Here is a 55,263-nt window from a genome sequence, read left to right as displayed (position 1 = left end):
GCGGACTTCCTCCAGAACGGCACGCCAGCGGGCCGCCGGCATGGCGGAAGCTTCCTTCGCCAGGCCGGAGAGAAAGGGCTGAGGTACCGAGGCCCCGCAAGCATGCCACCAGGCGTAGAACGGATCGGCCGGCGATATCGGGTCGCGCAAGGCCTGGATGCCGACCGGCAACGGATGGTCCGGCGTGAAGCCGGGCTTGAGCGTGCTGGCCAGCACGACCAAGCCGCCGATGAGGTCCGGCTGCCGCGCGGCCAATGCAATCGCCACCATGCCGCCCAGCGAATGACCGACGACGACAGGCCGGTCCAGCCGCAGGTGCCGGATCAACCCGGCAATATCCCAGGCGAAATCCACGACGCGGCAGCCGTCGCCCGCCCGCGAGGCGCCATGGCCGCGCAGATCCGGCATGATCAGCCGGCGGCCGGCCAGGTGCGGCGCCAGCAGCGAAAAGCTGCGGCTGCTATCCGTGAAACCATGAATTAGCAACAGCGGCGGCCCGGCGCCGGCGATCTCGACATAGGCGATGTCGAGATCGCCGGTATCGGCCCATTGCTTGCGGCCAGCCCAGGCGTCCTGTTCCACCCCGGCTAGGGGCAAGGCGTCCGGCGGCCTCACAGGCCGAGCTTTTCCTTGACGGCGGCAAGACCTGGCTTGCCATCGAAAGTGGTGACACCGGCCAGCCAGGCATCGAGGCGGTTCTTGTTCAGCGTGATCGCCTTCAGCGCTCCGTCCTCCGGCTTCATGCCGTCATTGATGAGGTAGCCCATGCCGACATTCTCGAAGTCGATGTCGAAGACGAGATTCCTGAGGAACTGCGCCACGTTCGGGCATTCCTGCAGGTAGCCCTTGCGCACCTGCGTCGTCACCGTCGCGGCGCCGAAATTCGGGCCGAAGAACTTGTCGCCGCCGGTCAGATACTTGAAGTCGTACATGGTGTTCATCGGATGCGGAGCCCAGCCCTGGAAGACGATGAACTGCTTCTCCTTGATCTCGTAGCCGACCTCCGACAGCATGCCGGCTTCGCTGGACTCGACCACGTGCCAGCCATCGAGGCCGAAGGCCGGATCGGCGATGGCATCCATCATCAGCTGGTTGGAGCCGGGCTCGATGCCATACATCTTCTTGCCGAACTTGTCGGCGAACTTGTGCAGGTCGGAGACGTCCTTGACCCCTGCCTCCCACGCATAGGTCGGCACGGCAAACGTGTATTTGGCGCCGACGAGATTGACACGCACATTCTCGATCGAGCCGTCCTTCTTGTAGGGTTCGTAATAGGTCACCATCGCCGGGTCCCAGTAGCCCAGGAACAGGTCGAGATCCCGGTTCTTCATGCCTTCGTAGATGACGTTGATGCCGAGCACCTCGCTCTGTGGCTGATAGCCGAGCGCTTGCAGGAGCACATTGCCCACCCCCGTGGTGAAAGCGAGATCGTTCCAGCCGGGCTCGGCCATGCGGACCGCACGGCATCGCTCGGCGTCCGCCGCCCGGGCCGCCTGCGAGGCCAAGGCCAGGGCGGCAAGACAGGTGCCACTTGCAAGGATGCGCAACATTCTCGTTCTCCTCATCGCTCATATTGACCAATTGGTCTTTTTATTGTCCCAATGGTCAATGATTGATCTCGCGGGACGAAAATGTCAACGTGGATTCGTGATGCATGGAACGATCCCGTGAAACTGAAGCGCCTTGGCGACATACGCCGCAAGGAATTGCGGCAGGCGGCGTTCGCGGTTCTGGAGCGCGAAGGCATTGCGGGGGCCACGCTGGAGAAGGTCGCCGCCCATGCCGGCGCCTCCAAAGGCATCGTGCTGCACTATTTCCGCAACAAGCAGGAATTGTTCGAGCACGCCATGCGCGAGGCCAATGCGGTCCTGTGCAACGCGGTGGTCGCAAGGCTTCGCCAGGCACGGACGTCGATGGAACGCCTGGATGCGGTGATCGAGGGCAATTTCGAGGAGCATCTCTTCCTGCCGCCTCTTTGCCATGCCTGGCTTTCGCTCTGCGCCGAGGTGCCGCGCGATGAAAAGCTGGCACGCATCCAGAAGGTCATTCACGGCCGCATGCGCTCGAACCTGTTATCCGGCCTGCGCGGCCTCACCTCGCCCGGCGAGGCCGACGACATCGCGCTTGGCGTCACGGCCTTGATCGACGGACTTTGGCTTCGGCTCGGCCTCCAGCCAGGCAGCGTCTCGCGCGAACAGGCGATCCGGCAGGTCAAGGGCTATGTCGCCGCGCGGCTGAAGGCGCGCGCACTCTGACCATCACGCGCGGCTCCGATTTCGAGACGATGCTGCGCCAGACCAGCCGTCCCGCCGAACAGCCGGAACTGCCGTCGCTGTCGGAGCCGATGCCGGAGATGATCTGAGAATACGAAGCTGCCCATCCCCAACTGGGCGGGGGAGCATCTTCAACCGATTTGCACCTTCAGCGTCCGCAATCTCTGCTTGAAGCCGTTTGTGCAACGCGATACGCCCTTGCGCAAATCGACAGACCGGAGATTTCCCGTGAGCGCTGAAAAAACCAGAACCGAAACCGATACGTTCGGTCCCATCGAGGTCGCCGCCGACCGGTATTGGGGCGCGCAGGCGCAGCGTTCGCTGGGAAACTTCAAGATCGGTTGGGAAAAGCAGCCGGCTTCGATCATGCGCGCGCTGGGTATCGTCAAGCGGGCGGCGGCGGAAGCCAATATGGAGCTCAAGCGGCTCGATCCTACCATCGGCAAGGCGATCATCGAGGCCGCGCAAGAGGTCATCGACGGCAAGCTCAACGACCATTTCCCGCTGGTGGTCTGGCAGACCGGCTCCGGCACGCAGTCCAACATGAACGCCAACGAGGTGATCTCGAACCGCGCGATCGAAATGCTGGGCGGCGTCATGGGCTCGAAAAAGCCGGTGCACCCGAACGACCACGTCAATATGAGCCAGTCGTCGAACGATACCTATCCGACGGCCATGCACATCGCCTGCGCCGAGCGGATCATACATGACTTGATCCCAGCGCTGCACCACCTGCACAAGGCGCTCGCCGCCAAGAGCCGGGACTTCAATCACATCATCAAGATCGGCCGCACCCACACGCAGGATGCCACGCCGCTGACGCTGGGCCAGGAATTCTCCGGCTACGCGGCGCAGGTCGCCTCTTCGATCAAGCGTATCGAAATGACGCTGCCCGGCCTGCAGGAACTGGCGCAAGGCGGTACCGCAGTCGGCACCGGCCTCAACGCGCCGATCGGCTTCGCCGAGCGGGTGGCCGATCGCATCGCGGCCATCACAGGCATCGCTTTCGTCACCGCGCCGAACAAGTTCGAAGCGCTCGCCGCCCATGATTCCATGGTGTTCTCGCATGGCGCCATCAACGCGGCGGCGGCGGCCCTGTTCAAGGTCGCCAATGACATCCGCTTCCTCGGCTCCGGGCCGCGCTCGGGCCTCGGCGAATTGTCGCTGCCGGAAAACGAACCCGGCTCCTCGATCATGCCGGGCAAGGTCAACCCGACCCAGTGCGAGGCGATGACGCAGGTCTGCGTGCAGGTGTTCGGCAACAATGCGGCGCTGACCTTCGCCGGCAGCCAGGGCCATTTCGAGCTCAATGTCTACAATCCGCTGATGGCGTATAATTTCCTGCAGTCGGTGCAGTTGCTGGCCGATGCATCGGTTTCGTTCACCGACAATTGCGTCGTCGGCATCGAGGCGCGAGAGGACAACATCAAGGCGGCCCTCGACCGTTCGCTGATGCTGGTCACGGCGCTTGCGCCAACCATTGGCTACGACAACGCCGCCAAGATCGCCAAGACCGCGCACAAGAAGGGCACGACGTTGCGCGAGGAAGCACTGGCAACCGGACTGGTCAGCGAGGCCGACTACGACCGCCTGGTGCGGCCGGAGGACATGACCCATCCGGGGTGAAGCGATTCCAGGAAAAGAGCAAAGCGGTTTTCGGGCCGGAATTGCGTCAGATCGCGGCTGACGTTTTTCGGCGGGAGAATTTACTCCCGTCACCGCATCGTCCGACACGAATTTCGCGCGTTCTGCCCGATCACGGAAATGTATATTCTGTGAACAATGTGTCACCGCATAGCTGACTTTGGTGAACAGTCTGCATCGTCTATCTGAGTGGCCATTCAACCCATTCGGAGAGCCACCATGTCCATCAACACTTCCGCCGCCGCCACCGCGTCCAACAGCTCTGTCACCATCCTGCTCGGCCGTATCCTGCTCGCAGTCATTTTCCTGCTTTCCGGATTCGGCAAGCTATCAGCCATTTCAGGCACGGCCGCCTATTTCGGTGGCCTCGGCCTGCCGGCGCCGATGGCGACGGCCGTCATCGTCGGTCTGATCGAGCTGCTTGGCGGCCTTGCCGTCCTCGTCGGTTTCCAGACCAGGGTCGCCGCTTGGGTCCTCGCCATCTTCACGATCGCAACGGGGCTGGTCGCCCACACCGGCTGGGCCGACCAGATGCAGATGATCCAGTTCCTCAAGAACCTCGCCATCACCGGCGGCTTCCTGCTGCTGGCCTCTTCGGGTGCCGGCGCGTATTCGATCGACGCCAGGCGCGGCTGAGGCTTCCCCTCCCAAGGACCCGAAAAAGCGGCGCGGAATTTCCGCGCCGCTTTTTCGTTGTGTGGCTATAGGCGTAGACTGCGATGGTCGCCGGTGACCGTGCCGGCAAGGGAGAGTGCCATGGCCCGCAACGCATTGCTTCTGGTTTCGCGGCTGCTGTTTGCCGTGCTGTTCGTGCCGTCCGGCTTCCAGGCGCTCGCCAATATTGCCGGCACCACCAGCTATTTCTCCGGCCTTGGCCTGCCGCTGCCAGCGCTCGCCGCCTGGGGCACCGGCCTGTTCGAGCTGATAGCGGGGCTTCTGGTGCTCGTTGGATTCCAGACGCGGATCGTGGCGCTGCTGCTGGCAGCCTTCTGTATCGCGGCCGGCTACATCGGCCACTATGGCCAAGGCGCCGGCGATGCGACGCTCGCCTTCCTGCACCAGCAGATGCTGATGAAGGATATCGCGATATCGGGTGGTTTCCTGGCGCTTGCCATGGCCGGCGCCGGCGCATGGTCGGCCGACGGACGGGCTTCGGCATAGGCGCCGAGGCGACTTGACTATTTCACCGACACACTCTGCCCGCCCTCGACCGCCAACTCCAGGCGGCGGTTGGTGATGCGCGCCAGCTGCGCCAGCCGGCCGGCCGGCCGTTCGCCATAGAGGTCGGAAAGCGAAGCCGGCAGCACCAGCGCCAGCGCGCCGTTGGGGCGGCTTTCCCATTTCAGCCTCGGCATGATGCCGGGCATCGCGGCCGTCAGCAGGTAGACGACGCGCATCATCGCCGCCAGCACGCGGGCGCGCTCCAACAGGCGGGGCGGCGCCAGCGCCTTGATTTCGGGCGCCACCAATTCATTGAAGACGCCGTCATGACGGTAGGCGTTGGTCAGCGCCAGGTAGGCGCGGCCGGGATGATCGACACCGATGAAGGACGCATGAGCGATGATGTTGAGCGATTGCTTGCCGCGATATTCCGGATGAGCGCGCCAGCCGATATCGGCGAGCAGGCAGGCGGCGTGGCGATAGCGCGCTTCGTCTTCCGTCTCGTCGATGCCGAACGCCTTGAAGGCCCTGCCGGTCCATTCGACCAGATCATGCGCATGATGGACCGAACGCGAACGCAAGAGCGCAAGCTCCTCGGCGGCCGAGATCAGCGGATCGGCCTTCTGCTCGGCCGCGTCGAGCAGCGAATAGAGAAAACCCTCGCGCACGCCTTGCGCCGAAACGACGATCCTGGACGGCTGCATCGCCGTCATGATTTCCTGCAGCACGAGAGCGCCGTATGGCAGCAGCGAGCGGCGGTTCTTGGAGACGCCCTCGATACCCCTCACCTTTTCGACCTCCCCCCTGGCCACCTGCTTGAGGAACGTTTGAGCACTTTCGGCCGATATCTCGTAGTTGTGCATGACGCCGAGCGGATAGTTGTTCATCTCCATGTGCAGTCTGGCGAGGTTTCGCCAGGTGCCGCCGACAGCGTAGAAAGTCCTGCCCTGCCCGCCCTTCAACAGCTTGGCCCGGGCCAATTCCTGGCGCGCGATCTTCTGCGCCTGGACGAGCGAGTTCTTCGCCATGTCCTGCAGGCGCAGGCCGCCAAGCGGCAGCGTGATGCCGTCGCCGATGGCCTCGCCATCGATGTCGATGAGCTCCAGGCTGCCGCCGCCAAGGTCGCCGGCAATGCCGTTGGCCGGATGGAAGCCGGAGATGACGCCCAGCGCGGAATAATGCGCTTCCTGGCGGCCGGAGAGCACGCGGATCTCGGTCTTCAGCACATCCTCGGCGCGATGGATGAAATCGGGACCGTTGATCGCCTCTCGGGCCGCGGCGGTTGCCAGCACGTACATGTGTTCGGCACCGGCCTGGTTGGAGAGCGCGCGGAAACGGCGAAACTCCTCCATCGAGCGCGCCACCCCTTCGGGGTCGAGCTTCCCCGTCGACACGATGCCGCGGCCGAGGCCCGCCAGCATCTTTTCGTTGAACAGCGTGGTCGGCGAACGCGCCAGCCCCTCATAGACGACAAGACGGATCGAGTTGGAGCCGATGTCGATGATGGACAGCGGTCGGCGGTCCTGCAGCCGGCCCTGGGATTTGGACAGCATCAGGTGGTGGCGTTCTTCTTGCGGCGCTTGAACTGCGCGATTCGCTTGGGCGCATGCGATTTCAGCGCGTCACCCCGTCCCGACAGGCTCGGATTGGTCATGAAATATTCCTGCGCGTTGAACGGTTCCTCACCCTCCTCCAGCACCACGCGCCGGGAGGTTCCATCAGCCAATACGTCGAAACTTTGCTGATTGTCCATGATGTTGCCCAGCATGATCTGGCCCAGAATCTGTTCATGCACAGTTGGATTGGTGATCGGCACCATGGTCTCGACGCGGCGGTCGAGATTGCGTGGCATCAGGTCCGCCGAGGAGATGTAGACAATCGCCTCGTCCGAGGGAAGGCCATGGCCGTTGCCGAAGCAATAGATGCGGCTGTGCTCGAGGAACCGGCCGACGATCGACTTGACCCTGATGTTCTCCGACAGGCCCGGCACCTGCGGCCGCAAACAGCATATGCCGCGCACGACAAGGTCGATTTCCACCCCGGCGCGGCTGGCGTCGTAGAGCGCATCGATGATGATGGGGTCGACGAGCGCGTTCATTTTCATCCAGATGCGCGCCGGCCGTCCCTCCAATGTGTGGGTGACCTCGTCTGAAATGTGCTGAAGGATGCGGTTCCTCAGCGTGAACGGCGATATCGCCAGCCGCATTTCGGCGGTCGGCTCGGCATAGCCGGTGATGAAATTGAACAGTTGGGCGACGTCACGGGCGATTGTCGGATCGGTGGTGAAGAAGGACAGGTCGGTGTAGATGCGCGCGGTGACCGGGTGGTAGTTGCCGGTGCCGAGATGGACGTAATTGCGCAGCTTGCCGTCCTCGCGCCGCACCACCAGCGACATCTTGGCGTGGGTCTTGAGTTCGAGGAAGCCGAACACGACCTGCACGCCGGCGCGTTCGAGATCGCGCGCCCAGCGGATGTTGGCCTCCTCGTCGAAACGCGCCTTGAGCTCGACCAGCGCCGTCACCGACTTGCCGGCCTCGGCCGCGTCGACCAGCGCACGCACGATCGGGCTGTCGTTGGAGGTGCGATAGAGCGTCTGCTTGATCGCCACCACTTCGGGATCGGCCATTGCCTGGCGCAGGAACTGCACCACGACGTCGAACGACTCGTAGGGGTGATGGACGACGATGTCTTTCTCGCGGATGGCGGCAAAACAGTCGCCGCCATGCTCGCGGATGCGCTCGGGAAAGCGTGGGTTGTAGGGTATGAATTTCAGGTCGTCGCGGGGGACGGAGACGATCTCGGAGATCTGGCTGAGCGCCAGCGGCCCGGTGAGCACGCTGATGCGGCTCGACGAGACGCCAAGCTCGCCAGCGACGAAATCGCGCAATTCTTCAGGCATCAACATATCGAATTCGATGCGGATGACCGAACCGCGGCGGCGCCGCTTCAGCGCCGTTTCGAACAGCCGCACCAGGTCTTCCGATTCTTCCTCGACCTCGATATCGCTGTCGCGGATGATGCGGAACGTGCCGGAGCCCTTGACCTCGTAGCCGGGGAACAGCTTGCCGATGTAAAGGCCGACCGCCTCTTCCAGCGGAATGAAGCGGACATGGCGCTTGCGGTCCGGCAGGCGGATGAAGCGCTTCAGCGCCACCGGCAGGCGCAGCAGCGCGCTCATCTCCTCGCCATTCTTGCGGTGGCGAAGCTGCAGCGCCATCGAGAAGCCGAGATTGGGAATGAACGGGAACGGATGCGCCGGGTCGATCGACAGCGGAGTGAGCACCGGAAACACCTGCTCCTGGAAATGCTCTTCCAACCAGGTCTTCTCGTCCTTGGTCAGCGCATCACGGGTGATGCTCTCGATGCCTTCCTTGTTGAGCAGCACCGTGAGTGCCGAAAGGCTCTTCTGCTGGTCCTCCTGCAGCCGCTCGACCTCACGCAGCAATTGTTCGAGCTGCTGTTCGGGGGTGCGTCCGTCCGGGCTTTTCAGCACGATGCCCTCGCGCACCTGGCCGGCAAGGCCGGCGACGCGCACCATGAAAAATTCGTCGAGATTGGCGGCCGAGATCGACAGGAAACGGACGCGCTCCAGCAGCGGGTGATGGGTGTTCAGCGATTCTTCGAGAACGCGGCGATTGAACTGCAGCCAGGAGAACTCGCGGTTGACGAAACGGTCCGGATTGCCTTCCGGGCTCGCTGCCGTGACGTTGTTGAATTCGCTCTGTACCGGCTTCAGTTCGTTCATGATTCCTGCTCTTCCGGCCGCCTCGGCCGGTTAACCGGCTTAACTTATCCTGTGGCAGGCTTTTGCGACAGTTCTCTGACAGGCTTTTGCGACAGTTTGATTTCATCGAACTTGCAAACAGGCTTGATATGATCCAGATGCAGAGAGACTGCGTTAAGGAGACGACGATGGCAGGCGGTTCCATTCCCCATTTCCAGAACGATGCGGGCCATCCGGCAATCGACATCGGGGTCAAGGAATTCATGTGCACGGGCGCCAACCCGCCTTTTGATCATCCGCATGTGTTTCTCGACATGGGCGACGACAATGAGAAAGTCTGCCCCTATTGCTCGACCCTCTACCGCTATTCGCCGAAGCTGAAGGCAACGGAAACGCAGCCGGCGGGCTGCCTCTACATCGACCAGGCCGCCTGACCTCCCGACCATGAGCGAGACGCGGTCCCGGCAGGTCGTGATTGCCGGGGCTGGAATCGCCGGGCTGACGGCGGCGATTGCCTTCGCCGAACGCGGCTACCCCGTAAAAATGTTCGAACAGGCCAAGCGCCTCGAAGCGGCGGGCGCCGGCATCCAGCTCTCTCCAAACGCGACGCGCATTCTGCGCCAGCTTGGGGTTTTCGACACGCTTCTTGCCAATGCCGTCAAGCCGGAAGCCGTGGTGCTGAAGGACGCCGCGAGCCTGCGCCAACTGGCACGCGTGCCGCTTGGCGGCGCCGGTGAGGAACGCTGGGGCGCGCCCTATCTCGTGGCGCACCGGGCTGATCTGCAAGACGCCCTGATGGCGCGCGTCGCGCAAATGCCCGACATCCAGCTTACCACCGGCGCGCAGGTCAGCAGCGTGGCCTCCGGTTCACTCGGTATCACCATGACAGACGGGGTCGGCCGCAAGATCATCGATACCGAAGGATCTCTGCTGGTCGGTGCCGATGGCGTCTGGTCAGCGGTGCGCAGGTTTGGCGTAACGTCCGCCCAAAGCAGGTTTTCGGGCGAATTGGCATGGCGCACCACGATCTCGGTCGACAGCGCTGCCGGCAATGCGTTTGCCGCGATCGGTGCCAGCGACTGCGTCACCACCTTCCTGCACCCCGGCTTTCATTTGGTCGCCTATCCCGTGAGCAAGGGGGACGCGTTCAACCTTGTCGCTTTCACCAAAGGCGAGCGCATTGCCGAAGGCTGGTCAGGCCTTGCCGATCCCAGCATCCTCGCCAGCGCCATGCGTGGCACGGCCGCAGGCCTTGCAAGACTGGTGGAATTGGCTGGCCCATGGCTGACCTGGCCGCTCCATACAGTCGAACGGAAGCAGCCCTGGACCGTGCCACCCGGCATCGCGCTGATCGGCGACGCCGCACATGCGATGACCCCGTTCGCAGCACAAGGCGCTGCCATGGCGATAGAGGATGCCGCGACGCTTGCCACTTTGATCGCCGACTTCCCCGGCGACCTGACGCAAAGCCTCACCATCTGGGAGAACCTGAGACGACCGCGCATCGAAAAGGTGCTGAAACGCGGCGCGCTCAACCGCCTCGCCTGGCACGCCCGGGGACCGGTGGCATTGGCGCGCAATCTGTTTCTGGCGACACGGCCGGGAGAGAATCTCGCGGCGGACTTGGACTGGCTTTATGGGTGGCGGCAGCAGCAGATCATCCGTCGCTGAAAGGAGCCCGCGGCAAAAGCTAATTGTACAGCCGCATCGACAACCCAAGCGACGCCGGCAGCGGGTTCCACCAGCCGGTGCGTAGGCCGGCGGTGCGCAGTGCCGCCGCCGTCCAGGTGTTGCAGCCCATCAGCGCGTTGAAACGGCCATTGGCCTCATAAAAGCGGTCGAAATTGGAGTAGGCGGCATTGTCGATGACGATCGGGCCGCTCGGTCCCTGCTGAAAACTCGCTTCGATGAAGTCGAGCAATGCGGCAAAATGGTCCTTGTCCACGTCGAAGCCGGCGACATCGGGATGCGGCTCGGAGATATCGCCGGCCACGTCGACATGCATCACCGAAGCGTCGAGTGTCAGAGCCTTGAATACGGGCAGCGCCTTCACTTGCGACCATGTCGGCGTTTCAAGGTAGAAGGCGCGCCCACCCCAGCCGAAGACAAGGTAGTGCACTTCGGGTGCGTCCGAAGGCAAGCCGGCATAGGCCAGGAAACGGAAGCGCCGGCGCACCTCATCGTCCACCGGAATGGCGATGTCGGTGTGGATCGCGTTCTTTAGTACCAATATGCGCCGCGTGCCCTCACCCGCGGCGGCCGCCGGCCAGAGCGGCCGCGGCACCAGCGTGCCGAGCGCCACGGCGAGCACCACTGCTGCAACCAGCATGACCAGGAAACGCAGGAGTTTTTTCATCGGTGCGGCTTCGCGGTTTCGTCGCGGCTCAATGAAGGCGACCATTATCCGATCGGCCAGACGCAAAAAACCCGGCCGTGGCACGGCCGGGCTTTCTCGAATCGGCGCCAGTCCGCTCAGTGCAGGATCTGCGACAGGAACAGTTTCGTGCGCTCATGGCGCGGATGATCGAAGAACTCAGCCGGCGTGTTCTGCTCGACGATCTGGCCCTGATCCATGAAGATCACCCGGTTGGCGACTTTCCGCGCAAAGCCCATCTCGTGGGTGACGCACAGCATGGTCATGCCTTCCTCGGCGAGGCCCACCATGGTCTCCAGCACTTCCTTGATCATTTCGGGATCGAGTGCCGAGGTCGGCTCGTCGAACAGCATGATGCGCGGGTTCATGCACAGCGAGCGGGCGATAGCCACGCGCTGCTGCTGACCGCCGGAAAGCTGGCCCGGATATTTGTTGGCCTGCTCGGGGATCTTGACGCGCTTGAGGAAATGCATGGCGATTTCCTCGGCCTGTTTTTTCGGCGTCTTGCGCACCCAGATCGGCGCCAGCGTGCAGTTCTCCAAGATGGTCAGATGCGGGAACAGGTTGAAGTGCTGGAACACCATGCCGACCTCGCGGCGCACCTCGTCGATCTTCTTCAGATCGTTGGTCAGTTCCTTGCCGTCGACGATGATCTTGCCCTTCTGGTGCTCTTCCAGCCGGTTGATGCAGCGGATCATGGTCGACTTGCCGGAGCCGGACGGTCCGCAGATGACGATGCGCTCGCCGCGCATCACCTTCAGATTGATGTCCTTGAGCACATGGAACTCGCCATACCATTTGTGCATGGCGACGATGTCGATGGCGACATCGGTGGTGGAAATATGCATCTTGGCGGCGTCGACCTTGATCTCTTCCGCGCCGACGGCGTTTTCGGTGGCCATGGCTGGGGTCCCCTTGCTTTTTTGTTTAGCGTTTGTAGCCGGTGTCGAGCCGGCGTTCCGTGTACATTGAATAGCGCGACATGCCGAAGCAGAACATCCAGAAGATGAAGGCCGCGAAGACCAGGCCGGATTTCGCGGTCTGCGCCGTCGCCCAATTGGCATCGGAGAAGTTCTGCTTGACGATGCCGAGCAGGTCGAACATCGAGATGATGAGAACCAGGCTGGTGTCCTTGAACATGCCGATGAAAGTGTTGACGATGCCGGGGATGACCAGCTTCAGCGCCTGCGGCAGCACGATCAGCCCCATCTTCTGCCAGTAGCCGAGGCCGAGCGAATCGGCGCCTTCATACTGGCCCTTCGGGATCGCCTGAAGGCCGCCGCGCACGACTTCGGCCATGTAGGCGGCCGCGAAAAGCGACACGCCGATGAGCGCCCTCAGATACTTGTCGAAGGTGACGCCGGCCGGCAGGAACAGCGGCAGCATGACGCTGACGAAAAACAGGACGGTAATCAGAGGTATGCCGCGTACGGCTTCGATGAAGATGATGCACAGCATCTTGACGATCGGCATCTTGGAGCGCCGCCCGAGCGCCAGCACGGTGCCCAGCGGCAATGACACGGCGATACCGACGAAGGACAGGCTCAGCGTGATCAGCAGACCGCCCCAGCGGGAGGTTTCGACATGCGGCAGGCCGAACATGCCGCCAACCAGAAGGAAGAAGGCAACGATCGGCAGCACCAGGAAGAGCAGGATCGCGTTCAGCCCCTTGCGCGGTACACGCGGTATCAGCATCGGCACCAGCAGTGCCGCGAACAGGATGGCGACCAGTATCGGCCGCCAGCGCTCCTCAATCGGATAGGTGCCGAACATGAACTGACCGAATTTGGCATTGACGAAAGCCCAGCAGGCGCCGCTCCAGCCGTCGGGCTGAATGCCGCCTTGCGCGACGGTCGCGCAGACCGTGCGGTCCGGCCCGGTCCACTGGGCGGAGAGGAAGGCCCAGTTGATGACCTGCGGCAGAATCATTGCCACGATGACAACGCCGAGGATCGTCAGGATGGTGTCCCCGGTGGTCGCGATTAGATTCTTGCGCACCCAGGCGACCGGCCCTCGTTCGCTCGTCGGCGCCCGCTCGGCCAACGCCATCTCGGTGCGCACCCAGGACAGATCGTGTTCCTGCATGGCCTTACCTTTCCACCAGCGCCATTCTGGCGTTGACCACGTTCATGACCGCCGAGGTCACCAGGCTGAGTATGAGGTAGGCGACCATCATGATCAGCACGCCCTCGACCGCCTGTCCGGTCTGGTTCAGAACCGTGCCGGCGGTCGCTGTCAGGTCCGGATAGCCTATTGCGATCGCCAGCGAGGAGTTCTTGGTCAGGTTGAGATATTGGCTGGTCAGCGGGGGGATGACGATGCGCATGGCCTGCGGCACCACGACCAGCCGCAGGATTGACCCGGACCGCAGCCCAAGGGCGGCGGCCGCCTCGGTCTGGCCCTTGCTGACACCCCTGATGCCGGCACGCACGATCTCGGCGATAAAGGCCGCCGTATAACAGGACAGAGCCAGATAGAGCGAAAGGAATTCCGGCTTGACCTGAAAACCGCCGGTCAGGTTGAACGTCGATTGTTTCGGAAAATCGAAGGTCACCGGAAAGCCGCTGAGCGCATAAGCGAGCAGTGGCAGGCCGACGATCAATCCCACGGAGGTCCAGAACACCGGAAATTGCTGGCCGGTCGTCAACTGCCGTTGACGTGCCCTGTGGGCAACGAACCATGCCATGGCGAGCGCGACGACGAGCGCAACCAGGATCAGCCAGGAGCCGTCGCCCCAGATCGCGCTCGGAAAATAGAAGCCGCGCTGGTTGAGGAAGGAGCCGAAGGGCAGATGATAGGAGTCGCGCGGTGCCGGCAGCACGGCGAGCACGCCGGAATACCAGAAGAAGATGACCAGCAGCGGCGGGATGTTGCGGAAGATCTCGACATAGACCGTGCAGATCTTCTGGATAAGCCAGTTCTGCGACAGCCGGCCAATCCCAACGACAAAGCCGATGATGGTGGCGGTGATGATGCCGGCGACCGCGACGATGATGGTGTTGATCAGGCCGACGATGATCGCGCGGCCATATGTCGAGTCCGACGTGTAGGCAATGGGCGTCTGGCTGATGTCAAAGCCCGCGCGACCCTTCAGGAAGGCGAAGCCGGACGCAATGTGCAGGCGCTGCAGATTATCGATGACGTTGTTTACGACCCACCAGATGGAGCCGAACAGAAGGATAACCACAAGCGTCTGAAACAAGAGGCTGCGTATTCTCGGGTCATTGATGAAAGAGCCGCGGTTCGGCTCTTCGCTCAGAATTTCCTGCGAAGCCATGGACCATCCCCTGGAAAGAGAAACCGGGAGGCAAACGATTTGCCTCCCGGATCACGTTTCGATCAGCGGATCGGCGGACCATATTGCAGGCCGCCCTTGGTCCACAGCGCGTTGATGCCTCGCGCGATCTTGAGCGGGCTGCCGGAGCCGACATTGCGCTCGAACATTTCGCCGTAGTTGCCGACGGCCTTGATGATATTGACGACCCAGTCGTTGGAGAGGCCAAGATCAGACCCGTACTTGCCGTCGGGCTCGGTGCCCAGCATGCGCTGGATGTTCGGGTCGTTCGAGGTCTTCATCTCGTCGACGTTCGCCTGAGTGACGCCGGCCTCCTCGGCGTTGAGCAGCGCGAAGTACGTCCACCGTACGACATGGGCCCACTGGTCATCGCCCTGGCGCACGGCCGGGCCGAGCGGCTCCTTGGAGATGATCTCGGGCAGCACGACATGATCAGCTGGCGAAGCCAGCGTCAGGCGGATGCCGTAGAGGCCGGACTGGTCGGTGGTGTAGACGTCGCAACGGCCGGAGTCATAGGCTGCGTTCACTTCTTCGAGCTTCTCGAAGACGACGGGGTTGTACTCCATCTTGTTCTTCTTGAAGTAGTCGGCGAGGTTGAGCTCGGTCGTCGTGCCGCTCTGCACGCAGACGGCGGCGCCTGAAAGCTGCAGTGCGGAGTTCACGCCCGGCAGCTTCTTGGCGTTGATCATGAAGCCCTGGCCGTCATAGTAGGTGACGCCGACGAAATCCAAGCCGAGCGCGCTGTCGCGGTTACTGGTCCAGGTGGTGTTGCGCGACAGGAGATCGATCTCGCCGGACTGCAGCGCGGTGAAGCGCTCCTTGGCGCTGAGCGGCGTAAACTTGACCTTGGAGCCGTCGCCGAAGACCGCGGCCGCCACGGCGCGGCAGAAATCCGCGTCCAAGCCTTTCCAGTCGCCCTTGTCGTCCGGCGCGGAGAAGCCGGCCAGACCGGTCGAGACGCCGCACTGGATGAAGCCCTTCGCCTTGACGGTGTCTAGCGTGCCGGCCGACGCGGCCGACGCCATCAATCCGAGCGTGGCGGCGCCAAGAATGCCGATAGCAATATGTTTCATGACCCACAGACCCTTTTCTGTTTTTTCAGGCAAACCCTGATCTTTTTTCCCTTGTGAACGCAGCTCCCAGCCCGGCCCATTCCCGAAACCCCGCATCGCAAACCGACGCACCGCCTCCCATTCACGAATAGCATCGAAGGCGATAATTCCCGTGAGGTCAAGGAAAATGACCGAATTCCAACGGGTTTGAAAATCGATTGCCTGAAATGCCTGAATTGCAGACAGACGCGCCCGCGATTTAGTCAGAAGCGCGAATTAATTCGGCGAAGCTCATTTGACGCAGATGTGAGCCGGCGCCGCGAATCCATGCCAGTTACAATAGCTGGCTACAGTAGTTGACCGGCGGCGAGAGAGCTTCCGACAAGTACTGCCGCATGCCATGGCCAGATGCAGGAGCAACGCCGGCGATGTCTTCCGGACGCGGAAATTGGCATATCCGAAGTCCATTCCTGGCGGACAGCGGGCTGTTGCACGGCCCACGACGCCGCACTATGGCTAGCGCCTTATCAAACAAGGCGACCAAGAATGGCGAAAGACGGCAGCGAGCAGGGTTCCGGCAAGATGGGCATCAACACGCGGCTTGCCCATTCGGGCAACAACCCGCACGACTATTTCGGCTTCGTCAATCCGCCCGTGGTGCATGCCTCGACCGTGCTGTTCCCCAATGCCGCCGCGATGGCCGCACGCAACCAGAAATACACCTACGGCACGCGCGGCACACCGACGACCGATGCCCTTGCACAGGCGATCGATGCGCTGGAAGGATCCGCCGGCACGATCGTGGTGCCATCGGGCCTGGCGGCGGTGACCATTCCGCTGCTCGCCTTCGTTTCGGCGGGCGATCATCTGCTGATCGTCGATTCCGTCTATCACCCCACGAGAAACTTCGCCGACACGATGCTGAAGCGGTTGGGCGTCGAGGTCGAGTATTATGCGCCCAATGTCGGCGCCGGCATCGCGGCGTTGATCAAGCCGAACACCAAAGTGGTGTTCACCGAATCGCCGGCCTCCAACACGTTCGAGGTGCAGGATATTCCGGCGATCGCCAAGGCGGCGCATGCGGCCGGCGCCATCGTGATGATGGACAACACCTGGGCGACGCCGCTCTATTTCCGGCCGCTCGACCATGGCGTCGACATCTCGATCCACGCGGCGACGAAATATCCGGCCGGACATTCGGACGTGCTGCTCGGCACGGTCTCGGCCACTGAGGCCTGCTGGAAGCAGCTCTACGAGAGCTTTTGCACGCTTGGCTGCTGTGCGGGACCCGACGATGTCTATCAGGTGCTGCGCGGCCTGCGCACCATGGGCGTGCGGCTGGAGCATCATCAGCGCAGCGCACTTGCCATCGCCTCGTGGCTCGAAGGCCAGAAGGGCGTGGCGCGCGTGCTCCACCCTGCCCTTCCCAGCCATCCGGATCACGATCTCTGGAAACGCGACTTCTGCGGTTCGAGCGGCATCTTTTCCATCGTGCTTGCCGGCGGCGACCAGAAGGAGCAGCACGCTTTCCTGGACGCACTGCAGATCTTCGGTCTCGGCTACTCCTGGGGCGGCTATGAGAGCCTTGCGGTACCGGTCTGGCTTGGCGACCGAGTTGTCGCGAAAGGCCCTTATGAAGGTCCGTTGATCCGCTTGCAGATCGGCCTCGAGGATGTCGACGACTTGAAGGCCGACATCCTGCGCGGGCTTGCGGCGGCGGTGCGCACGGGCTGACGTCAAACAGAGTCCGCAAACGGCCGCAGGCCCTTGACGCTGATGACAAAGCGCGAGCCGCTGCCAGCACCCCGGCGAAAGCCGGCACGCAATATTATTCTCCGGCGTCATGACTTTACGGATTTGTTTGACTTTCAAATCGGCGAATTCGGCTGCATTGCGTGTCGCACGCATTCTCGATAGACCCATTCCTCGCAAAGTTCCCCATGACCTTTCGTCTTTTCGTCCCCATCCTCGCCGGCGCGACGCTGCGTGAACGCATCCTGGCCTGTATCGGCGCCACGATCGGCATCGCGCTGACCGGCGTGATCAGCGGGCTGGCGATGGGCGGCGGCCCGCATGTGGCCCTGCTGGTGGCGCCGATGGGCGCATCCGCGGTGCTTCTGTTTGCCGTACCCGCGAGCCCGTTGGCGCAGCCATGGTCGATCATCGGCGGCAATTCCATATCGGCGCTGGTCGGTGTGACCGTCGCACATTTCGTCCATGATCCGGTGATGGCCTCGGGCCTCGCGGTGGCGTTGGCCATCGCCGCGATGTCGTTCACGCGCTGCCTGCATCCGCCAGGGGGCGCCGCCGCACTGACGGCTGTACTCGGTGGGCCGGCCGTCATCAGCGCGGGCTTCCTGTTCCCGTTCGTGCCGGTGGCCTTGAATTCGACCATCCTGGTGGCGCTGGGCTTGCTTTTCCACAAGCTGGCGCGGCGCAATTACCCGCATGTCGCCGCACCGGCCGCCAACAGCCACGGTACCGCTGATCCGCCGGCTCAGCACCGCGCCGGTTTCCGGCCCGAGGACATCGATGCGGCGCTGACGGCGCTCGACGAGACCTTCGATGTCGATCGCGACGACCTCGAACGGCTGCTGCGACAAGTCGAATTGCAGGCCATGGTGCGGTCGCACCGGACGCTGCTGTGCGAGGACATCATGTCGCGCGACGTGGTCTCGGTGCCCGAGCAAGCCACCGCCGACGAGGCACGCCGGCAACTGCTCGATCACAATATCCGCACCTTGCCGGTTGTCGATGCGGATGCCCGGCTGGTTGGCGCCGTCGGCTTGCGCGAACTGACGAAAGCCGTCGATACGGTGAAGGGCGTGATGGCAAAAGCCGGCACCGCCTCGCCCGCGACGCCGGCGATGAGCCTGCTTCCGGCGCTGACCGACGGCCGCAGCCATGCCGTGGTCATCATCGACGGCGAGCGGCGCATTCTCGGCCTGATCACACAGACCGACCTGCTGGCGGCAGTCGCACGCGTACAGACGGCAGACAAGGGATTGGCGGCGGCTTAACCCGGGCGGGCTGGCGCGAGGCTTGGCTGGCGTGATGCCGGAATGGGGAACCGCTGGTCCGGTTGCTTTCAGGGTGCAAGCCGCTGCGTTCGTCCTAGAAGCCCAACGCAAGCCAGGCAGTGCCGACCACGAGCGTGATCAGCGTCAGCGGCAAGCCTACCTTGAAGAAGGCACCGAATGACAACGGTGTGCCCGCGGCCTTGGATTGTTCGGCGACGATCAGGTTGGCGACCGAGCCGAGCAAGGTGAAGTTGCCGGCGAGCGTGGAACTCATGGCCACCACCAGCCAGGCGCGCTCGGGGTTCTCCAGGCCGGGGATGAATGGCCTGAGCGCCAGCACGGCCGGAACATTGCTCATGATGTTGGACAACACGGCGGTGAAACCCGACAGCCTCCAGACATCGTCGAGCCCGATGTTCTTGGCCGAGGCGATGATATCTGATGTCAGCAGGGTCCTTTCGGCACCGGCAACAACCACGAACAGACCGGCGAACATGAACAGCAGCGGTCCGTCGATCTCGCGGTAGATGCGCGATGGCTTGATGCCGCGGGTGAGCAGCAGAATGGCGCCGCCGATCAATGCTGCCTTGGCAACGGGAACACCCGCGAAGAAAGCAATGGCCAGCCCGATACAGACGACCACCGCCTTCAGCACCTGGCCGCGATGCATGCGGCCGCGCGCGACATGCGGCGTCAACTCGGCGGTGCGGGTGAATTCGGCCCGGTAGACGATGCGCACAATGATGATGACCGCGACGAGGCCAAACAGGGCGACTGGCGCGAGCGCCGCCGAAAAGGCCGGATAAGAAATCCCCGACAGCGCGCCGATGACCATGTTCTGGGGATTGCCGGTGATGGTGGCGACGCTGCCGCAGTTCGAAGCGGTGGCGGTGGCGATCAGATAGGGGATCGGGTCGCGGTTGATGACGCGGGTGACGTGGACGACGATCGGCGCCATGACCAGGCAGATGGCGTCGTTGACCAGGAAGGCCGACAGCACGCCGGTCAGGAGCGTCACCATCACCAGGAGCATGAACGGCGCATGCGCGTGCTCGATGGCGATTGCACCGAGACCGCGAAAGGCACCCGACACCTTCAAATGCGCCACCACGATCATCATGCCGAGCAGAAGCGTGATGGTGTCGAAATTGATCGCGCGATAGGCATCTTCCATGCTGAGTGCGCCGATGGCGATCATCGCCGCGCCGCCAAGCAGCGCAATGCCTGCCCGGTCGAGACGCAAGCCAGGTATGCGGCCGATGGCTACACCGGCATAGGTGAGGACCAGGATCAGCAGTGCCGCCGCGCCCATCAATGTCATCGGTAGAAGCCCTGCCCGATCTGTCTGCGCACCGATGACGGCCGCCCCGCGATTCACGTGATGTAAGTTTTAGCGCGATGTCGGGATTGATGCCAAACGGCTACGTGGATTGTCCGAGAGTATCTGAAGGCAGATGGCGCCGCTAACGCCGATAGAAATCCAACCGCTGTTGCAGCGCCTGCGGCGAAAACAGTTGCTCGACGGTTTGCCGCGCCTTGCGACCGACAGTCGCCCGCAGCGCCGGATCGGCTTCGAGCTCGGCCAGTATGCGTGCCGCCTGTTGCATCGTTTCGAACAGGAAGCCGTTTTCACCATGCCTGATATGGTCGGCATAGCCGCCATGCGAATGGCATACGACGGGCAAACCGCAGGCCATCGCCTCGAATACCACGCGGCCGAACGTCTCCACATGCGAGCCGGTGCGATAGTAGAAGACGTCGAGCGTCGGCAGAAACTGTTCGGCGGCAAATTCACCCTGCGGCAGGAGTTCGAGTTGCGGATGCGGCGCGAGGCTGCCCTTGAGCGGCATGCCGCCCTGAATCCGCACCGCCACGCCGTCGGCAAGCAATGCCTCATAGAGCGCCACATCGTCGGCGTGATGCTTGTCCGCCGTGTCGCGGCTCAGCCGTCCCACCGTGAACGGACCGTTTGGCCTTGCCGGCCGTGGCGAGAAGCACTCGATATCGATCGGCGATGCATGGACGACGCCTTCGACCTGCAGCATGCGCCTCTGAAAGTCGGAGATCAGCACCAGTTCGGCATCGGGCCAACCCAGCAGGCGCGGCCTGCGCGTCGTCAGCGCGATGATCTTTGGATGAAAGGTGTTGAAGACATAGATCAGCCGGCGTGGCCGCGGGATCAGATAAGGCCATATCTTGTTGCGCCAATGCGCACCAAGAAAGACATAGGTGCCGCCATCCGGCACGTTGCGTGTTGCCGTCGAGACGCGGCGTATCGGAAATTCGCGCATCAGGTCTTCGGATACGCGTGCCGAGGTTGCCCAGAGGTGCACCTGCGAGTCGGCGCTCAACAGCCGGTACAAGTCCAGGGTTTCGCGCTCACTGCCGCCAAACGGGTTCTGAAAGCCGTTGAATAAATGGATCATGATCGCGGTGCTTACTGGGCTCTACCCCGGGGCGTTTCGCCATTGAGGTGCTTACTGGGATCTACCCCTGGGCGTTTCGCCATTCAATTGCCTGCATCCAAGAGCCGTGCCGTACCCGCGAACCGCACGATCGAGGGACTTAAGAGGCAGGACTATTTTTGGCGACGTTCCATACTTGCCCGGAGGAAGCATACAGACAAGCAAGCGTCAAGGAAGCGGTCAGTATCCGCTCGCTGCCGAGGCTGCCCTCAGTGCACGGTGGCGATGCTGGGTGGGGACACCAGGGAGGCTTCCGACGGATCGAAGCTGACCTGATCGCGCCCATTCGATTTCGCGGCATAAAGCCGCCTGTCGGCGGCGGCGAATATTGCCTCGTAGGTCGTCGGCCCGCTGAAGCTGGTGCCGCCGATGCTGACGGAAAGCGGGCAAGAGCGGCCCCCAGGGGAAAAGTCCATTTCGCGTATCCGTCGGCGGATCCCCTCGGCAACCAGCCAGGATTGCGAGGGGTCGACACCGGGAAGAAACACGCCGAACTCCTCGCCGCCGATCCGGCCGACGATATCGCCGCCGCGCAGCTGGCCCTTGATCGCCTGCGCGATCAGTTTGAGCGCCTGGTCGCCGCAATCATGGCCGAGGCGGTCGTTGATCGACTTGAAGTGGTCGGCATCGATGATCAGCAGCGCGCCGGAACGGGTCTCTTCCCGCTTGCGGGTCTGCTCGAGATAGGCCTCGACCAGCATCGAGAAGGCGCCGCGGTTCAGCACCGCCGTCAGGCTGTCCGTCGCGGCAATGACGCTGAGGTCGCGCTGGGCTATCGCCAGTTGGCGGATCTTCCACATCAGGAAAAACAAGAACGAGCCACCCAGCACCAGCGGCAGCAGAAGGTCTGTCAGCTTCGCGCGCCAGACCGCCTCGGGCGAAAGATAGGGGAAATTGAACGAATCGACGAAAAACGCCACGGCAATGCAGAATGCCGTGCCGGCGGCGGTGACGGCGATCACCCTGCCCCAGCTGGTCGGCGACAGGTCCAGCTTCATCCCTTCCACTCCGTTAGCCGTCCCTACTATGACGTGCCAACGCAAACAAAATGATAAGACTTTCCTTTCAATTCGAGATCGGATGACTGGGAGACAAGATGACATAGCCGAGAGCGGGGCACGAACGCCCAATAGGCGGCCGTGCCCCGGTTGTGGCAAATTTACTCACCGCATTTCGGTGCGGGAGAATTTCCGAAGTCAGCGGCTGGGCGCCGACCCAACCCGTTCGGCGACGAAGGACGCCGCGATCAGGTCGTCGGCATCCAGTTGCAAGGAACCGTCGCCAGTTCCCATGATAGCGGCGACCTTATGGAAAATTTTCATCTCTTGGCCAGAAATTTCGGCATCGTGCATTCGCGCCCTGAGTTCGGCGATACGCCGCCCCAAGGCAGGGGACGTTCCAATCTCACGTTTCGACATAACCTGGTTTCTCCTCCCCCAACCCGCGCTTGTGTTGCCCCACCCCGCCGGTCCACATCGCATTGTATGAGGACCCGCGAATACAAGCCCCCGAACGCATGGTTTCGGCCGAAGTTCCAACCGGGCAGATCACGAAATAATTCCAGGGCCCCCGCGCGAACGGACCTGGGACTCCCGTTCCAGGCTTTCGCCGCACGGCGTTGCGACACTGGCAGCCGAGGGTGAGGAATGGTTGACCCCGTGAGGTCATGCGGCGTAAGCCATTGAAATTATTGGCGATCCCGACAGGATTCGAACCTGTGACCATCGGCTTAGAAGGCCGGTGCTCTATCCAGCTGAGCTACGGGACCGCTGGCCGGCCAATGGGCCGGCTGAAATACTTGGCACTGGCCGCCGGTCAATGCGTCCAGGGCGTCCTGCGGTCATAGCGGAAATTCTCCGCATAGGAAATCTGGCGGCGCTTGGTCTCTTTCGGTTCCTCGACACGGAAGGCAAGCCCTTCCTTTTCGGCGTAGGCGACCGCTTCTTCGCGCGTGTCGAAGGTAAGCCTGATCTGGCTTCTCATGTCTCCCGACGTGGTGTAGCCCATCAGCGGGTCGATCTTCTTGCGCATCTCAGGATCGAATTCCAGCACCCAATGGCCGGTCTTGGCCTTGCCGGACTGCATCGCGGTTTTGGCTGGGCTGAAAATGCGCGCGGACATGGCCACCTCTTTGTTGTGCAAGGCGGCATCGCCGCCTCCAGGCCGTCATTACTGCGCATTGGCACCGGCGGCAAGGTTTTTGCACTTGCCATGTAACACCGAAATGAATAGGCAACAGACCGTTCGGAGTGTAGCGCAGGCTGGTAGCGCATCTGGTTTGGGACCAGAGGGTCGGGAGTTCGAATCTCTCCACTCCGACCATTTCTCTTCAAAGTGCGATGCCGATTGCGCCGAAGGGCTTAGGCCCGTACCGGGGTTTCACCATTTCCCGGCTCGCTTCCCTCGCCATTGCCGGCTTAAACTCCGTCAAACGGGGGATTTGCGGTGTTTGGGATCGATGCATGGGTGTCGCTGTTCGGGCCGGCCTATTTTGCCTATGCGGGCGTGGCGATTCCGTTCATGGCGGCGTGGGCAATCGCCTGTGCGGCGCTGGCGATGTGGAACAATCGAGAGAGCCGCAGGCAAGCCAAGCTGGCTCCGGGCATGGCCGCTTCCCGTTCCTGGCGGGCCAGCATCGGGATGTTCGTGCTGGTCGCGGTCTGTTATATCGCGGCGCATTCCGCCGTCTATCTGTTGGTCCGGCATTTCGTCAGAATGTGGCTGTGATTGGCCGCAAGCTCATTGGCTGACAGTGCCATTTCCCGGCGAGCGGTATTCAAGGAAGGCAAGCTCGCCGGGCGAGAACCCCAACCGCCTCGTCCCGGCGAGCCTACAACCTGATTTGGAACGCAATCAGGACCGGGGTCAGCCGGCAAGCTCACGCTGCAAGACCGGTGCCAGTCTTGTTTCCCAAAACGGGACTCAGGTCGAGACGGAGAAGCGCTGGAACACTGAAGCCATCAAATCTCGAATTCGCCCTGCCCCTCGTCCATGGCGCTCACGACCTCGGCGGCCAGCGCCCTTGTGATCGGCATCTTGCGCTCCAGCGCGGTGCGATCCAGGCGCTCCACCACACGCATCGCGGTTGCCAGCGAACGCTCGATGCGCCGCACCAGGTACTGCACGACATGCGGCTCGACCTCGACCTGCCGGTCGGCGAACAGCTTGGTGATGACGCCGGCGAGCAAGAGATCGTCGGGCTCGTGGATCTCGATGGTTGCCGCCGCCTTCAGCCGCGAGGCGAGATCGGGCAGCTTGACGCCCCAGGCCGACGGAAAGCGCCGCGCCGTCAAAAGCAGCGTCGAGCCGGCGCCGCGCACGGCATTGATCAAATGAAACAGGCCTTGCTCATCGACCACGCCGTTATCGATATCGTCGATCAGCGCCGGCCGCGCGCCGAGATTGGCGATGCTGTCACCCATGCGCCCGGCGTCGATGGCCAGCGCATTGGCGCGGGCACGCCAGATCGAGGCCAGATGCGTTTTGCCCGAACCAGCCGGGCCCGCCAGCACCACCACTGGTGCTGGCCAATCCGGCCAGCGGTCGACCAGCGCGGCCGCCTGGTTGTTGGTGCCGGAGACGACCAACTCGTCGCGCGAGTAACCGGTGCCGTGGCCGAGATCGAGCGGCAGTTGGCGCGGCGGATCTGTTCGCTGGGCGCTCACGTCAGCGACGCGGTTGGGTGCGATGGCCGCCACCGCGATCGGCCGGCAATGGCGGCGCTGATTCTGTTGCATGGCCCTTGTAGAGCGGCGATTCCAGATAGCGGGCGATGGCAAACCGCACCAGGACGGCCACCGCCGCGGATGCCGGAACGGCAATCAAAAGCCCGACAAAACCGAACAGCGCGCCGAAAGCGAACAGCGCGAACATGAGCCACACCGGATGCAGACCGACGCTTTTGCCGACCAGCCTGGGCTGCAGGATGTTGCCTTCGATGAACTGGCCGATGAAGAAGACCACGGCAACGGCGACGATCATCGTCCAGTCCGGCCAGAACTGGACGAAGGCAACGCCGACGGCCAGCACCAGCCCGGTCAACGAGCCGACATAGGGGATGAACGAGATCAGCCCGGCGAACAATCCGATGAGGATCGCGAAGTTCAGCCCCGTCAGGGTCAGGCCGGTGGCATACATGGCGGCCAGCACAAGGCAGAGCGTGCCCTGCCCGCGCACGAAGCCGGCAGTCGCGGTGTTGATATCGCGCGCGATGGCACGCACGGTCGCCACGTTATCGCGCGGCACCCAGCTGTCGATGACCGCCACCATTCGATCCCAGTCGAGCAGCATGTAGAAGGCAACCACGGGCGTCACCACGAACAGGCTGACCACCGAGACCAGCGCCACGCCCGAACTCCAGATCGAGGTGAAAACCGTGGTGAGCAGGCCGAAGCCCGAGGTCAGAAGCGAGTTCAAGCCGTCGCGCAAGCCATTGGCGTTGACGCCGAATTTCTGTTCCAGCCATTTCGGGTCAAAGGAGGTGATCAGGCTTTGCAGCCGGGTCAGGTATTCCGGCAGCTTGCCGGCGAAATCGGCCATCTGCGTCGCCAACACCGGAATGAGGATGACGAAGGCCAGCACCAGCACGATGAGGAAGGTGATGAGGATGACCACCGTCGCCATGAAGCGGCTGAGGCCGAGCCGCTGCAGCCGGTCGGCGACCGGATCGAGAAAATAGGCAAGCACCATGCCGGCGACGAAGGGCAGCAGGATGGCGCTGAAGACATAAAGAAAAAGCGCCAGGATCGCGGCACCCGCCAGCCAGAAGAAGATCTGCCGGCGGAACGTGGCCGACGACTCGGCCTCCGCCGCTGTCTCGCCGGCCGGCACGACCACTACCATCTGGTCGTCGACGGTCTTGTCCCGCGCCATCGTTTTGCGGGCGGCCGGCTTGCGGGCAGCCTTGCTGTCGTTGGGCTTGTCAGCCCGGTTTACCGCCTTCGCCATAGCCGCTCATATGCCTCAGCCAAGCCACGAGATAGGCCGCGGCCGAAGCCACGGTCAAGACCCAGGACAGCAATATGAGGTTGGGCCGCAGAGGGTCGAGATGGACGGCAAAGGCGAGTTCACCCAGCACAACCGCCGCCAGCACGATCTGTATGGCAGTATTGGCCTTCGACACCAGAAACGGTTTTATCTCGACCGGATGGCCGATCACCGTGGACAACAGGACCGCGCACACGATCAGCGCGTCGCGCGACACCATGGTGACGACCAGCCACAGCGGCAATTGCCCGATGAAGCCCATGACGATGAACACTGAAACCAAAAGCAGCTTGTCGGCGATCGGATCGAGATAGGCGCCGAACTTGGACTGCTGGTTGAAGCGGCGCGCGATGAAACCGTCGACACCGTCGGAAACGCCGGCAACGACGAAGCCGGCAAAAGCCCATTCCCAACGCGCCTGCAACATGGCCAATACCACGGCAGGCACCAGCACAAAGCGCAGGATGGTGATCAGGTTGGGGATGGTCAACGCATTGTCCCGCCATATTATGCCTCGAGATAGATGAGGGAGATGGAAGGCCGAGGCAAGGGAGAAGCAGGATGGGCCAGCAGCAGACGCAGCGTGCGATGCCCCGGCTATCCACGCTTTTGTCAACCAAACGGCGCCCGGTTCGGCCGTTATCCTTGCGGACCGAAACCGTTCATGCGAAGAGCCCGCAAACGAGCAGGAACATTGCGATGAGCAAGCGCGAACCCGGCCAGCATAAAACGGGCCAGAACAAAACGGCCAAGCGCAGAAACGGGCTCACCTATGCCGAGGCCGGCGTCGACATCGATGCCGGCAATCTCATGGTGGAGAAGATCAAGCCGCTGGTGCGCGCGACGCGCCGGCCAGGCGCGGATGGCGAGATCGGCGGCTTCGGCGGCCTGTTCGATCTCAAGGCGGCCGGTTTCACCGATCCGGTGCTGGTCGCCGCCAATGACGGCGTCGGCACCAAACTCAAGATCGCCATCGAAGCGGGAAAACACGACACTATCGGCATCGACCTCGTCGCCATGTGCGTCAACGACATCGTCGTGCAGGGCGCGGAGCCGTTGTTCTTCCTCGACTATTTCGCCACCGGCAAACTCGATCCCGACCAGGGCGCCGCGATCGTCGGCGGCATCGCGCAGGGTTGCCGGCAGGCCGGCTGCGCGCTGATCGGCGGCGAGACCGCCGAAATGCCCGGCATGTATCACGGCAAGGACTATGACCTTGCCGGCTTTGCGGTGGGCGCGGCCGAACGCGGGCAGCTTTTGCCGACCGACGACATCGTCGAGGGCGACGTGCTGCTCGGCCTTGCCTCCTCCGGCGTTCATTCCAACGGTTTTTCCCTGGTGCGCCGCATCGTTGCCGCCAGCGGCCTGGCGTGGAGCGATCCGGCGCCGTTCAACGACGAGGCAACGCTGGCCGAGGCGCTGCTCGAGCCGACCCGCATCTATGTGAAATCGCTCCTCAAGGCGATCCGCAACACGCATGGCATCAAGGCGCTGGCGCACATCACCGGCGGCGGCTTCCCGGAAAACATCCCGCGCGTGCTGCCCAAGGATTTCTCGGCCGAGCTCGATCTCGAAGCCATCGACGTGCCGCCCGTGTTCTCCTGGCTGGCCAAGACCGGCGGCGTGGCGCCGGAAGAGATGATGCGCACCTTCAACTGCGGTATCGGCATGATTTTGGCTGTCGCTTCGGGTCAGGCGGCGCAGGTCGCAGCAGTGCTGCAGGAGGCTGGCGAGACGGTGACGCCAATCGGCCGCATCGTGCCGCGCCGCGACGCCGGCGTCATCTATCGTGGCTCGATCGGCCTATGAGCGCGCGGAGGAAACGCACAGTCGTTCTGATTTCGGGGCGCGGCTCCAACATGACCGCGCTGATCGCGGCGGCCAGCGACCCGGCCTTCCCGGCCGAGATCGTCGGCGTCATCTCCGACAAGGCGGACGCCGCCGGCCTCGTCATCGCCAGGGCACGCGGCATCGCCACACAGGTCATTTCCCGCGCCAACCACGGCAGCAAGCAGGCGCATGACGCGGCGATCGACGCGGCACTCGCGGCCTTCAACGCCGAGATCGTGGCGCTGGCCGGCTATATGCGCATCCTGACCCCCGGCTTTGTCCAGAAATGGCAGGGCCGCATGATCAACATCCACCCTGCCCTGCTGCCGGCCTTCAAAGGCCTCGATACCCATGCCCGCGCGCTGGCCGCCGGCATCCGCATCCATGGCTGCACGGTGCATTTCGTGACATCCGAGATGGATGACGGCCCGATCATCGCCCAGGCGGCAGTGCCGGTGATGGTCGGCGACAATGCCGATACGCTGGCCGCCCGGGTGCTGAAGGCCGAGCATCGGCTCTATCCGCTGGCGCTGGGGCTGGTGGCCGAAGGCAAGGCGCGCATGGAGGCGGGCCGCGCCGTGCTTGCCCACTTCGCCGACGATGCCGACAACGGCACCTCGGTGGTGATGGCGCCCGACCCGCTGCGTGAGGAAGCCGATCTCGAGCATCTGGCGCGGATCACGCCCTAACCTTGAGGTTGGTAGCAAATATTGCTACTTTCCAATCAAGGAGACAAGTTCAATGACGACAGTCGAGAAAGTCAGCGTAGCGCTTTCTCCTGAATTGCTGGAGATGGTCAAAGATGCCGTCGGCAGCGGTCGCTATGGATCGGCAAGTGAAGTGATCCGCGAGGCGCTCCGCGAGTGGCGCCTGCGCGAGCCGCTTCGCGAAGCCGAAGTGGAGCGATTGCGCAAGGCTTGGACGGAGGGGCTGGAGAGCGGTCCATCTTCTGCTTTTGATGTCGAGGACATCAAGCGGAAGGCCCGCGGCGGGCTCGTTGAAGCCGCCAAGAAATAGCCTGTGGCAAGAATGCCGATCATCCGCAGCCCGGCGGCGGAAAACGATCTTGTCGATATCTGGCTTGCCATCGCCGAGGGCAGCCCGCGTGCCGCAGACCATTTTCTGGATGCTATTGCCGAGCGCATCCAGCAGCTTGCTGCCTTTCCCGAATCTGGACCTCGCAGACCCGACATCGGCGTCGACGCCAGAGCATTGACCATTGGCAACTATCTAATCCTCTATCGCCCATCCGGAGGACAGATCGAAATCGTGCGCATCGTGCATGGTGCGCGCGACGTCTCGACGCTGCTTTAGGATCGAAGCCGTGAATGTCTTTGACAGCGCAATCCGACAAAAGGCGATCTTGCCGGTGTATTCGAGTACGAGACCGAAGGGCCACAAAACGCCACGGCCTATTTCTATCTGGGCGAAATCAAGGGCCAGGCGTTTGGACCGATCGTCGCCAGCATTCATATTCACTCAGGCGCGTGGGCGATCACCGAGGCAGATGTCGCCGTTAGGTGGGATCGGAACGAGCAATTTGTAGACCTGTTCATCTTCGGTACCTTGGCGGCAGCCTTTGATGCTACCACGGGCGCGAGGTATGGTGGGGACATGGCAAGGATTTCAATGCCGACATTTCCTAGTCCTGAGCAATGCCAATGAAACAGCTGCTCCTCTTACGCCACGCCAAATCGAGTTGGGACGATCCTGACCTCGATGATTTTGACCGGCCGCTCGATGAACGTGGGTTGACGGCAGCCCGATTGATCGGCCGCGAGCTTGCCGCGCGCGGGTGGCTGGCGGACCTGGCATTGGTGTCGCCGGCGATGCGTGCCCGCGATACGTGGCGGCTGGTCGCCGCGGAACTGCCCGTGCATCCCCGGGTCGCGTTCGCCGAGGCGCTCTACGATGCTTCAGCGGCGGATATTCTAAGCGAGATACGCAAAGCAGACCCGTCGAGCGGCTGCCTGGTGGTTCTCGGCCACAATCCAGGGCTTGAGGACCTGGCAAAACAGCTTGCCGGACCGGGATCGGAGGCGAAGGCGCGCAAGAGGCTCGAGGAAAAGTTTCCGACAGCGGCTCTCGCGCGCTTCGTCCTTGAAGATGACTGGTCCGGCCTGACGTCCGCGCGGCTGACACATTGCCTGCGGCCGAAGGATCTGAGCTAGAAATCCGATATCTAGAGCGGTTCAGTGTTTGTTGGAATCGCCGAACCGCTCTAACCCTTTGTTTTCACGCAAGTCCGGACGGAAAACCGCTACGCACTTTTCCTGGAATTGCTCTAGCGGGTACGGCAGGTCAGACCTGTCGCACCCTGACATCAGTTGCCCCAGATGCCCTGGCCGGGCTCCGGCCAGTCGGTTGCGGACTTCATCTTGGTGTCGGCGGCCTTGTGGCCGGTCATATTCGTCTTGTTGTCGACGGCGCCGGTGACGGCGTGATCCACGCCGGCGACCGGGGCGACCGGCTGGTCGGCATTGTCGGAGCCATAGTGGTCGCTGCCGGCGAACGCACCTCCGGTTGCGATGAGGATAGCGGCGGCAGCGAGAGCAAGTCTGTTCATTTCAATCTCCTGGTTCATCCGTTGGGCGGCGTCTTGGGAGGACGGTTCCGCTGAGGAGAGGACCAGAAGCAGCCTGGGTTTATTCCTGAACGTGAGATTTTTTAGCCGCCGGCGGCGAAGATCGGCTGATACGACCAACGCCTTGGGCTCATCCAAAAAAACAAGAGCGGCGGGCCAGGCCCACCGCTCTTTGTCGTCACGCGATGCTCGAAGGGATTAGCGGCCCCAGATGCCCTGGCCCGACTGAGCCGGAACCTTGGCATTGGCGTCAGCCTGCGCCTTGTCCGTCTTCAGGATCGAACCGGTGCGGAGGGTGTCGACGTTGGAGGTCGACTGGGTGGCAACCGGCTGGTTGGCGTTGTTGGAGCCGTAGTTGTCGCTGCCGGCAAAAGCCGTGCCCGTGGCAACGAGGATAGCAGCAGCGGTAAGAGCGATCTTGGTCATTTATTTACTCCAGAATTTCTTTGTTCTGTCCGTCTAGTGGCGTGCCCTTGGGAGGATTTCGCGTCGCTCGGACCACCCCCAGATGGGAAAGGCCTTCTGGGATTACCAGTCGCACCGGCTTTGCAGTATTTCGTCATATTATGGACAATGCTATATTGCATTGCAGCATTTCACATCTGATTTATCAAACGTTTTCAGCCTATTAGCGTTGATCCCTCAGATGCAAACGTCGGCAGATCGGGGACTATTGTTCACCGATTGCGGTACAATCCGTCAACTAGAACCGAACCGTTCGGTTCGATTTATACCCTAAAACGGGCATCTGAGCCGGCGAAAAACCATCGCCGGCCGCGGCCAAGCCGCATTTGCCTTGTGTTGCAATCGATACTCATTTCGGGTCCCATTGGCGAACGGGATCGACGATCGAGCCCGAGTCGGCCCGTTGAGACCGAGAGCGGGCGGATGCTGGAACGGCAATAGACATGCGATTGCTGCTTGTGGAGGACAATCGCGAACTGGCGGACTGGCTGGGCAAGACCTTGCGCCAGGCGAACTACGTCGTCGACATCGTCCATGACGGCGAGGATGTCGAGCATGCGCTTGCCGCCGGCGACCACGCGCTTGTCATTCTCGATCTTGCGCTGCCTCGCATGGGCGGACTGGAAGTGCTGCGCATGCTGCGAACGCGTGGCAACCGGGTGCCGGTGATCGTACTGACCGCCAATGCCAGCCTCGATGGCCGGGTTAAAGGCCTCAACGAAGGCGCCGACGACTATCTGGCGAAGCCCTTCCAGATTGAAGAGCTCGAAGCACGCATCCGCGTCCAACTGCGCCGCGCCAATGACCGGAAGGCCCCCGTCGTTGCCTGCGGCGACCTCGTCTTCGACACCAACACCAGGCTGTTCTCGCTGAGCGGCGAGACACTCGCATTGACGCCGCGCGAACATGCCGTGCTCGAGCAATTGATGATCAAGGCGGGACGCACGGTGAGCAAGGCCGCCTTGTCCGCGGCGATCTATGATTTCGAGACCGATGCCGATCCAAGCGCCATCGAGATCTATGTGCACCGTGTGCGCAAGAAGCTTGAAGGCTCGCGCGTCCAGATCACAACTTTGCGTGGTCTCGGCTATCTCTTGCGCCACGATGATCTGGCGTCATGAGGATTTGGCGCCATGAGGACTAACAGCCTGCGCCTGCAATTGCTGGCCTGGGTCGTGCTCCCCCTCGCCGGGCTTGCGACCATCAATCTGTGGACCAGCCAGCGCAACGCTCTGGCGACCGCCGATTTGGTCACCGACCGCATGCTGGTCGGATCGGCACGGATGATCGCCGAGCAGGTCACAATGACCGACGGAGTGATCAACGCCACGGTGCCGCCGGCAGCGCTCGAGATGTTCGACACCGGCGACCGCGACAGGGTCTACTACGGTGTCGAAGCCGCGGGGGGACGGCTGTTGACCGGCTATCCCGGGCTGCCCAACACGCCCGGACACCCCAGTATGGAAGCGACCTATCGCGACCAGGCGCTGCGGCTGCTGACCTTTACGCACGCGGTGGTCGGCGCCGGCGAAGACTCGCCGATATCGGTCACCGTCGGCGTCACGCTTTTCGGTCACGACGCGATGGTGCGGCGTCTCTGGTTCAGCGCCTTTACCCAGCAACTGGCGCTGGTGGCGATTGCCGGCGTCTTCGTGCTGCTCGGCCTTCGGCGAGGGTTGGCGCCACTCATCAGGCTGCGCGACGCGGTGCGTTCCCCGAAACGCAGCGAACTCGATCCCATCGAAGTAGCCGGTGCGCAGAGTGAAATCCGGCCGCTGGTCGATGCACTCAACGCCTATATGGAACGGGTGCGGGCGCAGATGGCGGCGCAGCGCCGTTTTATCGCCAATGCCGCGCATCAACTGCGCACGCCGCTGGCGCTGTTGTCGACGCAAGCGAGCTACGCGCTACGCGAAACCGCTGTCGATGCACGCCGCGAAGCGCTTGTCGCCCTGCAGGCAAGCTCCGCCCGGTTGGCGCGGCTGGCCGAGCAGCTCCTGACCTTGTCGCGCGCTGAACCAGGCAGCCGGCGACCGCGCGCCGACCGCATCGACCTGACGCAAGCCGCACGCCAAGTGCTGGAAACCCATGCGCCGAGGGCCATCGATCGCAACATCGATCTCGGTCTCGATGAGACTGGCGCCGTACCGGTCATCGGCGACGGTACGATGCTGCGGGAGATGATCGTCAACCTCGTCGACAACGCGCTGCGCTACACACCGGCAGGCGGCACCGTCACCGTCAAGATCGCCGCCGCCGATGGCGAGGCCGTGCTGACGGTCACCGACGACGGGCCAGGCATACCCGCCGACGAGCGCGACCATGTCTTCGAGCGCTTCTACCGGCTGGCCGGCGCGACCGACGAAGGCAGCGGCCTCGGACTCGCCATCGTGCGCGAGGTGGTGGAAAATGCCAGCGGCCGCGTCACCCTTGCGGATGGCGCGGCCGGCGGCCTGGTGGTCGAGGTGCGTCTGCCATTGGCCGGCGGCTAAGGGCCTTGCCCGGTCGGATCTGCTTACTGCGTCTCGTGCAAAGGCTGCGGACGCCATTTCGCCAGCCGGTTCTCGACCATGGTCATCAGATATTCCGCGCCCAGCGCCACCACCATGATGATGACGATCGCGGCATACATGCCTGCGGCATCGAAGGAACCCTTGGCGATGTTGATCAAGAGCCCGATGCCGTAGCGTGAGCCGACGAACTCGCCGACGATGGCGCCGATGATGGCGAAGCCGAAGCTGACGTGCAGGCTGGCGAAGATCCAGCTCATCGCCGACGGCACGATCACCGAACGGGTCAGCTGCCAGTCGGAGGCGCCGAGGATACGGGCATTGGCGATCATCGCACGATCTGCCTCGCGCACGCCCTGGAAGGCGTTGTGGAAGACGACGAAGAACACCATGACGAAGGCCAGTGCGACTTTCGAAGCAAGGCCGAGGCCTAGGATCATGATGAAGATCGGCGCCAGCACCACGCGAGGGATGGAGTTGATCACCTTGATGTAGATGGAAAAGATGTCTGCGGCCATGCGGTTGCGGCCAAGTGCGACGCCGATGAGGATGCCGGCAACCGAGCCTGTGACGAAGCCGAGGACGGACTCCTCCATCGTGACATAGAGATGGTACCAGAGCGGCCCTTCGGACGTGCCTTCCGTCATCCACTCATAGAGCCTCTGCGCGATCGCGCTTGGCGTGGCGTAGAAGAACGGATCGATCCAGGCCTTGCGCCCGGCGATTTCCCAGGCGGCGAGGAAGACGATGAGGATGGCATACCGCCAGAAGATCACCGTGCGGCGGCGATGCTGCGCGGCCTTGGCGGCTGCGGCTTCTATTTCGGCGTCCGAGGTTCCTGGCCTGAAGCCTCCTGCCCTGATGTCGATGGCGGCATCGGTCATTGTATCCTCCCTCACGCGGCAGCGCGGGCATAGCTGGTCTCGACCTCTTCCTTGAGATCGGCCCAGATGGTGCGCGAATAGTCGATGAAGCTTTGCTCGTAGCGGATGTCGGCGACGACGCGCGGGCGCGGCAGGTCGATCGTGTAGACCGACTTCACAGTCGCCGGCCCGGCGGTCAGCACGTAGACTTTGTCGGCCAGTGCTATTGCTTCCTCAAGGTCGTGGGTAACGAAAACGACCGAGGCCTTGGCTTCGGACCAAAGACGCAGCAGTTCCTCGTGCATGAGAACACGCGTCTGCACGTCGAGCGCGGAAAACGGCTCGTCCATCAGCAGAATCTCGGGGCCATTGATGAAGGTCTGCGCCAGTGCCACGCGCTTGCGCATGCCGCCGGAGAGCTGGTGCGGATAGTGATGTTCGAAGCGCGCCAGGCCGACGCGCGCAAGCCAGTCGCGCGCCGCCGCCATCGCTTCTGCCTTGGCCCTGCCACGGAAGAGCGGCCCGGCCATGACGTTCTCGATCACCGTGCGCCATGGAAACAGCGCGTCGCTTTGAAAGACGAAGCCGATGCGGGAATCGATGCCCTTGACGGGCGCGCCCATGACCCGGACCTCGCCCGCGCTTGGGCTCGCCAATCCGGTGACGAGGTTGAGGGTGGTGGACTTTCCGCAGCCGGTCGGGCCGACGACGGCGACGAATTCGCCCCGCTCTACGGTCATGGTGAATTCACGGATCGCGGTCAGCGACTTGCCGGTTGGTGACAGGAAGCGGCGGCTGACATTGATCAGCTCGATTGCCGGTGCGCTTTTTTCTTGTGCCATGCTGGGCTAACTCCGGGTTCGAACGAAGAACCGCCATCGGCCAGGGCCGCTGGACATGGAAAACCAGACGATTGCCGGCACGATGCGGTGCATCGCGCCGGCAGACGGGTTACTTCGCGTTCTTGACGAATTCCGTCGTGTAGGTTTTCGACAGATCGATCTGCTTGCCTTGCAGTTCCTTCTTGAAGGCCGACAGCACAGTCAGCACCGTCTCGGGGCCGCCCTCGGGCATTGTGCCGTCGGCGGTGAACATCGCCTTGCCGGCATCGAGGGCCTTCACATAACCTTCCTTGTCGCCGACGTAGTAGTCCTTCGGCATCTTGTCGGCGATTTCAGCGCCGCTATGGGTATTGATGAATTTCTGCGTCTTGACGAAAGCATTGGCCAGCTTCTGCACCACATCCTTGTGGGCCTCGACCCAATCTGTCTGCATGTAGAGAGAGGCGGCCGGGTACGTGCCGCCGAGCGCGGCTTTGGTGCCTTCTATCGTACGCATGTCGATAAGGACTTTGGCTTCACCCGTCTTGAGCAGCCGGGTGATGGTCGGTTCGGTCGTCATACCCGCCTGGATCTTGTCCTGTTGCATCGCGGCGATGAACGTATCGCCGGCGCCGACGGGGATCGAGGTGAATTCACCCAGCTTCAAGCCGTTCTTCACGGCAAGGTATTCCGTCAGGAAGTTTGTCGAGGAGCCGAGACCGGTGACACCAAGGTTCATGCCCTTGAAATCGGCCGGCGACTTGATTTCGGGATGCTTCGTCGAAACCAGTTCGACCTCGCCGGGCGCCTGGCTGAACTGGACAATGGACTCGACGAATTTGCCTTTGGCCTGCAGGTCGATGCAATGATCGTAGAAGCCGACAACGCCTTGCACGGCGCCGGCCAGCATTTCGTTTTCGGCGTCGACGCCGGCCGGTTCGTTCAGCAACTCGACGTCGAGGCCCTCGTCCTTGAAATAGCCCAGGGCTTCGGTGAGCTTGGCGGGCAGATAGATCTGCTTTTCATAGCCACCCACCATGATGGAAATCTTTTCGTCGGCCGCCGATGCCACCGTGGCGCCTGTGGCGGTGATGGCAAGCGTCAAGGCGGCGGTGCGCAAGGCACGCTTCGAGATGAAACCGGTCACAAAACTTCCTCCATTTAGGCGACGCGCTGTGAAGCCGCGCCGCATTCCTCCCTCGCCGACCGTCGTGGGCCGGACATGCGGTGACACCGCAAAACTGTCATGACATGCCCAAGCTTTCAGCTGGCTTTCAGCCGCGAGGCAAAAAAATCGGTTCGCAGCGTCACGACCGAGCGCTCTGCCCCAGCACATCGCCCATGTCGTATTCGCCGGGGGCACGGCCTGCCACCCAGAGTGCTGCGGCGATGGCGCCACGCGCGAACATGATGCGGTCGCCAGCCGCATGCGACACGGTGACGGTCTCGCCCTCGGCGCAGAAGCTGACGCTGTGCTCGCCGACGATGCTGCCGCCGCGCGCCACCGCGAAGCCGATCTCGCCAGCCGGCCGCGCGCCGGTGACGCCATCACGGACGCGCCTGGCAACCGTGTCCAGTTCGACGCCGCGTCCACCGGCAACGGCTTGCCCCAGCATCAGCGCCGTGCCCGACGGCGCATCGACCTTGTGGCGATGATGCGCCTCGAAAATCTCGGCATCCCAGTCTTGCGGGCCGAGTGCCCGCGCCGCCTGCCCGACCAGTCCGACCAGCATGTTGAGCCCAAGCGAGAAGCTGCCGGACCGCACGATGGCGACGGTCTCAGTGGCGGCCGCGATGGCGGCCAACTCGGCGGCATCGAAACCCGTCGAGCCAATCACCAGCGCTGGACCGCCGCGCTCGGCACAGAAGCTGGCCAGGTCGGCGGAGGCGGCCGGCGTGGTGAAGTCGATGACCACGTCGGCCACGGCAAGTGCCTCGTCGCGGCTCACCAGCCCATCGCCGACACTGCCTGGCCGGTGAAAGCGGGCGGCAAGCGCCAGACGCGCATCGGCCCGCACGGGGTCCGCCATCTGGCGGCCCATGCGGCCGAGCGCGCCAGCGATGGCGATCCTGATCGGGGGCTGCGACATCGGCTCCCGCTATTTCCACATGCCGCGCATGCGCGCGCCGATGTCGACGCGCACCTCCGGCCGTTGTGCCCTGCCCTGCGCCGCTTGCGCGGCCGGCCACGAAAGCTGCTGGAACGCGGCAAGGATGGAGGGCGGGATGAAACGGGTGCGCGAGGCATAGAGATGACGGTCGCCGCGCGCCGCCTGGCCGTGCGGAAAGAAGCGCTGCGGCATGACCAGGTTGAGGCTGTCCTTGGCTCGTGTCATCGCCACGTAGAGCAGCCGGCGCTCCTCCTCGATATCCTCCTTGGTGCCGACGCCGAGATCTGCCGGGATGCACCCGTCGACCGTGTTGAGCACGAAGACGTTCTTCCACTCTTGCCCCTTGGCCGAGTGGATGGTGGACAGGATCAGATAGTCCTCGTCGCGATGCGGCGGCCCGGCCTGGTCGCTGGTTGCGTCCGGCGGGTCGAGCGTCAGCTCGGTCAGGAAGCGTTCGCGCGAGGCATAGCCCGACCCGATCTGCTCGAGTTGCAGCAGATCCGCCCGGCGCGTGATCGCATCCTCGTGGATGCGCTCCAGATGCGGTTCGTACCACAGCCTGACCTGTTCGAGATCGGCTGGCCATTTGGCGCCGGCCCGCAAGCCGGAATAGAGCGAGACAAAACCCGGCCAGTCGTCCGCGGCGCGCTGCGGCGGACGCCAGCCGGCCAGGCCCATCGCCTCGTCCAGCGCCGACGTCATGGCTTCGACGATCTGCGCGGCTGCCGAAGGGCCGATGCCCGGCAAAAGCTGCAGCACGCGAAAACCGGCGACACGGTCGCGCGGATTTTCGGCAAAGCGCAGCACTGCCAGCACGTCCTTGACATGGGCCGCATCAAGGAATTTCAGGCCACCGAACTTGACGAAGGGAATGTTGCGCCGCGTCAGCTCTATCTCCAGCGGCCCGCTGTGGTGCGAGGCGCGAAACAGCACCGCCTGTGACTTCAGCGCGGTACCGGCCTCGCGCTCCGCCAGGATGGTGTCGCAGACGAAGTTGGCTTGCTCGACCTCGTCACGAACGGTCACAAGTCTTGGCTTGTCGGCGGATTTGCGTTCCGACCACAGGTTCTTGGTGAAGCGCTCCGAGGCTTCGCCGATGACCGCATTGGCGGCCGCCAGAATGGTCTCGGTCGAGCGGTAATTACGCTCCAGCATCACCACATCGGCGGTCCGGGCGAACTGCTTTGGAAAATCGAGGATGTTGCGCACCTCAGCGGCGCGGAACGAATAGATCGACTGCGCGTCGTCGCCGACCACGGTCAGCCCGGCGCCGTCGGGTTTCAGCGCAAGCAGGATCGACGCCTGCAGCCGGTTGGTGTCCTGGTATTCGTCGACCAGCACATGGTCGAAACGCCCGCCCAGATGCGTGGCGATTTCAGGCTCGGCCGTCATCTGCGCCCAGTAGAGCAGCAGATCGTCGTAATCGAGCACGTTCTGCGCCTGCTTGGCCTCGACATAGCCCGCAAACAGCTGCTTGAGCTGTTCTGCCCAGCCGGCGCACCAGGGGAAGGCAGACCCCAGCACCTCACCGAGCGGCGCCTGCGCGTTGACGGCGCGAGAATAGATGGCAAGGCAGGTGCCTTTGGTTGGAAAGCGCGCTTCCGTCCTGGAGAAACCGAGTTCGTGGCGCACGAGATTCATCAGATCGGCGGAATCCTCGCGATCATGGATGGTGAAGGCCGGATCGAGGCCAATCTCCAGCGCATAATCGCGCAACAGCCGCGCACCGATGCCGTGAAAAGTGCCGGCCCAGGTCAGCGCATCCGTGATCACCGCGGCATCGCGGCCGAGCACCTCGCCGGCGATGCGCTCGACGCGCCTGGCCATTTCGGATGCGGCGCGCCGCGAAAACGTCATCAGCAGGATGCGGCGCGGATCGGCTCCCTTGACGATCAGATGCGCGACCCGGTGCGCCAGCGTGTTGGTCTTGCCCGAGCCGGCGCCGGCAATGACCAGCAGCGGCCCCGCAATCTTGCCGTCGCCATGTTCGACGGCCTGACGCTGGGCGTCGTTCAGCCGGGCGAGATAGGCTGGCTGGACGGTCTGTTCCAAAAAAGTCGAATCATGGGCGGCGAGGTTCATCGCCCATCAAGCATCGTTTCCGCTTTGTTCGCAACAGAGAAGCAACGCCGCCAGGTCGGCGAGCAATACGATCAGCGTTTCGGATCAACGCCCATCGACGCGGACTGCCGGCGCAGCGCCTCGCGGTCGTTCGCGGGCGCCGGCAGCAAGAGCGGATCGACATTGTCAGGTACGTCGTCGATCATCTTGCGGGCGAGACGGTAAGCGACAAAGGCCAGCGTGCCAACCAGAAGCAAGCGGATCATTTGGGCGGTCCTCCTTCGCTGGGTCAACCTGAGGCTGGTCGTTTTGTTCCCTCGGCGCAATCGCCGCAATCAAACCGGCACCGCTTCGTTCCGAGGTTGAAGGAGGTGGCGATGAAAAAAGCTGGGAACGATCCTCGCGCTGGTGTCCAGCGCAAGGCGATTGCGCCTTCAACGCATTGCCGCGATGCATTCCTCGAGGCGCTCGAGGCGGAACTTGGCATTGCGCAATTCGTGGCCTGCGTCCTGGCGCAGCTGTCGTGTCTGGGCCGAGGCAGCGGTCAAGTTTTGTTCGAGTTCCGTGATCCGCGCGCGCACCTGTTGCGCTTCATCCTGGCGCAACGCCTTTATCCAGCTCCGCCCGCGCATCCATGAACCCGCAGCACACCAAAAGCCTGCCGCAGTCATGGCAGCAAAACCCTAACTTCCACCAAGCGCGAGCATTCTAACTTTAACGAAAGCTAATTTAGCGCAAGGAAGAAGGCCGGCGCCGCTTGGGAGGTAGTCTGATAGCGCCGGCCAGGCGGATATCAGGTCCGCCGCGTCAGGGAGGCTAGCTGAGTCTTGCCGCTGCGTCATGCGAGATCAAGGATTTCAGCCTTTCCCGGGCGTTTTCCCCCCGTAAAATGCCGCGAAAAGGGCCCGAGGGTTCAGGTCCCAAGCCGCTGCCTGGCGATGGCGACATGGAAATTGGCACCGAACAACAGCCCATCATCGTTGAAGTCGTAGCTGGAATTGTGAAGCGGTGCCGAGGCCTCGCCATTGCCGAGGAAGACGAAGCAGCCCGGCACGTGGTCGAGGAAGCGGGCGAAATCCTCCGACGCCGTCATCGGCTCGCGGGCGACCGCGATATTGCCGGGCTCGAACACGGTCCCGGCGGCCGCGAAGGCTGCATCGACCAGTTCGGCATCGTTGCGCAAAGGCACGAATTCCCTGGTGTAGTTGACTTCGGCGGCAACGTTGTAGGCGGCAGCGATGCCCTCGGCGATGATGCGCATCTGGCGTTCGATTTCGGCGCTGACCTCGGGGCGGAAACTGCGCGCGTCGCCAAGGATGCGGGCAAGGCCCGGCAGTGCGTTGCGGGTGCCGTCGGTGACCAGTTCGGTCACCGAAACCACGGAAATGTCGGCTGGGCTCAGCCGACGCGCGACGATGGTCTGCAGGTTGGTGACCAGCGCACAGGCGGCAACCAGCGTTTCCTGACCCGAATGCGGCCGCGCAGCGTGGCCGCCCAGCCCCCTGAGCACGATCTCGAAAATATCTTCGGCCGACATGACCGGGCCGGCGCGGGTTTCGAAATGCCCGACGGGCAGGCCCGGCATGTTGTGCAGGCCAAATATCTCGTCGAAGGGAAAGCGCTGCATCAGGCCATCGTCGAGCATCGCCAACGCGCCTTTTCCCCATTCCTCCGCCGGCTGGAAGACAAAGCGCACGGTGCCGTCGAAACCGCCCTCCCCGGCCAGGAGCCTGGCGGCACCCAGCAGCATCGCCGTATGGCCGTCATGGCCGCAGGCATGCATGAGACCGGGATTGCCGGAGCGGTATGGTGCGGTCGATTGCTCCGATATGCGCAGTGCATCCATGTCGGCCCGCAGTGCGATGGCGCGGTTGCCGCTGCCGCGCTTCAAAGTGCCGACGACGCCGGTGCCGCCGACACCCTCGGTGACATCGTCCAGGCCGAATTCGCGCAGCTTGGCGGCGACGAAGGCGGCGGTGCGCGTCTCCTCGAAGCCGAATTCGGGGTGCGCGTGCAGATCGCGCCGCCATCCGGTCATCTCGCGCTTCAGCGCATCACGGTCGATTTCAGCCATTGCCTGATATCTCCTGATCCGCAAGGCGGGCGACGACATCAAGCAGGATGTTGGCGCCGGCGACAAGCTCGGCATCCGCGGTATGTTCGCGCGGATTGTGGCTGATGCCGCCGGCGCTCGGCACGAAAATCATCGCCGCGGGCGCAAGCCATGCCATCATCTGCGCATCGCGGATGCGGCCAAGCAGCCTTTGTGCGTCGATCGAGGTCATGGCGTTGCTCCAGAAAGCACCTTGGCTGCAAGCACATCCGCCGGATTCATGCCGACGAGTTCGGCATAGCGGCGGGGATCGGTCGCGCCTTCGGTGTTGACGACCAGCACGCGCGAAGCGGCGTCGAGGCCAAGCTCGGCCTTGTGACCGGCCATCGCCCGGATCAGGCCGGCAAGACCGACCCCGCCGCTTTCACCGGCGACGATGGCCGGATCGTTGCCGGCCGGGCGGGCCAGCCGACGCATCACGGCGACGGCGTCGTCCTCGTCGACGGTCATGAAGGCATCGGCGACGCGTGCCAGCACCCGCCAGGCGACCGGCGAGGCCTCGTAGCATTCGAGCATCGCCATGACCGTCGCCTCGCCATGCTCGATCTTGACCGAATGCCCGGCCTTGGCGGCGCCGAAGACGCAGGCGGCACGGGCGGGTTCCACCACCGTGAAAACCGGCCTGGTTTCACCAAGAACGATGGCGAGATGGCCGGCGATCGCGGCCGCGATGCCGCCGACGCCGGCCTGCACGAAGACATGGGTCGGCGGTTCGGAGAGCTGGCGCAGCGCCTCGCGCACGATCGCCGTGTAGCCCTGCATCACCAGGCCAGGGATTCGCTCATAGCCCGGCCACGAGGTATCGGAAACCACCGTCCAGCCTTTCTCGGCAGCGGTCTGCGCGGCCTGCCTGACCGAATCGTCGTAATTGCCGTCGACGCGGATCATCTCGGCCCCATAGCGAGCGATGGCCGCGACGCGTTCGACGCTGACGCCGGCATGGACAAAGATCACCGCCTTGGCGCCTACGAGCCCGGCGCCTTGTGCGACGGAGCGGCCATGATTGCCGTCGGTGGCGCAAGCAACCGTCATAGTCGCCGCTACCGACCGGACTTCGGGCCGATCGAGATCGCCGACATCGACGGCGCGGCCGAGCCGCTTGCCGGCCTCCTCCAGGATTAGGCGGAAGACCGCATAGGCGCCGCCCAACGCCTTGAAGCTGCCGAGGCCGAGCCGAAAGCCCTCATCCTTGACGTGCAAGGCAGCGAGACCGAGTTCGCCCGCCAGCGCCGGCAGCGCGTGCTGCGGCGTCATCTGATGATTGTCACGGCGGGCAAGGAAACGCTCGACCGTGTCCGCCCCGGCAGTGCCGAGGGTTTCGGCATCGGCCGCGTCCAGCGGCCGGCCATGCAAGGCATTGCGATTGGTCAGGAACATTGACGGTCTCTCCTCGGCATTATCCGAGAGAAGATATTGCAGGAAACACGCAAAAGGCGCTGTAATTCGGCGCCCAGAATGCAAGTTTGTTTCACTAGGGATACGCCAGTGCCTCAGCCGCCAGCCTCATTCGACAGCTTCGATCTCGCCATCCTTGCCATTTTGCAGCGGGACAACACGACGCCGCAGCGGCTGATCGGCGAGGCGGTGAAGCTGTCGGCGCCTGCCGTGCAGCGCCGCATCAAGCGCATGGAGCAGACCGGCGTCATCGCCGGCAATGTCGCCATTGTCGAGCCGGCGGCCGTCGGTCAGCCCATCACCATCTTCGTCGAGGTCGAGCTGGAAAGCGAACGCACCGAACTGATCGATACGGCCAAGCGGCAATTCTCGGCGGAGCCGCAAGTGCAGCAATGCTATTATGTCACCGGCGAAAGCGACTTCATCCTCGTCATCACCGTGGCCGACATGGGCGCCTACGAGGCGCTGACGCGAAAACTGTTCTTCGGCAGCAACAATGTGCGGAAGTTCCGCACCTTCGTCGCCATGGACCGCGTCAAGATCGGGTTGACGGTGCCGTTGCCTGGATGAGCCGGTGGCACCCTTGGCACGTCTCTGACATTCTGGATCTCGAATTGGCGGTGGAGGCGCGCATGGACGAAACCACGAAAATCGCGATCATCGGTGCCGGACCGGCGGGCCTGGCGGTTGGCGCGTGCCTGCGGCAAGCCGGGCTGGATTTCGTCATGCTCGAAAAGGAGCAGCAGGCGGCGCCAGCCTGGCGACGCCACTATGACCGCGTGCATCTGCATACGACCAAGCGCTACTCCTCGCTGCCCTTCGTCCCCTTCCCCAGGGATTATCCGCGCTATGTGCCGCGCCATCTCGTGGTCGAGTATCTCGAAGCGTATGCAAAGCGTTTCGACCTTGAGCCCCGCTTCGGCGAAACGGTGCGGGCGGTCGCCCGGGAGGGTCGCGGCTGGCGGGTGGAATCGACGTCCGGCGCCTTACGCACTTCGCATGTGGTGATCGCGTCCGGCTACAATGCCGAGCCCTTGCTGCCCGAATTCGCCGGCATGGACGCCTTCAAGGGCAAGACGCTGCACAGCGCCGACTATCGCAACGCCACGCCTTTTGCCGGCCAATCGGTGCTGGTCATCGGCATGGGCAACACCGGTGCGGAGATTGCACTCGATCTGGCGGAAGGCGGCGCCCGGCCGACGATCTCGGTGCGTGGCGGCGTCCACATCGTGCCGCGCGAACTGTTCGGCGTGCCGATCCAGGTGGTCGGCATGGCGACGCGGTTCGGGCCACAGCGCATCAATGACGCCCTGTTCCCCGTCATCCTCGATCTGGTGCTGGGCAGGCTGGAGAAGTTTGGGCTCAGACGGCCGAAGCAGGGACTGCTGCAGCAGATCGCGCTTGCATCGCGCATTCCGGTGATCGATGTCGGCACCATCGGCAAGATCCGCGAAGGCGCGATCAAGGTGGCGCCCGACATCGCCGAAATCTCGGAACGCGGCGCCCGTTTTACGGACGGCAGGGACAGCGAATTCGACGCCATCCTCTTCGCCACCGGTTACCGGCCGGGCTATGCCAGGTTCCTCGAACCCGGCATCGAGCCGGGGCCCAGCGGCGTCAATGCCGGCGCTTCGGATCTCGGCCTCTATCTGGTCGGCTTTCACAACGCGGTCACCGGGCTGCTGCGCGAGATCGGGATCGAGGCCCAGGCAGTCGCCGACGATATCCGCCAGCGGCAAAACAGGAAGAAGGCGGCCGAAACCCTGCCGGTGTGAAACCAGGCCGCGCTGTCAATCCGCCGCGGACGATATCCTGAACATCATGCCGAAAATCGACGCCGTTATGCACTCAGTTCTTGCGCCCGGCGCAGCCAGACCTTGTTGTCGTGAAAAGCAGCGCCGCCATAGGGTGCGGGCGCATCGGCTCCCGTGAGCACATTGATGCCTTCGCCGCGCTCATGCGCGCTGTTCGGCCAGATGCCTTCGGCGATCACGACGCCGCGCTTGATGCCGTCGAACAATCTGGCGTGCAGCACCACCTCGCCGCGCATGTTGCCGATCTCGACACGGTCGCCGTCGGCAAGCTCGAGAGCCGCCGCGTCATCGGGATGCAGCAGGAGTTCCGGGCGGCCTTCCTTGGCCTTCGAAACCGGTGTTTCGGAAAAGGTCGAGTTGAGGAAGTTGCGCGCCGGCGAGGTCGTCAGCCGGAACGGATGCGCCTCGTCAGCCACCTCGATCAGGTCGACATGATCGGGAAATTCGGGCAATCGCGCCACCGGGCCGAACAGACCCATGCTCTTCGGCGGCCGGTTGGGAGCCGCTTGCCCGGTCCAGTCGGCGCGGAAGCGGAATTTGCCGTCCGCATGGCCAAAGCCCCGGATGAAATGCGCCGTCTCGAAATCCGGCTGCAGGTCGACCCATTTCGCTTCCTTCAAGGAGTCGAAGCTGCCCAGCCCGCGCTTGCCTAGAATGATGTCGATATGCTGCCGTTCGGTGAGGCCGAAGCCCGGCCTGTCGGCGACGCCAAGGCGCGCGGCCAGTTGCTCGATGACGAAATGGTTGGTGCGCGGCCCTTGCGGCGGCTCGATCAGCTTGGGGCCAAGCGTGATGTGCTGGTTGCCGCCGCCCTTGTAGATGTCGTCATGCTCGACGAACATCGTCGCCGGCAGCACGACATCGGCAAGCTTGGCCGTGTCGGTCATGAACTGCTCGTGCACGCAGGTGAACAAATCGTCGCGCAGGAAACCCTGCTTTACCAGCCGCTGCTCGGGCGCGACGTTCACTGGATTGGTGTTCTGGATCAGCATCGCCGTCACCGGCGGTCCGCCATAAAGCGCGTCGCTGGCGCCGGTCAGCACCGGGCCGATGCGCGAATGGTCGAGATAGCGGATCGAGGGATCACGCATCCTCGTGCCCTCCAGCACATCCTGATTGAGCTTGAAGATGCCGGAATTGGAATGGAAGGCGCCGCCGCCCTCATACTGCCAGGCGCCGGTGACGGCGGCGATGCAGGACGCCGCATGCATGTTGACGGCGCCGTTGCGCTGCCGCGCAAAGCCATAGCCGAGGCGGAAATAGGTTTTCTTGGTCGTGCCGACCAACCGCGCGAAGGCTTCGATCTCGGCAACGCCAAGGCCAGTGATAGCAGAGGCCCATTCCGGCGTGCGCGTCAGCAAATGCGCTTCCAGCCCGTGCGGGTCGTCGGTATATTTTGCGAGATAATCGCGATCGGCCATGCCCTCGCGAAACAGCACATGCATCACCGCGCAGGCCAGCGCGCCGTCGGTGCCTGGCCTCAGCACCAGGCCCATGTCGGCCTGTTTCATCGTTGCGTTTTCGTAGACGTCGATGACGACGATTTTCGCGCCGCGCTCCTTGCGCGCCTTGATGGCGTGGGTCATGACATTGACTTGCGTGACCACCGCATTGGTGCCCCAGATCACGACGCAGTCGGATTTGCCCATCTCGCGCGGGTCCGGTCCGCGTAGCGCGCCTGCCCCCATCATCCACCCGGTCCAGGCGAGGTTGGTGCAGATCGAGCCGAAGAAGCCTGAATATTTCTTGGCGTGGCGCAGCCGGTCGATGCCGTCGCGCTGCACCAGCCCCATCGTGCCGGCATAGTAGTAAGGCCAGACCGTCTCCGAGCCATACTTCTCCTCGGCCGAGATGAACTTTTCGGCGACGAGGTCGAGTGCGGCCTCCCAGCTTGATTCCTGCCAGACGCCCTCGCCCTTGGCGCCCTTGCGCACCAGCGGCTTCAGCAACCGGTCGGGATGATGGACGCGGTCGGCATAGCGGGCGACCTTGGCGCAGACGACACCCGATGTGTAGCTGTTGGCCTTGGCGCCATGGACACGGCCGATGCGGTTGCCATCGAGCAGTTCGACCTCGAGCGCGCAGGTCGACGGGCAATCATGCGGACAGGCCGAATGGCCGATGCGGAGGTTCGCGTGCTGGTTCATGGATCCTGTTTAGCGGCTTTGGAGGCTGAGGTGTAGGGCCAGATGAATGCGAGCAAAGAGCCTTGACGGACTGTAGTTTAAAAACTACAATACACTGATGTTCGAGCTGAAACAGACGGAGACTTTTCGCAAATGGCGAATGAAGCCCAAAGATGAACGTGCACGCGCATTGATCGCCTCGCGCCTGGACCGCCTTGCTTTCGGTCATGTGGGAGATGCCGAACCCGTCGGGGACGGAATCAGTGAATTGCGCATCCACTACGGTCCAGGCTACCGCATCTACTACCGCAAGCACGGCAATACGGTGCTGATATTGCTGTGCGGTGGAGACAAAGGCAGTCAAACGAAGGACATAAAAACAGCAAAACGCCTTTCGGGCGATTGGAGTGAATGACATGCCTGAAAAATTGAGTACGTACGACCCCGCCGAGGACCTCAATTCCGATGAGGCCATTGCCATCTTCATGACAGAAGCGTTCGAGACCGAAGACAGCGGGTATATCGCGCATGCGCTCGGCGTGGTGGCTCGCGCCAAAGGCATGACGCAGATTGCCAAGCAGACGGGATTATCGCGCGAACAGCTCTATCGATCCTTCAGCAGCGATGGCAACCCGACATTGAAGACCACGATCGCCGTGATGAATGCCCTGGGAATGCAGTTGACCACAAGGCCACATCCCTGACGCCAAGCGCGGCGCAATCTCCCCGCAGGAGGAGTGACGAGCACCCTACTCCGCCGTGCCTTCCTCGTACTCCGCGGACATGGTCAGCCATTTTTCCTCATGGCCGGCCAGCGTCTGGGCAAGCTGCGAGCGTTCCTTGGCGAGCCTGGTCGCCGTCGACGGATCCTTCTCATAGACCGCTGGGTTGGACAGTTCGTCCTCGATGCCATCGATGCGCTTGCGGATGCGGTCCATCAGCGCCTCGGTGGCGCGGATTTCCTTGGCCAGCGGTTCGAAGGCGGCACGGCGCGCGGCTGCATCGCGGCGGCGGTCGGCTTTGGACGCCTTGTCGGCCTCGCGCTTGCCGCGGCGGTCGCCGGAGACTCCGGTGACCAGGGTCTTGTAGTCTTCGAGATCCCCGTCATAGGGATTGACCGCGCCATCCTTGACCAGCCACAGCCGGTCCGCGGTCGCCTCGAGCAGATGGCGGTCGTGCGAGATCAGGATGACGGCGCCCGGGAATTCATTGAGTGCGTGGATCAGCGATTCACGGCTGTCGATGTCGAGATGGTTGGTCGGCTCGTCGAGGATGAACAGGTTCGGCCCCTCGAAAGCGGACAGCCCCATCAACAGCCGCGCCTTCTCGCCACCGGACAGGTCCTTGGCGGGCGTATTCATTTTCTCGGTCGTGAGACCGAACTGGGCGACGCGGCCACGCACTTTCGATTCCGGCGCCTCCGGCATCAGCCGACGGACATGCTCATAGGCGTTTTCCTCGGGACGCAGATCGTCGAGCTGGTGCTGGGCGAAGATCGCCACCTTCAACCCGGGCGCCACCGTCATGGTGCCGGTCTCCTGCTTCAGACGACCCGAAAGGAGTTTGGCGAACGTCGACTTGCCATTGCCATTGGCGCCGAGCAGCGCGATGCGGTCGTCGGCGTCGATGCGCAGCGTCATCTTCTTCAGGATCGGCTGACTCTCGGTATAGCCGACATTGACGTTGTTCAGCGCAACGATCGGCGAGGCCACCGTCTTCACGGGTTCGGGGAAAGAGAACGGCCGTACGGTGTCGTTGACGATGGCCGAGATCGGCTTCATCCTTTCCAGCGCCTTGATGCGCGACTGTGCCTGTCTTGCCTTGGAAGCCTTTGCGCGAAAACGCTCGACGAAGGATTCCATGTGCTTGCGGGCGGCCTCCTGCTTGACCCGGCCCTTTTCCTGCAATTCCTTCTGCTCGGTGTACTGGCGCTCGAACTGGTCGTAGCCGCCGCGCCAGAACGTCAGCTTCTTCTGGTCGAGGTGAACGATCGAGTTGACGGCGCGGTTGAGCAGATCGCGGTCGTGCGAGATCAGAACCACCGTGTGCGGATACTTCGACACATAGTTTTCCAGCCACAGCGTGCCTTCGAGGTCGAGATAGTTGGTCGGCTCGTCCAGCAGCAGGAGATCCGGCTCGGAAAACAGCACGGCGGCCAACGCCACGCGCATGCGCCAGCCGCCGGAGAAGGACGAGGCCGGACGCCGCTGCGCGGCGTCGTCGAACCCAAGACCGGCTAGGATGGTGGCCGCGCGGGACTCGGCCGAATGGGCGTCGATGTCGGCCAGCCGCATATGGATGTCGGCGATGCGGTGTGGATCGGTGGCGGTCTTTTCTTCTTCGAGCAGCGCGGTGCGCTCGAGGTCCGCCTTGAGCACGATCTCGATCAGCGGGTCCTCGGTTCCAGGCGCTTCCTGCGCCACCTGGCCGATGCGCGTGTTCTTCGGCAGGCTGATCGAGCCGCTCTCGGAGGGAAAATCGCCTGTTATGGCCTTGAACAGCGTCGTCTTGCCGGTGCCGTTGCGGCCGACGAGGCCGGCCTTGGTGCCGGCCGGCAAGGTGAGCGAGGCATGGTCGAGGAGCAAGCGCCCCGCCATGCGGAGCGAGAGGTCATTGATGATAAGCATGGCCGCGCTTTTGCACTGGACATCAACGCTTCGCAAGACCTTGCGGGCCAGTTGACCGCACAAGGCCTGGAAACGGCGCACATAATGCGCCGCCAGAGCAGCCGATCAGCGGCCTGCCATACCGGCCAGCAAGGCCTCAGGCAGTGGCCTTGCCGCGCTTTGTCGCCTTGGCCGCGACTGCCGGCGCAGCGGCCGGCTTGCGGCCAAGTCCAGTCGATTTCGCCAACGCCGACCGGGTCGCCGAGTAATTCGGGGCGACCATCGGATAGTCCGGTGGCAAGCCCCATTTGGCCCGATAGTCGTCCGGGCTCAAACCGTAGTCTGTCCTGAGGTGTCGCTTGAGCGACTTGAACTTCTTTCCGTCCTCCAGGCAGATGATGTAGTCGGGAAATACCGACTTTTTCGGATTTACAGCCGGAACCAGGCTCGGGCTTTCTACGACGGCCGCGCCAGCCAGCTTTCGGACCGAGGCGCTGACGCTGGCAATCAGGTCAGGCAGGCCGGAAGACGGAAGCGGATTGTTGCCTACATAGGCCGAGACAATATCGGCGGTTAGCTCGATAACGATCTTATCCTCGATATTTGACAATTCTTTCACCCTATTTCCGACAAAGTCATCTACCCCAGTGAAGACTTTTGTCTATGTATCTTTTTAACCGCGTCCCCCAACGGGCCGCCAAGTCCCAAAACGAATCAAGACTTGACGTCAACTATCTTTATGGGAAATCGACGTCGCGCAAATTAGAAAATCTAATACTTGGAAGTGGCAGACTTGGTTGTCCGACCATCCGCCAATATCTCAAGAATACGCTTCCAGCGGGCACAACGCCCGAAATCCTTCTGCTCAATCGCCTTTTCGGCCTTCATCGCGGCGTAAAGCGGTGCCTCGGCGCCGAATTCCTTGATGAGCCAATGCGCTTCCTGCCTGGCGAGACGTTCATTGTCGTCAAACATAGTCTTGCGCCTCCGAACGCTCCAGGCCGACCGCGACACAACTGCCGATCACGAGGATGGCGCCGGCAATGGCGGTCGTCGTCAGCCGTTCACCGGACAAGGTCAGCAGCAGCGTCGAGGCAATCGGCGTGAGATAGGCGACGACAGCGACCTTGCCGCTGCCTCCGAGCTTCAAGGCGCGCGACCAGAAGTAGTAACCCAGCCCCATCGGGCCGGCGCCGAGATAGAGCCCGAGGGCGAGATCCACCCCGGTGGGCCATGCGACGCCTTCGCGAGCGGACCATATGAGCGTCAAGGCGACGCCAACCAGCGACGAGGGCAGCAACAGGCGGTCCGGCGAAGTGGTGAGCCGTCCCACCATCACCGAATAGAACGCCATGCACAGCGCAGACCCGAATGCGGCCAAATAACCGGCGAGGTCACCCTGGAACCAGGTGCGGTCACGTCCTCCCGAAATCACCAGCGCGACGCCGACGAACCCAAGGGCCGCGGCAAGGCCCAGCAAAACCGGACGCCGGGGATTGTCGAAGGCAATCACTGCCGCGGCAACCATCAAAGGCCAGGTGTAGGCCACGAGATTGGCTTCGATCACCGGCATCGAGGCAAAGGCGACATATTGCAGCACCATGGTGCCGACCAGACCGATAAGACCGACCGCGAGCGGCACCAGCGCGGTATTCGCCGTGACTGCTGCGGCTTTCTCGCCGCTTCTTAACCGGATCACCGCGAAAACCAGGGCAGCCCCTACAAATTGCAGGAACTGCACCTGCGACACCGGGTGACCGGCCAGCAGGGATTTGCCGACCAGCGCATTTGTCGACCACAACGCCACCGCGCCGGTGGCGAAGACCAGCGCGGATATCGAGCCTGATCCATGCCGAAAGAATTGGCATTGGGCTCTATGTCTGCGTTCGACCATGATCCCGTCCGAAAACCGGTTCCCACTTTTCGGGATCATGGGTCGCTACCATGATTCCCTGGCTCCACCCGGAACCGCCGCTTCGGCGGGGGCCGGCGTCGGATGTTCCGCCTCGAACCGGCGATAGGCCGGCAGCTGGTTGGTCCACACATCTTCGGCCAGTTCGTTAACCCACTCGCGGTCGTGATCGTTGTCGGCGGCAAGATAGAACATCCTGTTGTCGTCGACATAGGGCTTGGCCACGGAGCGCTGGTTGAGCACCAGCGTGACGCGCTCGCCGAACTGGATCGGCGCCGTGCGATGCAGGACGCCGAGGAACTGCCCGAGCGTCGCGTAGTTCATCTTGTGATCGATGCGCATGATGCGGTTGCGCGGAATCTCGCGGCCGGATTCGAGAATGGCGCGGCCGGTCTCGGAATCGTCGCAATAAATTTCGAGATGGCCGCCGACCAGCGGATCGCTGATCGACAGCGGAATAAGCTCGGTGACCGGAACGCCGTCGCAATGCCATTCGACGGCGCCATCCCTAGGATTCATGAAGGTAACGGTCGAACCGACGATCGACAGCGGATAGGGCTCCAGCTGCGTGCCCATCATGTCGGACAGCCGCTCCAGGCGCAACTTGTCGTTCAGCAACTCCTTGATTTCCGGGATGAAACGGTCGGCGCCGGTGATGAAGGTCAGATCGAGGTGCTTGTGCACGGCATGGCTGGCCTTGAGCTTCAGGGCGGCCTCCTCGATCGCGGCAAGCAGTGCCGGATCGTAGCCATGCAGATACTGCGCGACGCCGAAGCTCGACACTTTCCAGGCGGTTTCGTGGCCGATAATGGCCTCGCGGCTCATCGCATAGCGCAATTCGGGTACGGTATGTGCGTTCATTGTACTTCTCCAAGTGGGGGGCAAACACTTGGTTAACAGTCGATTAAATTAGCACCCCCTGTAAAATTAGGAATGCTAGTGCTACCGTAAGCCAAGCTTAAGGTCGAAACCGTGCGTCTGCTCAGTCAGGTCAACCTCAATTCGCTGAAAATCGTGGAGAGTGCTGCGAGGCACGGCAATTTCACGCGAGCCGGCGAAGAACAGTTCATCACCGCTTCGGCGGTCAGCCAGCGCGTCAAGAGCCTGGAAGACCAGCTGCGCTTCAAGATTTTCCAGCGCGGCGGCAATGCGGTGTCGCTGACGCCGGAGGGCGAGACCTATGTCTCGCGCGTTCGCGAGGCACTGGAGCGGATCGTCGCCGCCAGCATGGAAGCGACCGGGCAATCACAGGAACATGTGCTGAAGATATCCGTACTGCCGACATTTGCCGCGCGCTGGCTGTTTCCGCGCCTGCCGCTCTTTCAGCAGCAACATCCCGATATCGTGATGCGGGTTTCGACCTCGTACGCGACGCATGAATTCACGACTTCCGAATTCGATCTCGAAATCCGCTATGGCGACGGCCACTTCAACGGGCTGCCATCCGACCTGCTGTTTCGGGAAGACCTGACGCCGGTGTGCAGCCGCAAGCTGTTCCATGAAGTTCTCGGCGACAAGCCGCTATCAAAGGTCACACCGGATGACCTCAAGCACTTCACGCTGCTGCATTCCGACTCCTGCACCCAGAACTGGCAATCCTGGCTTGGTTTCGCTGGCGCCAGCTTCGTGCTCAGCGAGACCAAAAGCATCTATTTCGACTCGTGCATGATGTCCTACGAGGCGGCCAACTCCGGAATGGGTTTTGCCGTTGCCAACCGCGCCTATATGGCCAGTGATATCCGCGCCGAAAAGCTGGTCGCTCCCTTTGCCGTTCATCATCCGAACACGGCCGGTTGGTACTTTGTCTCGCCCCACAAGAGCTTTGCCGCACGCAAGGTGCTGTTGTTCAAGCAGTGGGTGATGGCGGAAGCGGCCATGACGCAACGCCAGTTGGACAGCGAAATCACCGACTTGGCTTCAGAGGCTGTCTGAAATTCGGACTGGTCCTCATTTGCCGCTCGATGACCGCAGGCGAGAGAAATTGGGGATCATCGACTAATGGGCGTCCAATCCAGGCAACCCGCCTTGGTCGGGGATCTCGTTGAGCTCAGTCCCCTGCAGTCAGAGCATTCCGCAGCGCTTTTGAGTGCAGCCGCGGATGGCGAGCTATGGAACCTGAAGGCCACCGTGGTTCCTGGGCCAGACGCGATCGATGACTATGTCGCCAGTGCCCTGGCTGGACGACAGGCCGGGACCGTCATGCCATACGCGATCGTTCTGCGCGCCACGGGCTTGATTTGCGGTAGTACGCGGTTCTGGAAAATCGATCGCGCTAACAGAAAGTTGGAGATTGGGCACACGTGGCTCAGCAGTTCGGTCCAGCGATCGGCGGTCAACACCGAGGCTAAATACCTTCTCCTGTTCCATGCATTTGAGGTCACGGACTGTGTTCGCGTGCAATTCACCACTGCTCAACGACCCGTCGAGAGCGGCCATTTTAAGAATAGGGGCGAAACAGGAAGGAATCGTTCGCAATGAACGGATCATGCCGGACGGCCGGAAACGCAATTCCGTCCGGTTCAGCATCATCGATTCCGAGTGGCCGGACGTGAAGGCGATGCTGCGGCAAAAAATGCGGCGATAGTCGGCGCGAGGTGTTCGCCTTCGAATTTAGAACGAAACCATATGGATCAGGCGAAGGCCCTGCCCTCCTCGGTCCGCAGAAAATGCGCCAGATCGAGCGGCACGGAAGGGCGGCCCAGAACCGTCAGGATCATATGCGCCTGGCCGCGGTGATGGGTCTGGTGGTTGAAGACATGAGCCAGCGCGGGCGCCAGGCGCTGCGAGACGGTGCGCATGTCCGATACGGTCATATAAGTGAAACGACCCGATAGCGCCTTGTCGTTCAAGCCGCCGATCCAGTCGATGATGCGCCGGTCCTCGGCCTCGCGCGCTGTCCTCAGGACAGGCAAAGCCCGGTACAATATGGCGTCCAGTGTCGTCGGCGCGGCGCCTTCGCCGGTGAAGCGCTTCATCCAGATGCGATCGGCGACGAGCAGGTGGTTGAGCGTGGCCATCAGCGAGCCGAAGAAGGCGCCGACGTCGCGATTGAATTCCTCATCGTTGAGATCGTCGGCGGCATCGTAGATGCGGCCATTGGCCCATTGATTGTAAGCCGCAAACATCATGAAGTGCTGTTTCATCTTTTCTCCGGCCGCGCCCGTTTCGGTTCGGGAGCGATACCTAGACCGCAAAGGGACCTAACGCCAATGACCATTCTGCTTTATGATCTCGTCGGGCGTGACGAGCGCCGTCCGTTCAGTCCGCATTGCTGGAAGGCAACGATGGCGCTGGCCCATAAGGGACTTGACATCTCGACCGCGCCGACGCGTTTTCTCGAAGTGCCGGCCGTTGAAGGCGGCGTCTCAAAAACCGTTCCGGTCATCCGCGATGGCGACAAGGTCGTCGCCGATTCCTTCGCCATCGCGCTCTATCTCGATGAGGCCTATCCGGATCGCCCGACGCTGTTTGGCGGCGAAGGCGGCAAGGCGATGGCGCGCTTCATCGAGCGCTGGTCGCAATTGACCATCCACCCTTATGTCACCACCGCGGCGCTCGTTGACCTTCATGCCATGCAAGACGAGGAGAACGCCTCCTATTTCCGCCAGAGCCGGGAGCAGCGCTTCGGCAAGCGGCTGGAGGACGTCGTCGCCGCACGCGACGCCGGCCTGGCAACCTTCCGGGCAGCGCTGGAGCCGCTGCGCTCCATGTTGAGCTACCAGCCGTTCATCGGCGGCGCCTCGCCGCTGTTTGCCGACTATATCGTTTTCGGCGCACTGCAATGGGGACGCATCGCATCGCCATACAAACTGCTCGAAGACAGCGACGCGGTGGCGCAGTGGTTCACCCGCTGCCTCGACCTGCATGGCGGGCTGGGACGAAAGGTTTCCGCGGCAGCCTGACGGACGCGGCGACCTGCCTGCCGGCAAGGAAGTTCGAGCGCCGTCAACCTGTTGCGAAAATCAGCGGTGGAACAGTTGGGCCTATTTGGGGGCCTTCTTTGGCTTGCCGGCCTTCGGTTTGCTGGCTTTCGCGGCGGTCTTTTCTTCCTTGGGGGC

At 62.9% G+C, this 55,263-nt stretch carries 59 protein-coding genes, 2 tRNA genes and 1 pseudogene (2 of these 62 running past the window's edge); 25 read left to right on the top strand and 37 right to left on the bottom strand.

The window, feature by feature from the left end; all coding sequences use genetic code 11:
* A protein-coding gene (locus LB543_RS00595; RefSeq protein ID WP_224612151.1) for an alpha/beta fold hydrolase crosses the window boundary here: on the bottom strand, window positions 1-615 show its 5' portion. It extends 219 nt beyond the left edge of the window; only the first 615 of its 834 coding nucleotides appear in the window; it begins with the start codon at window positions 613-615; its stop codon lies beyond the left edge, outside the window.
* Window positions 612-1,550: a choline ABC transporter substrate-binding protein gene (gene choX, locus LB543_RS00590; RefSeq protein ID WP_224612148.1), complete on the bottom strand. Its 939-nt coding sequence runs from the start codon at window positions 1,548-1,550 to the stop codon at window positions 612-614. Before choX ends, LB543_RS00595 begins: the two co-directional genes overlap by 4 nt.
* An 81-nt stretch (window positions 1,551-1,631) precedes the next feature.
* Between choX and betI the strand changes: the two genes are divergently transcribed.
* The 4 genes from betI (at window position 1,632) to LB543_RS00570 (ending at window position 5,078) form a co-directional block, all read left to right on the top strand.
* Window positions 1,632-2,255 carry a choline-responsive transcriptional repressor BetI gene (betI, locus tag LB543_RS00585; protein WP_224612146.1) on the top strand — a complete coding sequence of 208 codons (624 nt, stop codon included), beginning with the start codon at window positions 1,632-1,634 and terminating at the stop codon, window positions 2,253-2,255.
* A gap of 246 nt (window positions 2,256-2,501) precedes the next feature.
* Window positions 2,502-3,899: a class II fumarate hydratase gene (gene fumC / locus LB543_RS00580; protein ID WP_224612144.1), complete on the top strand. Its 1,398-nt coding sequence runs from the start codon at window positions 2,502-2,504 to the stop codon at window positions 3,897-3,899.
* 237 nt (window positions 3,900-4,136) lie between these two features.
* Window positions 4,137-4,553, top strand: a complete 417-nt coding sequence (locus LB543_RS00575; protein WP_224612143.1) for a DoxX family protein — start codon at window positions 4,137-4,139, stop codon at window positions 4,551-4,553.
* A 120-nt stretch (window positions 4,554-4,673) separates the two neighbouring features.
* Window positions 4,674-5,078, top strand: coding sequence for a DoxX family protein (locus LB543_RS00570; RefSeq protein WP_224612142.1), 405 nt, complete (start codon window positions 4,674-4,676; stop codon window positions 5,076-5,078).
* A gap of 17 nt (window positions 5,079-5,095) precedes the next feature.
* On the opposite strand, the gene ppx is transcribed toward LB543_RS00570, so the two are convergent.
* Together ppx and LB543_RS00560 are read right to left on the bottom strand one after the other, a co-directional pair.
* Window positions 5,096-6,631 (bottom strand): exopolyphosphatase, encoded by a 1,536-nt coding sequence (gene ppx, locus LB543_RS00565; RefSeq protein WP_224612141.1) that lies wholly within the window; start codon window positions 6,629-6,631, stop codon window positions 5,096-5,098.
* Entirely contained in the window at window positions 6,631-8,823 is a 2,193-nt protein-coding gene (locus tag LB543_RS00560) for an RNA degradosome polyphosphate kinase (RefSeq protein WP_224612137.1), read from the bottom strand. Before LB543_RS00560 ends, ppx begins: the two co-directional genes overlap by 1 nt.
* A 167-nt stretch (window positions 8,824-8,990) precedes the next feature.
* On the opposite strand from LB543_RS00560, the gene LB543_RS00555 reads away from it, so the two are divergent.
* Window positions 8,991-9,236, top strand: coding sequence for a zinc-finger domain-containing protein (locus LB543_RS00555; protein WP_140755724.1), 246 nt, complete (start codon window positions 8,991-8,993; stop codon window positions 9,234-9,236).
* Window positions 9,237-9,246: 10 nt separating this feature from the next.
* Complete coding sequence (locus LB543_RS00550) at window positions 9,247-10,473, top strand: FAD-dependent monooxygenase (RefSeq protein WP_224612135.1); 1,227 nt, start codon at window positions 9,247-9,249, stop codon at window positions 10,471-10,473.
* Window positions 10,474-10,492: 19 nt separating this feature from the next.
* Here LB543_RS00550 and LB543_RS00545 read toward each other — a convergent pair whose 3' ends face one another.
* The 5 genes from LB543_RS00545 to LB543_RS00525 all read right to left on the bottom strand — a co-directional run bounded on the left by LB543_RS00545 (window position 10,493) and on the right by LB543_RS00525 (window position 15,544).
* Complete coding sequence (locus LB543_RS00545) at window positions 10,493-11,158, bottom strand: TIGR02117 family protein (protein ID WP_140755728.1); 666 nt, start codon at window positions 11,156-11,158, stop codon at window positions 10,493-10,495.
* 116 nt (window positions 11,159-11,274) lie between these two features.
* Window positions 11,275-12,024 carry an amino acid ABC transporter ATP-binding protein gene (locus LB543_RS00540; RefSeq protein WP_032919731.1) on the bottom strand — a complete coding sequence of 250 codons (750 nt, stop codon included), beginning with the start codon at window positions 12,022-12,024 and terminating at the stop codon, window positions 11,275-11,277.
* Window positions 12,025-12,103: 79 nt separating this feature from the next.
* Window positions 12,104-13,261, bottom strand: a complete 1,158-nt coding sequence (locus tag LB543_RS00535) for an amino acid ABC transporter permease (protein ID WP_224612133.1) — start codon at window positions 13,259-13,261, stop codon at window positions 12,104-12,106.
* A 4-nt stretch (window positions 13,262-13,265) separates the two neighbouring features.
* On the bottom strand, window positions 13,266-14,453 hold the full coding sequence (locus tag LB543_RS00530) for an amino acid ABC transporter permease (RefSeq protein WP_224590458.1): 1,188 nt from the start codon (window positions 14,451-14,453) through the stop codon (window positions 13,266-13,268).
* A gap of 62 nt (window positions 14,454-14,515) precedes the next feature.
* Entirely contained in the window at window positions 14,516-15,544 is a 1,029-nt protein-coding gene (locus LB543_RS00525; protein ID WP_140755736.1) for an amino acid ABC transporter substrate-binding protein, read from the bottom strand.
* Window positions 15,545-16,069: 525 nt separating this feature from the next.
* Between LB543_RS00525 and LB543_RS00520 the strand changes: the two genes are divergently transcribed.
* Window positions 16,070-17,257 (top strand): cystathionine beta-lyase, encoded by a 1,188-nt coding sequence (locus LB543_RS00520; RefSeq protein WP_224612131.1) that lies wholly within the window; start codon window positions 16,070-16,072, stop codon window positions 17,255-17,257.
* 206 nt (window positions 17,258-17,463) lie between these two features.
* Window positions 17,464-18,543, top strand: a complete 1,080-nt coding sequence (locus LB543_RS00515; protein WP_224612126.1) for an HPP family protein — start codon at window positions 17,464-17,466, stop codon at window positions 18,541-18,543.
* 94 nt (window positions 18,544-18,637) lie between these two features.
* Here the strand turns inward: LB543_RS00515 and LB543_RS00510 are convergent, their stop codons facing one another.
* The 6 genes from LB543_RS00510 to LB543_RS00485 all read right to left on the bottom strand — a co-directional run bounded on the left by LB543_RS00510 (window position 18,638) and on the right by LB543_RS00485 (window position 23,129).
* Window positions 18,638-19,864 (bottom strand): anion transporter, encoded by a 1,227-nt coding sequence (locus LB543_RS00510; protein WP_224612124.1) that lies wholly within the window; start codon window positions 19,862-19,864, stop codon window positions 18,638-18,640.
* A 142-nt stretch (window positions 19,865-20,006) separates the two neighbouring features.
* The gene (locus LB543_RS00505) at window positions 20,007-20,969 is read right to left on the bottom strand and encodes a glycosyltransferase family 4 protein (protein WP_224612120.1); all 963 of its coding nucleotides are present in this window, start codon (window positions 20,967-20,969) and stop codon (window positions 20,007-20,009) included.
* Between the two features lie 248 nt (window positions 20,970-21,217).
* The gene (locus LB543_RS00500) at window positions 21,218-22,006 is read right to left on the bottom strand and encodes a GGDEF domain-containing protein (protein WP_140755746.1); all 789 of its coding nucleotides are present in this window, start codon (window positions 22,004-22,006) and stop codon (window positions 21,218-21,220) included.
* Between the two features lie 198 nt (window positions 22,007-22,204).
* The gene (locus tag LB543_RS00495) at window positions 22,205-22,426 is read right to left on the bottom strand and encodes a hypothetical protein (RefSeq protein ID WP_140755748.1); all 222 of its coding nucleotides are present in this window, start codon (window positions 22,424-22,426) and stop codon (window positions 22,205-22,207) included.
* A 273-nt stretch (window positions 22,427-22,699) separates the two neighbouring features.
* A tRNA-Arg gene (locus LB543_RS00490) sits at window positions 22,700-22,776 on the bottom strand.
* Between the two features lie 47 nt (window positions 22,777-22,823).
* Window positions 22,824-23,129 carry an ETC complex I subunit gene (locus LB543_RS00485; protein ID WP_015318428.1) on the bottom strand — a complete coding sequence of 102 codons (306 nt, stop codon included), beginning with the start codon at window positions 23,127-23,129 and terminating at the stop codon, window positions 22,824-22,826.
* A gap of 124 nt (window positions 23,130-23,253) precedes the next feature.
* Between LB543_RS00485 and LB543_RS00480 the strand changes: the two genes are divergently transcribed.
* Together LB543_RS00480 and LB543_RS00475 are read left to right on the top strand one after the other, a co-directional pair.
* Window positions 23,254-23,330 (top strand) — tRNA-Pro (locus LB543_RS00480).
* A gap of 144 nt (window positions 23,331-23,474) precedes the next feature.
* Complete coding sequence (locus LB543_RS00475; protein WP_224612113.1) at window positions 23,475-23,735, top strand: hypothetical protein; 261 nt, start codon at window positions 23,475-23,477, stop codon at window positions 23,733-23,735.
* 233 nt (window positions 23,736-23,968) lie between these two features.
* Here the strand turns inward: LB543_RS00475 and hdaA are convergent, their stop codons facing one another.
* From hdaA to LB543_RS00460, 3 genes are all read right to left on the bottom strand, one after another.
* Window positions 23,969-24,673, bottom strand: a complete 705-nt coding sequence (gene hdaA / locus LB543_RS00470; RefSeq protein WP_224612112.1) for a DnaA regulatory inactivator HdaA — start codon at window positions 24,671-24,673, stop codon at window positions 23,969-23,971.
* 1 nt (window position 24,674) lies between these two features.
* Window positions 24,675-25,850, bottom strand: a complete 1,176-nt coding sequence (locus LB543_RS00465) for an AI-2E family transporter (RefSeq protein WP_224612840.1) — start codon at window positions 25,848-25,850, stop codon at window positions 24,675-24,677.
* 79 nt (window positions 25,851-25,929) lie between these two features.
* Window positions 25,930-26,484, bottom strand: a complete 555-nt coding sequence (locus tag LB543_RS00460) for a CDP-alcohol phosphatidyltransferase family protein (protein ID WP_140761896.1) — start codon at window positions 26,482-26,484, stop codon at window positions 25,930-25,932.
* Window positions 26,485-26,693: 209 nt separating this feature from the next.
* On the opposite strand from LB543_RS00460, the gene purM reads away from it, so the two are divergent.
* The 5 genes from purM to LB543_RS00435 all read left to right on the top strand — a co-directional run bounded on the left by purM (window position 26,694) and on the right by LB543_RS00435 (window position 29,995).
* On the top strand, window positions 26,694-27,803 hold the full coding sequence (gene purM / locus LB543_RS00455) for a phosphoribosylformylglycinamidine cyclo-ligase (protein WP_224612111.1): 1,110 nt from the start codon (window positions 26,694-26,696) through the stop codon (window positions 27,801-27,803).
* Window positions 27,800-28,513: a phosphoribosylglycinamide formyltransferase gene (gene purN / locus LB543_RS00450; RefSeq protein WP_140761902.1), complete on the top strand. Its 714-nt coding sequence runs from the start codon at window positions 27,800-27,802 to the stop codon at window positions 28,511-28,513. Before purM ends, purN begins: the two co-directional genes overlap by 4 nt.
* Before the next feature lie 52 nt (window positions 28,514-28,565).
* Window positions 28,566-28,841, top strand: a complete 276-nt coding sequence (locus tag LB543_RS00445; RefSeq protein WP_224612110.1) for a type II toxin-antitoxin system ParD family antitoxin — start codon at window positions 28,566-28,568, stop codon at window positions 28,839-28,841.
* 12 nt (window positions 28,842-28,853) lie between these two features.
* Entirely contained in the window at window positions 28,854-29,138 is a 285-nt protein-coding gene (locus LB543_RS00440; protein ID WP_224612106.1) for a type II toxin-antitoxin system RelE/ParE family toxin, read from the top strand.
* Between the two features lie 347 nt (window positions 29,139-29,485).
* A complete protein-coding gene (locus LB543_RS00435) occupies window positions 29,486-29,995 on the top strand; it encodes a SixA phosphatase family protein (protein WP_224612105.1) in 510 nt (169 codons plus the stop codon).
* 152 nt (window positions 29,996-30,147) lie between these two features.
* On the opposite strand, the gene LB543_RS00430 is transcribed toward LB543_RS00435, so the two are convergent.
* Together LB543_RS00430 and LB543_RS00425 are read right to left on the bottom strand one after the other, a co-directional pair.
* Complete coding sequence (locus LB543_RS00430) at window positions 30,148-30,390, bottom strand: DUF680 domain-containing protein (protein WP_224612104.1); 243 nt, start codon at window positions 30,388-30,390, stop codon at window positions 30,148-30,150.
* Between the two features lie 216 nt (window positions 30,391-30,606).
* Window positions 30,607-30,834, bottom strand: coding sequence for a DUF680 domain-containing protein (locus LB543_RS00425; protein WP_140761921.1), 228 nt, complete (start codon window positions 30,832-30,834; stop codon window positions 30,607-30,609).
* A gap of 482 nt (window positions 30,835-31,316) precedes the next feature.
* On the opposite strand from LB543_RS00425, the gene LB543_RS00420 reads away from it, so the two are divergent.
* Both LB543_RS00420 and LB543_RS00415 read left to right on the top strand, forming a co-directional pair.
* Window positions 31,317-31,994 (top strand): response regulator, encoded by a 678-nt coding sequence (locus LB543_RS00420; protein ID WP_140761924.1) that lies wholly within the window; start codon window positions 31,317-31,319, stop codon window positions 31,992-31,994.
* Window positions 31,995-32,006: 12 nt separating this feature from the next.
* A complete protein-coding gene (locus LB543_RS00415; RefSeq protein WP_140812575.1) occupies window positions 32,007-33,365 on the top strand; it encodes a sensor histidine kinase in 1,359 nt (452 codons plus the stop codon).
* Between the two features lie 23 nt (window positions 33,366-33,388).
* Here the strand turns inward: LB543_RS00415 and LB543_RS00410 are convergent, their stop codons facing one another.
* From LB543_RS00410 to LB543_RS00385, 6 genes are all read right to left on the bottom strand, one after another.
* The gene (locus LB543_RS00410) at window positions 33,389-34,267 is read right to left on the bottom strand and encodes an ABC transporter permease (RefSeq protein ID WP_140812574.1); all 879 of its coding nucleotides are present in this window, start codon (window positions 34,265-34,267) and stop codon (window positions 33,389-33,391) included.
* Between the two features lie 11 nt (window positions 34,268-34,278).
* Window positions 34,279-35,088, bottom strand: coding sequence for an ABC transporter ATP-binding protein (locus tag LB543_RS00405; RefSeq protein ID WP_140761933.1), 810 nt, complete (start codon window positions 35,086-35,088; stop codon window positions 34,279-34,281).
* A 109-nt stretch (window positions 35,089-35,197) separates the two neighbouring features.
* Complete coding sequence (locus LB543_RS00400) at window positions 35,198-36,202, bottom strand: ABC transporter substrate-binding protein (protein ID WP_411908731.1); 1,005 nt, start codon at window positions 36,200-36,202, stop codon at window positions 35,198-35,200.
* A 172-nt stretch (window positions 36,203-36,374) separates the two neighbouring features.
* Window positions 36,375-37,157, bottom strand: a complete 783-nt coding sequence (gene dapB, locus LB543_RS00395) for a 4-hydroxy-tetrahydrodipicolinate reductase (RefSeq protein WP_224612100.1) — start codon at window positions 37,155-37,157, stop codon at window positions 36,375-36,377.
* Window positions 37,158-37,166: 9 nt separating this feature from the next.
* Entirely contained in the window at window positions 37,167-39,260 is a 2,094-nt protein-coding gene (locus LB543_RS00390) for an ATP-dependent helicase (protein ID WP_140812571.1), read from the bottom strand.
* Window positions 39,261-39,331: 71 nt separating this feature from the next.
* Complete coding sequence (locus LB543_RS00385) at window positions 39,332-39,505, bottom strand: hypothetical protein (RefSeq protein WP_224612089.1); 174 nt, start codon at window positions 39,503-39,505, stop codon at window positions 39,332-39,334.
* Between the two features lie 111 nt (window positions 39,506-39,616).
* Between LB543_RS00385 and LB543_RS00380 the strand changes: the two genes are divergently transcribed.
* Window positions 39,617-39,877, top strand: a complete 261-nt coding sequence (locus tag LB543_RS00380; protein WP_224612087.1) for a hypothetical protein — start codon at window positions 39,617-39,619, stop codon at window positions 39,875-39,877.
* Between the two features lie 275 nt (window positions 39,878-40,152).
* Here LB543_RS00380 and LB543_RS00375 read toward each other — a convergent pair whose 3' ends face one another.
* From LB543_RS00375 to LB543_RS00365, 3 genes and pseudogenes are all read right to left on the bottom strand, one after another.
* The gene (locus LB543_RS00375; RefSeq protein WP_224612085.1) at window positions 40,153-41,313 is read right to left on the bottom strand and encodes a M20 aminoacylase family protein; all 1,161 of its coding nucleotides are present in this window, start codon (window positions 41,311-41,313) and stop codon (window positions 40,153-40,155) included.
* Window positions 41,306-41,494: pseudogene (locus LB543_RS00370) on the bottom strand (Zn-dependent hydrolase); the annotation flags it as partial. The gene LB543_RS00375 and the pseudogene LB543_RS00370, both read right to left, overlap by 8 nt.
* Window positions 41,495-41,520: 26 nt before the next feature.
* Window positions 41,521-42,729: a diaminopropionate ammonia-lyase gene (locus tag LB543_RS00365; RefSeq protein WP_224612084.1), complete on the bottom strand. Its 1,209-nt coding sequence runs from the start codon at window positions 42,727-42,729 to the stop codon at window positions 41,521-41,523.
* 108 nt (window positions 42,730-42,837) lie between these two features.
* Between LB543_RS00365 and LB543_RS00360 the strand changes: the two genes are divergently transcribed.
* Window positions 42,838-43,317: an Lrp/AsnC family transcriptional regulator gene (locus LB543_RS00360; RefSeq protein ID WP_224612081.1), complete on the top strand. Its 480-nt coding sequence runs from the start codon at window positions 42,838-42,840 to the stop codon at window positions 43,315-43,317.
* A 62-nt stretch (window positions 43,318-43,379) separates the two neighbouring features.
* Entirely contained in the window at window positions 43,380-44,522 is a 1,143-nt protein-coding gene (locus LB543_RS00355; protein ID WP_224612079.1) for a flavin-containing monooxygenase, read from the top strand.
* Between the two features lie 65 nt (window positions 44,523-44,587).
* Here LB543_RS00355 and LB543_RS00350 read toward each other — a convergent pair whose 3' ends face one another.
* Entirely contained in the window at window positions 44,588-46,708 is a 2,121-nt protein-coding gene (locus tag LB543_RS00350) for a molybdopterin-dependent oxidoreductase (RefSeq protein WP_224612077.1), read from the bottom strand.
* 97 nt (window positions 46,709-46,805) lie between these two features.
* Between LB543_RS00350 and LB543_RS00345 the strand changes: the two genes are divergently transcribed.
* A complete protein-coding gene (locus LB543_RS00345) occupies window positions 46,806-47,102 on the top strand; it encodes a type II toxin-antitoxin system RelE/ParE family toxin (protein WP_224612075.1) in 297 nt (98 codons plus the stop codon).
* A gap of 1 nt (window position 47,103) precedes the next feature.
* Window positions 47,104-47,391 (top strand): addiction module antidote protein, encoded by a 288-nt coding sequence (locus LB543_RS00340; protein ID WP_224590478.1) that lies wholly within the window; start codon window positions 47,104-47,106, stop codon window positions 47,389-47,391.
* Window positions 47,392-47,436: 45 nt separating this feature from the next.
* On the opposite strand, the gene LB543_RS00335 is transcribed toward LB543_RS00340, so the two are convergent.
* From LB543_RS00335 to LB543_RS00315, 5 genes are all read right to left on the bottom strand, one after another.
* Window positions 47,437-49,314, bottom strand: coding sequence for an ABC-F family ATP-binding cassette domain-containing protein (locus tag LB543_RS00335; protein ID WP_224612073.1), 1,878 nt, complete (start codon window positions 49,312-49,314; stop codon window positions 47,437-47,439).
* Window positions 49,315-49,450: 136 nt separating this feature from the next.
* Window positions 49,451-49,903 carry a MucR family transcriptional regulator gene (locus tag LB543_RS00330; RefSeq protein WP_224612838.1) on the bottom strand — a complete coding sequence of 151 codons (453 nt, stop codon included), beginning with the start codon at window positions 49,901-49,903 and terminating at the stop codon, window positions 49,451-49,453.
* A gap of 161 nt (window positions 49,904-50,064) precedes the next feature.
* Complete coding sequence (locus LB543_RS00325) at window positions 50,065-50,268, bottom strand: hypothetical protein (protein ID WP_140761962.1); 204 nt, start codon at window positions 50,266-50,268, stop codon at window positions 50,065-50,067.
* The gene (locus LB543_RS00320; protein WP_140812563.1) at window positions 50,261-51,187 is read right to left on the bottom strand and encodes a DMT family transporter; all 927 of its coding nucleotides are present in this window, start codon (window positions 51,185-51,187) and stop codon (window positions 50,261-50,263) included. The genes LB543_RS00325 and LB543_RS00320 overlap by 8 nt, the downstream gene beginning before the upstream one ends.
* 45 nt (window positions 51,188-51,232) lie before the next feature.
* Window positions 51,233-52,066 carry a hypothetical protein gene (locus LB543_RS00315; RefSeq protein ID WP_181178726.1) on the bottom strand — a complete coding sequence of 278 codons (834 nt, stop codon included), beginning with the start codon at window positions 52,064-52,066 and terminating at the stop codon, window positions 51,233-51,235.
* A gap of 111 nt (window positions 52,067-52,177) precedes the next feature.
* Here LB543_RS00315 and LB543_RS00310 point away from each other — a divergent pair, with 111 nt between their 5' ends.
* Window positions 52,178-53,137 carry a LysR substrate-binding domain-containing protein gene (locus LB543_RS00310; protein ID WP_224612071.1) on the top strand — a complete coding sequence of 320 codons (960 nt, stop codon included), beginning with the start codon at window positions 52,178-52,180 and terminating at the stop codon, window positions 53,135-53,137.
* Between the two features lie 66 nt (window positions 53,138-53,203).
* Window positions 53,204-53,683, top strand: a complete 480-nt coding sequence (locus LB543_RS00305; protein ID WP_224612062.1) for a GNAT family N-acetyltransferase — start codon at window positions 53,204-53,206, stop codon at window positions 53,681-53,683.
* Between the two features lie 152 nt (window positions 53,684-53,835).
* On the opposite strand, the gene LB543_RS00300 is transcribed toward LB543_RS00305, so the two are convergent.
* Window positions 53,836-54,348, bottom strand: a complete 513-nt coding sequence (locus LB543_RS00300; protein ID WP_224612059.1) for a DinB family protein — start codon at window positions 54,346-54,348, stop codon at window positions 53,836-53,838.
* Between the two features lie 66 nt (window positions 54,349-54,414).
* Here LB543_RS00300 and LB543_RS00295 point away from each other — a divergent pair, with 66 nt between their 5' ends.
* On the top strand, window positions 54,415-55,107 hold the full coding sequence (locus tag LB543_RS00295; RefSeq protein WP_224612057.1) for a glutathione S-transferase family protein: 693 nt from the start codon (window positions 54,415-54,417) through the stop codon (window positions 55,105-55,107).
* 81 nt (window positions 55,108-55,188) lie between these two features.
* Here LB543_RS00295 and LB543_RS00290 read toward each other — a convergent pair whose 3' ends face one another.
* Window positions 55,189-55,263 carry the final stretch of a DUF2934 domain-containing protein gene (locus LB543_RS00290; RefSeq protein ID WP_224612055.1) on the bottom strand. Its footprint extends 198 nt past the window's final position, so only the last 75 of its 273 coding nucleotides appear in the window; its start codon lies beyond the right edge, outside the window — the gene reads right to left on this strand; the stop codon is at window positions 55,189-55,191.

Origin of the sequence: Mesorhizobium sp. ESP7-2, from assembly GCF_020164715.1 — a bacterium.
GTDB lineage: Bacteria > Pseudomonadota > Alphaproteobacteria > Rhizobiales > Rhizobiaceae > Mesorhizobium.
Note: the sequence above shows the minus strand (reverse complement) of the source record. Positions and strands in the feature narration are given on the sequence as shown.

Bases quoted from the DNA above. Each gene is read 5' to 3' on its own strand.
- choX (WP_224612148.1), bottom strand. From the start codon at position 1,550: ATGTTGCGCATCCTTGCAAGTGGCACCTGTCTTGCCGCCCTGGCCTTG.
- betI (WP_224612146.1), top strand. From the start codon at position 1,632: ATGTCAACGTGGATTCGTGATGCATGGAACGATCCCGTGAAACTGAAG.
- LB543_RS00575 (WP_224612143.1), top strand. From the start codon at position 4,137: ATGTCCATCAACACTTCCGCCGCCGCCACCGCGTCCAACAGCTCTGTC.
- LB543_RS00570 (WP_224612142.1), top strand. From the start codon at position 4,674: ATGGCCCGCAACGCATTGCTTCTGGTTTCGCGGCTGCTGTTTGCCGTG.
- ppx (WP_224612141.1), bottom strand. From the start codon at position 6,631: ATGCTGTCCAAATCCCAGGGCCGGCTGCAGGACCGCCGACCGCTGTCC.
- LB543_RS00560 (WP_224612137.1), bottom strand. From the start codon at position 8,823: ATGAACGAACTGAAGCCGGTACAGAGCGAATTCAACAACGTCACGGCA.
- LB543_RS00555 (WP_140755724.1), top strand. From the start codon at position 8,991: ATGGCAGGCGGTTCCATTCCCCATTTCCAGAACGATGCGGGCCATCCG.
- LB543_RS00550 (WP_224612135.1), top strand. From the start codon at position 9,247: ATGAGCGAGACGCGGTCCCGGCAGGTCGTGATTGCCGGGGCTGGAATC.
- LB543_RS00545 (WP_140755728.1), bottom strand. From the start codon at position 11,158: ATGAAAAAACTCCTGCGTTTCCTGGTCATGCTGGTTGCAGCAGTGGTG.
- LB543_RS00540 (WP_032919731.1), bottom strand. From the start codon at position 12,024: ATGCATATTTCCACCACCGATGTCGCCATCGACATCGTCGCCATGCAC.
- LB543_RS00535 (WP_224612133.1), bottom strand. From the start codon at position 13,261: ATGCAGGAACACGATCTGTCCTGGGTGCGCACCGAGATGGCGTTGGCC.
- LB543_RS00530 (WP_224590458.1), bottom strand. From the start codon at position 14,453: ATGGCTTCGCAGGAAATTCTGAGCGAAGAGCCGAACCGCGGCTCTTTC.
- LB543_RS00525 (WP_140755736.1), bottom strand. From the start codon at position 15,544: ATGAAACATATTGCTATCGGCATTCTTGGCGCCGCCACGCTCGGATTG.
- LB543_RS00520 (WP_224612131.1), top strand. From the start codon at position 16,070: ATGGCGAAAGACGGCAGCGAGCAGGGTTCCGGCAAGATGGGCATCAAC.
- LB543_RS00515 (WP_224612126.1), top strand. From the start codon at position 17,464: ATGACCTTTCGTCTTTTCGTCCCCATCCTCGCCGGCGCGACGCTGCGT.
- LB543_RS00510 (WP_224612124.1), bottom strand. From the start codon at position 19,864: ATGACATTGATGGGCGCGGCGGCACTGCTGATCCTGGTCCTCACCTAT.
- LB543_RS00505 (WP_224612120.1), bottom strand. From the start codon at position 20,969: ATGATCCATTTATTCAACGGCTTTCAGAACCCGTTTGGCGGCAGTGAG.
- LB543_RS00500 (WP_140755746.1), bottom strand. From the start codon at position 22,006: ATGAAGCTGGACCTGTCGCCGACCAGCTGGGGCAGGGTGATCGCCGTC.
- LB543_RS00495 (WP_140755748.1), bottom strand. From the start codon at position 22,426: ATGTCGAAACGTGAGATTGGAACGTCCCCTGCCTTGGGGCGGCGTATC.
- LB543_RS00485 (WP_015318428.1), bottom strand. From the start codon at position 23,129: ATGTCCGCGCGCATTTTCAGCCCAGCCAAAACCGCGATGCAGTCCGGC.
- LB543_RS00465 (WP_224612840.1), bottom strand. From the start codon at position 25,850: ATGGTAGTGGTCGTGCCGGCCGGCGAGACAGCGGCGGAGGCCGAGTCG.
- purM (WP_224612111.1), top strand. From the start codon at position 26,694: ATGAGCAAGCGCGAACCCGGCCAGCATAAAACGGGCCAGAACAAAACG.
- purN (WP_140761902.1), top strand. From the start codon at position 27,800: ATGAGCGCGCGGAGGAAACGCACAGTCGTTCTGATTTCGGGGCGCGGC.
- LB543_RS00445 (WP_224612110.1), top strand. From the start codon at position 28,566: ATGACGACAGTCGAGAAAGTCAGCGTAGCGCTTTCTCCTGAATTGCTG.
- LB543_RS00440 (WP_224612106.1), top strand. From the start codon at position 28,854: ATGCCGATCATCCGCAGCCCGGCGGCGGAAAACGATCTTGTCGATATC.
- LB543_RS00435 (WP_224612105.1), top strand. From the start codon at position 29,486: ATGAAACAGCTGCTCCTCTTACGCCACGCCAAATCGAGTTGGGACGAT.
- LB543_RS00430 (WP_224612104.1), bottom strand. From the start codon at position 30,390: ATGAACAGACTTGCTCTCGCTGCCGCCGCTATCCTCATCGCAACCGGA.
- LB543_RS00425 (WP_140761921.1), bottom strand. From the start codon at position 30,834: ATGACCAAGATCGCTCTTACCGCTGCTGCTATCCTCGTTGCCACGGGC.
- LB543_RS00420 (WP_140761924.1), top strand. From the start codon at position 31,317: ATGCGATTGCTGCTTGTGGAGGACAATCGCGAACTGGCGGACTGGCTG.
- LB543_RS00415 (WP_140812575.1), top strand. From the start codon at position 32,007: ATGAGGACTAACAGCCTGCGCCTGCAATTGCTGGCCTGGGTCGTGCTC.
- LB543_RS00410 (WP_140812574.1), bottom strand. From the start codon at position 34,267: ATGACCGATGCCGCCATCGACATCAGGGCAGGAGGCTTCAGGCCAGGA.
- LB543_RS00405 (WP_140761933.1), bottom strand. From the start codon at position 35,088: ATGGCACAAGAAAAAAGCGCACCGGCAATCGAGCTGATCAATGTCAGC.
- dapB (WP_224612100.1), bottom strand. From the start codon at position 37,157: ATGTCGCAGCCCCCGATCAGGATCGCCATCGCTGGCGCGCTCGGCCGC.
- LB543_RS00390 (WP_140812571.1), bottom strand. From the start codon at position 39,260: ATGAACCTCGCCGCCCATGATTCGACTTTTTTGGAACAGACCGTCCAG.
- LB543_RS00385 (WP_224612089.1), bottom strand. From the start codon at position 39,505: ATGATCCGCTTGCTTCTGGTTGGCACGCTGGCCTTTGTCGCTTACCGT.
- LB543_RS00380 (WP_224612087.1), top strand. From the start codon at position 39,617: ATGAAAAAAGCTGGGAACGATCCTCGCGCTGGTGTCCAGCGCAAGGCG.
- LB543_RS00375 (WP_224612085.1), bottom strand. From the start codon at position 41,313: ATGGCTGAAATCGACCGTGATGCGCTGAAGCGCGAGATGACCGGATGG.
- LB543_RS00365 (WP_224612084.1), bottom strand. From the start codon at position 42,729: ATGTTCCTGACCAATCGCAATGCCTTGCATGGCCGGCCGCTGGACGCG.
- LB543_RS00355 (WP_224612079.1), top strand. From the start codon at position 43,380: ATGGACGAAACCACGAAAATCGCGATCATCGGTGCCGGACCGGCGGGC.
- LB543_RS00350 (WP_224612077.1), bottom strand. From the start codon at position 46,708: ATGAACCAGCACGCGAACCTCCGCATCGGCCATTCGGCCTGTCCGCAT.
- LB543_RS00345 (WP_224612075.1), top strand. From the start codon at position 46,806: ATGTTCGAGCTGAAACAGACGGAGACTTTTCGCAAATGGCGAATGAAG.
- LB543_RS00340 (WP_224590478.1), top strand. From the start codon at position 47,104: ATGCCTGAAAAATTGAGTACGTACGACCCCGCCGAGGACCTCAATTCC.
- LB543_RS00335 (WP_224612073.1), bottom strand. From the start codon at position 49,314: ATGCTTATCATCAATGACCTCTCGCTCCGCATGGCGGGGCGCTTGCTC.
- LB543_RS00325 (WP_140761962.1), bottom strand. From the start codon at position 50,268: ATGTTTGACGACAATGAACGTCTCGCCAGGCAGGAAGCGCATTGGCTC.
- LB543_RS00320 (WP_140812563.1), bottom strand. From the start codon at position 51,187: ATGGTCGAACGCAGACATAGAGCCCAATGCCAATTCTTTCGGCATGGA.
- LB543_RS00315 (WP_181178726.1), bottom strand. From the start codon at position 52,066: ATGAACGCACATACCGTACCCGAATTGCGCTATGCGATGAGCCGCGAG.
- LB543_RS00305 (WP_224612062.1), top strand. From the start codon at position 53,204: ATGGGCGTCCAATCCAGGCAACCCGCCTTGGTCGGGGATCTCGTTGAG.
- LB543_RS00300 (WP_224612059.1), bottom strand. From the start codon at position 54,348: ATGAAACAGCACTTCATGATGTTTGCGGCTTACAATCAATGGGCCAAT.
- LB543_RS00295 (WP_224612057.1), top strand. From the start codon at position 54,415: ATGACCATTCTGCTTTATGATCTCGTCGGGCGTGACGAGCGCCGTCCG.